The sequence below is a fragment of the Providencia alcalifaciens genome (assembly GCF_915403165.1).
GTDB lineage: Bacteria > Pseudomonadota > Gammaproteobacteria > Enterobacterales > Enterobacteriaceae > Providencia > Providencia alcalifaciens_C.
On sequence record NZ_OU659204.1, the window covers coordinates 1384114 to 1441784 of the forward strand.

The following is a 57671-nucleotide window of genomic DNA, read 5'->3' on the forward strand; positions in this document are numbered from 1 at the left end:
ATATCTTCGCTTAATAAAAGTAAATTAAACAACGGTTAGATGCATAAATCCACCAGAGAAACGGCCGCTTTCAGGAACAAAGCATAAGATTTTTTCGCCTTTATTTAAACGCCCTGAATGTAATAACTCATGGATCATGATATAGATTGAGGCAGAGCCAGTATTTCCTCTTTCTGAGAGATTGGTAAACCAACGCTCTTGAGGGATCGTAAAATTGAGGTCAGTCAAGCATTCAGATACCGGTTGACGAAAATATTCGGATGAAATGTGAGGAAGGAACCAGTCAATATTATTTGCTGAAATTCCATATTTTTCGATGACTTTTTGCAGTGGTTTTTTTAATGATAAAGCGATGATATTTTCATTAAGTAACCGGACATCTTGTTTAATAGAAAAAATTGAACGTTTAATCCATTCTTCTTGTGTTAATTGTTTCCAACCAATTAATTCTCCATTACTGTCTTTTTCTGCACCAGCATACATACAGGTGGGCATTTCATTGGCGTAAGATGAAATATCAATCCAATCAATACGTAATGATAAGCCTTGTGGATTGGGTTTATTTTCCAGCAAAAATGCACCTGCACCATCGGAAAGCATCCAACGTAGAAAATCTTTTTCAAATGCAATTTCTGGGCGCTGAACTAATTGTTCGACCAATGCCTCATTTTCTGCTTGGAAATTACGAGCATGTAAAACGGGGGAGATAACTTCTGATGCAGCTGAAACTGCGTTTTGAGATTCACCGGAACTAACAGATAAATATGCATATTTTAAGGCGGTTAACCCGGCTAGGCAAATACCTGATGTTGAAACAACTTCACAAGGAGGGTTGCCTAACTCACCATGAACCATGACTCCGTGGTTAGGCATAAGTTGGTCTGGTAGCGTAGTCGCTGCCGCTAAACATTCAATATCACCGAGAGAAAAATCCTCATCAACTAAGCCACAAATCGATTTAGCGGTAATTTGGGCATTATTGAAATTAGCAATTCCAGATAAAGGGTTAAGAACATAGTGACGTTTTTTGATTCCATTATTCTTAAGAACAATTCTAAGTGAACGGGAGGCTTTTTCTCCAACATAACCTAAAATATTCTCTATGTTTTCATTGCTAATAGCATCGCCAGGAAGAAATATGGAGGTTTTTGTAATATAAGCATTAAGTTTACTCATGAGTTCCCTATTTAAATAAAATACGTTAAATATTTACGTGAACAAAAGAATATACCCAAAGATAGTAAACGGATTTGTCATAAACTTTGTGAGTTTCTAATAAGTAATATTTTTACTCTTATTTAATTATGAGGGTTAATTTTGGAAACTAATTATATTGTATTTCATCGTTCTTATTTAAATTACGCAACAAGGTATCAATACTCTGGTGATAATAATCGGAGTCGCTTTTTTGAGTATCAATATTATTTCGGTTAGAAACAGCAAGCGCAGAACCATGGGTAAAATCGATCAGGATATACACCCACAATGTTGCTTGTTCTGTGGCGTGATTAAGCTCTTTAGCCAGATTGATCAGCGTTTGTGTGACCCGCTGAGCTTCTTCAGGAAAAGCATTTGGGTGATTAAATATTGATAACGTTAATTCAGGGTAACTCACAATACATTCTCGGTATTCAGTTAATAGGTGCTTTATTTGCTCGATTGGTGTTCCCGATAAACAAGGTATTACCTTAGCGTAAACATGGTTGGCAATCGCTTTGACTAAACATTCTTTGTCTTCAAAATAGTAATAAATTGTCATGGGATTGATGCCCATTTCTTTAGCAAGTGCTCGCATACTGAGTGCTGAAAATCCATGAGAATCAATAAATATTATTGCAGCGCTGACAATTGCCTCGGCAGATATTTTGGGCTGTTTCTTATTTGGGCGTCCAACCGGTCTCGCTGTCAATGTTTTCGCTATCAATGCTTTATCTACCATTATTCGCCTTCATTCGATGACTGTTTTATTTCATAGTGGGATTGGATAAATCCAGAATCAAAGGTTTTAGTTTGTGTATGGTATAAGTGAATATCGTTAGGAATTTTACCAAACAATGGGCGACCAGAACCTAATAAAATGGGGACTCTAGTTATGGTCAGGTCACTGATCAAACCTTCAGAAATAAAAGATTGAACCACTTTTCCGCCATCAATATAGGCGTGATGATATCCTTCTTTTTTTAGCATCGGCATGACTTTTTTGGGGGATAGGTCAACGAAGCGTACTTTTCCTATTAATTCTTCAGGGATAGTTTCTTGAGCGAGTGTTTTTGATAGCACAATGACCGGGCGATTATAAAACCAAGGTTGAATATGTTTTATTGTCTCGTAGGTACCTCTACCCATAATAATCACATCAATATTGGCAATAAATGCTTCATAACCGTGATCTTCACCAGTTGAATCTAGCTGAAGTAACCAGCTGATATCACCGTTTTCACGGGCTATAAAGCCATCAAGGCTGGTTGCAATAAAAACATGTCCAGTGGTCATGGTTGTACTCTCTGTAAGTTATTATACGTCGTATAATAAATTGATATATAGAATTTGCAATAGTGAAGTGCTTAATTTCTTATTAGGATAAAATGCTCAAAATTGAGTATGTAAGATGTTAGAGGTGTATTGACAAAGCGCATCTACAGATTAGAATGATTCTCAATTGGTCTCTATGACTCGTAAGCGTTTACGTCAATCAACGCATATAACTTTGTTGTACCAACAGTTATATGCTGTTGTGTATCCGCTGATTAATGGAGACTGTATGTCATATCAAGACCGTAATTATGTATTAGGTATACCTAAACTTCCTATGAGAGCCCTATTTTTTCTGGTGCCTTTCTTTTTATCTTTAGTGATGAGCGGTATTGTTTCACTAATAAGTACTCTGCGTGCGCTGGGTTTTACTTCCGAGATTTATGAGCCTTGGATTAGTTCATGGGCCATTTCATGGATGATTGCATTCCCAACAGTATTATTTGTTTTGCCTATCGCAAGACGTATATCACTGCTATTTGTTAAGCAAGCTTAAACAATATGCCACCTATTATTAGGTGGCATGAATAGAGATTTTTTTGAGAAGAAAACATTTTTATGTCATTAAAAATTATTGGATTATTTTTTTTAACTGCGATAGCAGAAATTTTGGGTTGCTACTTTCCCTATTTATGGATGAAAAAACAGGGGAGTATTTGGCTGCTAGTACCCACAGTGCTCAGCTTAATGCTATTTGTTTGGTTATTAACGTTACACCCAGAAGCCAGTGGACGTATTTATGCAACCTATGGAGGCATTTATATTGTGACGGCATTGATCTGGCTAAAAGTGGTTGATGGTGTTTCTCTTGCCGCCACAGATTGGATTGGCGCGCTGGTGGTTTTACTTGGCGCAGGTATTATTATTAGCGGTTGGAAATAATACGTTAGTAAGCATATCACCTTCTTACTAATGCACTATTTACTAGGGGTTGATTTAGGCAAAAAATCAGCTTTATCATATATTCCCCATGGGCTATCAAGCCCGAGAGAAAATGCAACTTGTGTATCATCGGTGATGATTCTGACAATTTTATCAGTAAATTTTTTTTTATTTCTTTCTAAGTGCCTTATTTCAGAGAAAGTGATGGGCTCGACATAATCGTGACCGTTAAATGAGCGGCGATTACCGTGCTTAAATGCTTTTTGGCCAATATCAGAGAATAAAAAAGGGTTATTGTCCTCGTCGTTCCAGGTCATAAGGATCGAAAAGGCATTTTTCCTAAAAAAGTCCAATCCAATCTTACTGGTATTTCTAAATAAATGATTTTGAATTAACTCAAATAACCCTGTGATTATCTCTACTGACCTTAATTTATTATCTTTATTGAGTTCGGTCATCTTTATTTTAAATTCAGATAGTGATGTGCAGTTAAAAATCTCATGGTCGATAATATATTTATATAGTGCTTTAGGAACTGTTTTTTCAGATGTATTTTTAATAATAAGTCGATGAATGAGCTTGTTTTTATCTTCAATAGATGATTCTTTTAAGTTGATATACTGAAATATATCCGCTTGATAACTATATTTATGAAGGTAATCTTTCCATAAATATAAACAAGAATTTAAATAGCTATCACTGAAATTTGGCTCATACTTAGGTTCGTGTTCAGATAATACGTCAATAAAAGTATTAAGCTGTTGATGTAAAGATTGATACATATAATGCTTAGATGCATTGCCATAGTTCAAAATTTCTTTGTTTAAACCTAATGCCTGGTTGAAATTAGCAATTGTAGTAATAGATTTTTCTGGTTTAGTTGAGCGAATAAAACGACAGCTTTTTAATTGTGGTGTAGAAAAACCATATACGGCAATGCCTATCCTCTTATTTTCGTGGCTATTATTCAGTAGCGTATTCTTAATCTCATTTCTTAATGTATTGATAGATTCTGGGTTTGTTATCTTGGGCTGATTCATATGATGGTTTAATAGGCCGATAGGCGTTGACTCTATAGCTTTAACCTTTTCAACGAAGCCTTTAGCTACTCGCCAATTGGTAGGTATTTTATTGATATTACCCATTTTTTTAAATGGACCCTTGCAGTGGTAAGTAGGGGGAATATGAGTTAATGGCATAGTTAATCTCAGTAATGGAATATTATTAGTGAGTGAAAAATATTAACGGATAGCGTCATTATATTCCTGCAAAAAGTGATTTTTAATAAAAATTGTTTAATTTATATAAAATTGACATTAGATTTAATAAAGGTTTTCTATATTCGAGAACATCAATGACACCAGTTATTGATTTGATTAGGATGCGAAAAATATAAGTATTTACCACAATGAAGATAATCTTATTTTCATTTTTTACTTAATCAAAATAATTAACCTATTTGATCTAAATCAATTTAACAATAATTACTCATTAAGTGGTAATTTTAATGGCGAATTAACTACCTAAATGACATTAATTAACCTTTATTTTCACTTTCATTGATTTTAGGCAATATCTAATTACAAGTGACTGATATTCTCTCCCGCGAATATACAAAAATAAAAAGAGGTTAATAATGAACGTCAGTCGCAGAAAGTTTTTTAAAATCTGCGCCGGCGGGATGGCAGGTACAACTGTAGCTGCGTTAGGTTTTATGCCAGGAATGGCAATGGCTAATGTACGTGAAAATAAATTACTGCGTTCCAATGAGACGCGTAATACTTGTACCTATTGTTCCGTGGGTTGTGGATTGCTGATTTATAGTATGGGTGATGGGGCAATGAATGCTCGCTCTGCCATCTTCCACGTTGAGGGTGATGCTGATCATCCAGTGAATCGCGGTGCTCTATGTCCGAAAGGGGCGGGGTTACTGGATTACATTCGTAGTGACAGTCGTTTACGTTATCCTGAATATCGCGCGCCAGGCTCGAATAAATGGGAACGTATTAGCTGGGATGATGCATTTACACGTATCGCCCGTTTAATGAAAGATGACCGTGACGCCAATTTTATTGAAAAAAATGAACAAGGCACCACAGTCAATCGCTGGCTATCAACAGGGATGCTTTGCGCTTCCGCAGCCAGCAATGAAACGGGGATGTTAACCCAAAAATTCGCACGATCGCTCGGTATGCTAGCGGTCGACAACCAAGCGCGTGTCTGACACGGACCAACGGTAGCAAGTCTTGCTCCAACATTTGGTCGCGGTGCGATGACCAACCACTGGGTTGATATTAAAAACGCTAATGTGATTATGGTGATGGGCGGTAATGCCGCTGAAGCTCACCCTGTCGGGTTCCGTTGGGCGATTGAAGCGAAAAACAATAATGATGCAACCTTGATTGTGGTAGATCCGCGTTTCACGCGTACCGCATCGGTGGCCGATCATTACGTGCCAATTCGTTCAGGAACGGATATTACCTTCCTTTCTGGTGTTCTACTTTATCTAATTGAAAATAATAAGATAAATTCGGAATACGTTCAAAACTATACCAACGCATCTTTGATTGTCAGAGATGATTTTGACTTTAACGATGGCTTATTCAGTGGCTATGACGCTGAAAAAGGTCGTTATGACAAAACCAGTTGGAACTATAAGTTTGATGAAAATGGTCATGCATTACGTGATGACACGCTGCAAGATCCACGCTGTGTTTGGAATCTGCTAAGAAAACACGTTTCCCGCTATACCCCTGAAATGGTTGAACGGATCTGTGGTACATCACAAGCAGACTTTTTAAAAGTGTGTGAGATTCTGGCAACCACGAGCGCCGCAGATAAAGCGGGGACATTCCTGTACGCATTAGGTTGGACTCAGCATACGGTGGGCGCACAAAACATTCGTACCATGGCGATGATCCAGTTGCTTTTAGGCAACATGGGGATTTGTGGTGGTGGGGTGAATGCGCTACGTGGGCACTCAAACATTCAAGGTTTAACGGATTTAGGTCTGCTGTCAACGAGCCTGCCGGGCTATTTAACGCTGCCATCAGAAAAACAGTTAGATGTTGATAGCTATTTGGCCGCGAATACGCCAAAAGCCACATTACCAAACCAGGTTAACTACTGGAGCAACTATCCGAAATTCTTCGTCAGCTTGATGAAGTCATTCTACGGCGATGCGGCTCAGCCAGAGAACCAATGGGGCTTTGATTGGTTACCGAAATGGGATCAAGCTTATGATGTTATGAAGTATTTTGACATGATGAGCAAAGATAAAGTCACCGGCTACATCTGCCAAGGCTTTAACCCAGTAGCCTCGTTCCCAGATAAAAACAAAGTGGTTAGCTGCTTAAGTAAACTCAAATACTTAATCACCATTGACCCATTGACTACCGAAACGGCGAGTTTCTGGCAAAACCACGGTGAAATGAATGATGTGGATCCTGCATCCATTCAAACGGAAGTTTTCCGCCTACCTTCAACTTGCTTTGCAGAAGAAGATGGCTCCATTGCTAACTCCGGTCGCTGGCTTCAGTGGCACTGGAAAGCGGCGGATGCCCCGGGTGAAGCCCGTAACGATGGTCAGATCTTAACCGGTATCTTGCACAAAATCCGTGAGATGTATGAACAAGAAGGTGGTAAAGGTCACGAACCATTGCTGCAAATGCGTTGGGATTACAAACGTCAATTCCATCCAGAATCGGAAGAAGTGGCGAAAGAGAACAACGGGGTTGCACTGGTCGACTTATATGATGCTGATGGCAACTTACAAGCGAAAAAAGGCGAGCTTCTGAATTCATTCGCTCTGTTACGGGCTGATGGTTCAACGGCATCTTCTTGCTGGATCTATACCGGTAGCTGGACTGAAAAAGGCAACCAGATGGCGAATCGCGATAACAGCGACCCATCCGGCATTGGTAATACATTGGGTTGGGCATGGGCATGGCCATTAAACCGCCGCGTTATCTATAACCGCGCCTCTTGTGATACCAAAGGTAAGCCATGGAATAAAGATCTGGTTCTGATTGAGTGGAACGGTAAGAAGTGGGTCGGAAACGACGTACCTGACTTTAACGCGTCGGCACCAGAAGTCGGTACTGGGCCATTTATTATGCAGCCAGAAGGTTTAGGTCGTCTGTTTGCGATTGATAAGATGGCTGAAGGTCCATTCCCTGAGCACTACGAGCCATTTGAAACGCCATTGGGAACTAACCCACTGCATCCTAATGTGGTCTCTAACCCTGCTGCGCGAATTTTTGAAGATGATAGGAAACGTCTGGGCGATCATAAAGAATTTCCATATGTTGGAACCACTTATCGCTTAACGGAGCATTTCCACACTTGGACGAAGCATGCGCGCTTAAATGCCATTGCTCAGCCAGAGCAGTTTGTGGAAATCAGTGAAACCTTAGCCAAAGCCAAAGGCATCGTCTTGGGTGATAAGGTTAAAGTCAGCAGTAAACGAGGCTTTATTAAAGCGATTGCTGTGGTAACACCACGTCTGCAAACTCTCATAGTTGACGGTAAACCGATTGAAACGGTTGGTCTGCCAATTCACTGGGGCTTTGAAGGTGCAACGCAAAAAGGCTTTATTACCAACACGTTAACGCCATCTGTGGGAGACGCTAACTCTCAGACTCCTGAGTATAAAGCGTTTTTAGTTAACATTGAGAAGGCGTAAGGGAGGGAACTATGTCCATGCAATCTCAAGACATTATTAAACGTTCCGCGACCAATAGCATTACGCCTCCACCACAGGCGCGTGACGATAAATTTGAAGTCTGCAAACTCATTGACGTGTCATCCTGCATCGGCTGTAAAGCCTGTCAGGTGGCATGTTCGGAATGGAACGATATCCGTGATGAAGTGGGGCACTGCGTTGGGGTTTACGATAACCCAACCGATTTAAGTGCCAAATCTTGGACGGTGATGCGTTTTAGCGAAGTCAGTGAACAAGGTAAATTGGAATGGCTGATCCGTAAAGATGGCTGTATGCACTGCGCCGATCCTGGCTGCTTGAAGTCATGTCCATCTGCGGGTGCGATTATTCAATATGCTAACGGTATTGTGGATTTCCAATCGGAACACTGTATTGGTTGTGGTTACTGTATCGCGGGTTGCCCGTTCAACATTCCTCGATTAAATCCAAAAGATAATCGAGTGTACAAATGTACGTTATGTGTTGACCGTGTAGCAGTGGGACAAGAACCAGCTTGCGTGAAAACCTGTCCAACAGGTGCAATTCGTTTTGGTACTAAAAACGAAATGCTGGAATATGGCGCGGAGCGTGTTGAAAAACTGCAAAAACGTGGTTATGCCCAAGCGGGCATTTATGATCCTGAAGGCGTTGGGGGAACCCATGTGGTGTACGTGTTACATCATGCGGATAAACCTGAGCTTTACCACGGATTACCAAAAGATCCACAGATTGATACCCCAATTAATCTATGGCAAAGCATCCTGAAACCATTATCGGTAGCGGGCTTTATCGCCACATTTGCAGGGCTGATTTTCCACTATGTGGGTATTGGTCCAAACAAAGAAGTGGATGATGAAGAGGAGAAAGATGACCATGAGTAAAAAGAGCAAAATGATCGTTCGGACTAAATTTATAGACCGAGCGTGCCACTGGACAGTGGTTATCAGCTTCTTCTTAGTCGCATTGTCGGGTATTGCACTGTTTTTCCCAACCTTGAAGTGGCTGACTGAAACCTTCGGTACGCCACAAATGGGACGAATTTTGCATCCTTTCTTCGGTGTGCTTATTTTCGTCGTGCTGATGTTTATGTTTGTGCGCTTTGTAAAACACAATATTCCAGATAGAAAAGATGTTCCTTGGCTACTGAATATTGTTCAAGTTCTCAAAGGTAACGAACATAAAGTGGCTGATGTGGGCAAATACAACGCCGGTCAAAAAATGATGTTCTGGAGTATCATGAGTATGATTTTTGTACTTTTGATCACCGGGATTATCATGTGGCGTCCTTATTTTGCCCATTTATTCCCAATCTGGATGGTGCGTTGGAGTATTTTGATCCACGCATTGTCGGCGATTATTCTGATCCACGCGATTTTAATCCACATGTATATGGCATTTTGGGTTAAGGGCTCTATTGACGGAATGATTGAAGGTAAAGTTAGCCGTCGCTGGGCGAAGAAACATCACCCACGTTGGTATCGCGATGTTGAAGCGAAAGAAGCCAAAGAGGAAGCTGAAAAAAGCCAGTAATTTCGCTGTCAATTAAGTAATATAAGCCACTGTTGTTGACGTTACCGAGAAGGTTACACAATGACAGTGGCTTTTTTTATGTTTAAAGAATGTCTTATTTGAAGTTGATTATTTTGAGTGATTTCGGAGGGTGAATGGTTGAACTGGTAAGAATTTCTGCAAATGATAAACACGATAATGAATTAATTAATGCGCTATACGATATTTCTTTTCCTGACCATGAAAAACGTTCTTATGCAGGGCGAGCGGCACTGCTCCCTCTAGAACAATATTATTTATATAAAATTACAGACAATAACCAGTTTGTTGGGTTTATCGGTGGGTGGGTTATTGATGCCTTTTTCTATATTGAACATTTTGCGATTGACCAACATATTCGTGGGGCAGGTTACGGCCAAAAATCGTTGACCGCACTGTGCCAGTTGTACCCACAGATAGTGTTAGAGATAGACCCATTAGTCGATGAAGTTGCAAGAAAACGCCTTCATTTCTATGAAAAAAATGGCTTTGTCAGAAATGACTATATCCATCATCACCCATGCTATAACGCCAAATATTCACCTCATAAGCTGGAAATTTTAAGCTTAAATGCGCCTTTCACGCCGAGTCAATATGACGTATTTAACCATTTTTTGGTGAGTACAGTGATGAACAGTCAGTATCTATAACCATCTGTCGCTATTTAGCTAATCGCATATGTAATAGAGGAAATGGATTTCCTTCCCCATCAAGTTCGGAACGCGCATATTGAACAAATCCCATGTGTTGATAGAAACCAACCGCTTGCGGATTTTGCTCATTCACATCGACTTCATTAACACCTAAGTGTTCAATGGCGTAATTCAGTAGTTGTTTACCGATGCCAGTCCCTCTTGCAAGCGGTGAAATAAACAACATTTCTAGACGATTCTCCCCCGTACCTAAAAAGCCTGCTATTTTGCCGTTAGGATCTAAAGTCACAAAAACAGACAAATTAGGTAAGTATTGTTCCCTAATAGGTGTTTTTAGCATTTCAATGTTCTTTTCTGGCAGAAAATCATGAGTTGCTCTTACAGAAGCTTCCCAAAGATGAATGATCTCATCGTAATGTTCGACAGTGGCGGGCCGAATATTCATTGCATTTTATCCTTATGATGAAAATTCATCTTAAATTGTGGGTAGCGAATGTCAATATTTGATGACTATTTTAGTTAAGGGGCATTTTTGGGATATTAATCGCAGAAAAAAAAGATAACTGCTTCATTATTAGAGGATATGTTCCCGAAATTCATATAAGCACTATACTTTATTTTATTGCAGTGTTTATTGCTTGATTATGTTAATCAATTTAAAAACCATGGTAGGAGTATGCTGATGAAATATAAAATGCTAACAGTGTGTTTATCGGCGGCGTTATTCGCACCAATAGCCCCCTCACTTGCAAGTACAGATAATTCACAAAATATGGAATTAGACCAAGTTTTAGTTCTAAGCCGTCATAATTTACGTACTCCTATTGTTAATACAGGGATCCTGACTGAAATAACCGATAAAAAATGGCCCGCATGGGATGCTGAAAGTGGCTATTTGACGACAAAAGGCGGGGCGCTTGAAGTGTATATGGGACACTATTTTAGAGAGTGGCTCGATAGCAACAAATTATTTGTGAATGAATTATGTCCAACCAGCAGCGATGATATCTATATTTACACGAATAGCTTACAGAGAACTATTGCAACAGCGCAGTTCTTTACTGCGGGGGCATTCCCAGGCTGTAAAGTGAATATCCATCATAAACCAGAAATTGGTACGATGGACCCTGTGTTTAATCCTATCATTACGAATAGCTCTCCTGAATTTAAAAAACAAGCACTAGAAGCAATGGAGTCCCACCTTAAAGGGTTAAACCTGAAGCCGGGTTACGATGAGCTGGATAATGTTCTCAATATAAAAGATTCGAAGAAGTGCGCGACGGATAAGCTGTGTAACTTAGCCACGCCAAAGAATAGCTTTATCATTGAAGCAGATAAAGAGCCGGGTGTGAGTGGGCCGTTAAAGATGGCCAACTCTGCCGTCGATGCGATTGATCTACAATATTATGAAGGCTTCCCTGAGAAAGATGTGGCATGGGGTATGGTCAATAGCGATGAAAAATGGCAAAAGCTAAATACTTTAAAAAATGGTTATCAAGAAACGTTATTTACACCGAAAATCATTGCAAAAAATGTAGCGCATCCAATTTTGAGTTATATGGATAAAGGTTTTGTTTCTGTCAATAAAGGCGAAACTGCTAAATTCATTTTCTTAGTGGGTCATGATTCAAATATTGCTTCGGTGTTGTCTGCGATGGACTTCAAACCGTATCAATTACCTCAACAATATGAGCACACACCGATTGGCGGTAAGTTGGTATTTCAACGCTGGACAGATAAAAAAGAGATAAAGGACTATGTGAAGATTGAGTATGTGTATCAAACCGCCGATCAGTTGCGAGATAACGCTTACCTCTCTCTAGCAACTCCACCAAAATACGTTACCCTAGAATTGAAAAATTGCCCGATTGATAAAAATGGGTATTGTTCATGGGAAGATTTTGAAAATGTGATGAAAGCGGCATTGAAACAGTGATATCCAACTGCTAGTAATGCCTGAATGGGCATAAAAAACCCTGCTCCGAGGAGCAGGGTGTGAAATAGTCACGAAAATGTTTATGAGCCTCTAATTTACCTTAAATATCGAATGAATGGGCTTATAAATTGTATGGAATTGCCCTTTAGTGTAACAAACTTTAACCCTAACCATTCGACGAGTTAAAATAGAGTTTTCTTCGGCTATTAACCCTTCTTGTGGATTAGCGAACCACTAATACGCTAGTTTTCGCATAACGTACAACAGAAGCTGCATTGGAGCCTAATAAGTAGGTAGACATACTTGGACGACGTGAACCCAGTAAAATCACATCCGCTTTAATATCTTCAGCTGTTGCCAAAATTTCATCTTTAACTGAACCTACAACCGCTTTTACTTGCACTTTATCTGAAGGGATAGAGAACAGTTTAACTTTCTCTTGTAACTCTTTCAGAATGATATCAGCCTGTTTTTGATCATCTGGGAAGTCACCTGGCAAAATAGTACCGCCATAGCGTAAATAATTGGAAATTGGTGCAGTTACAGCTAAAAAATGAACGGTAGAATTGTTTAGTTTCTGCATTGCATTAACATGCGGAACTAACATTTTGGTGAGGTCGTCTTCGGTAACATCAATAGGAACTAAAATTGTATTGTACATAATATCTCCTTTTTTCTTTTATATTATAAGTTTAGAACATTTTAACCATTTTTCATATTGATTGTTAATAAATTAATATTAACTGAATTGGATTAAAAATGATGTGAGCGGGAGTACGCAATTGACGGGAATAAAAAATAGATAATAAAAATAGTGACAGTAGAAAACCGGCAATACATGATGGGAGTATTACCGCTTTTCAAAGAGAATATTATTTTTTAGTTGTTTTAGTTGTTTTAGTTGTTTTAGTTGTTTTAGGTTTTGTGGTTTCTTTTTCTGGGCAGGCTGGTTTTAAACCGCCTTTACACGCTTTATCAATATATTCAGCACCAAGCTTTTCATTAAACTCAGTTCCTTCGCCATTTTGTAGCATTTTTCCTAATTGATATTCAGCGGGTGGGAATTTTTTATCTGCTGCTTTTTGGAACCACTCAAAAGCCACGAGATAATTTTGTTTTACGCCGGCACCTTGGTAATAGAATTGACCCATATAGTTTATGGCTTCAGGATTTCCCTTATTCGCAGATTTTTCAATCCAACCATAGGCTGTTTCAAAATCAGATTGAACGCCATTACCATTAAGATACATATCACCTAGAAATAGTTGAGCATCTGCATTGCCTTTATTGGCCGCCATCGTAAGCCATTTCTTTGCTTTTGGATAATCTTGTTTAATTTCGTTACCGACATAGTAACCAATGCCTAGCATAACCTGAGCTTTAACATCCCCTTTTTGTGCTTGCTGTTCAATTTGCTTAATGACTTCAGGAGGAACAGGGGCTGCGAAAGTTAAATTTGTTGAAAATATAAATAAAGAAATGAAGGTCAATAATCGTAACATAAGGCTTTCCGTATCTTAAGTTGGCTATGAATATCCTTATTTCAAGATAAACTCGAAACGGTGTTAACAGTTATTAACTACAGGATATAACCATCAACGCTTTAAATACTCTACTTCTATAATCTATAAATATCAACGCTCCATCGAAAATACAGAGTAAACGAGTTTTTTACTCCTCAAGGGTGAATATTCAAAATGTTTTTCTTCATTATAAGCTGCAATGATTCTCTTTGACGAGATAAATGGATGGAAATTAAATGTTACTCTTAATAGAGAACTAGTTATTTATATCGAAAATTAACAAGAGAAATACAAAATACGGAATTATTGCAAAGAATAGTAGTGGTTATCATGGCGTATTGTGATGTTTAGCACGAAATAAAAGGATGATTGTTGAAATTGTTAATAATTACTCATGGGTTATTAAAAGACTAACGCTTTTAAAAACAAAGAGTTATAGTTTTGGCGTTCAAAAACAACGGATAGAGATTATTTCCGTCGATAGATAGAGATATTTACGTCGGATTGCTCTTTTTAGAGAAAAATATTCTCTTTGTTAGGGGTTTTATAGGTTAATAAAGAGATAATTTTTCTCTCACATATCCTCTATGATGGAATCATTATAATAGCCTGCAAATAATTAAGGTTATTGGAATAAATAACCACTTAAGTCGCATCTAAAACAAAAAAAATTCTCTTTTAAGAGTTCAACATTATTAAGTGAGTAATTATGGCTACTATCCCTACAATAGATAATATCGATGATGGAAAAGCTTCTACGGCTGCTTCTCGTGCAGGTATGACACAAGAACAATGGCGTGCTGCCACTAAGTTTGATAGCACAGATGTTGGTTGGGTGATTATGAGTATCGGGATGGCGATTGGGGCGGGGATTGTTTTTCTCCCCGTGCAAGTTGGTTTGATGGGCTTATGGGTATTTTTGCTCTCATCCGTTGTCGGTTATCCTGCAATGTATTTATTTCAGCGTCTGTTTATTAATACGCTGGCGGAATCACCAGAATGTAAAGATTATCCAAGTGTGATCAGCGGATATCTAGGTAAAAACTGGGGAATGCTGCTTGGCGCACTTTATTTTATTATGCTGGTGATTTGGATGTTTGTTTATTCAACGGCAATCACGAATGACAGCGCATCTTATTTGCAAACTTTCGGCGTAACGGATGGGTTATTATCTGAAAGTCCTTGGTATGGTTTGGTTCTGATTTGTATTTTAGTCGCCATTTCTTCTCGCGGTGAAAAACTGCTATTTAAGCTTTCAAGCTTTATGGTTCTGACTAAATTATTTGTGGTTGCTGCATTGGGCATTTCGATGGTTGGGATGTGGCACTTATATAATGTGGGTTCATTGCCGCCAGTTGGACGCTTGTTTAAAGAGGCAATCATCACGTTACCTTTTACATTAACGTCGATTCTGTTTATTCAAACATTAAGTCCAATGGTGATTTCATTCCGTAGCCAAAACGTAAACCGCGAAGTAGCTCGTTATAAAGCGCTGCGTGCAATGAATATCGCATTTATTGTTTTATTCTGTACTGTCTTTTTCTACGCAGTATCATTCACATTAGCCATGGGTCACGATGAAGCTGTGAAAGCCTATGAGCAAAATATTTCTGCATTAGCTATCGCAGCGAAATTCTTTCCTGGCGGTTGGGTGACTGTTGTCAGCGTAATGTTAAATATCTTTGCCGTCATGACCGCGTTCTTTGGGGTTTACTTAGGTTTTCGTGAAGCAACTCAAGGCATTGCGATGAACATATTACAACGCATGATGCCTGTTGAGCGCATTAATGAAAATTGGGTGAAGAACGGCATTATGATTTTTGCTGTGCTATTAGCTTGGGGAGCGATTATCCTGAACGCACCTGTGCTGAGCTTCACATCAATCTGTAGCCCAATTTTCGGAATGGTGGGTTGTTTAATTCCAGCATATTTAGTCTATAAAGTCCCAATGCTGCATAAATATAAAGGCATATCTTTATATCTGATTATTTTTACAGGAATTTTATTGTGCATCTCTCCATTCTTAGCATTCGCTTGATGTTGAGAATATAAATAGTGTGCGCTCTATCTTAATGATCGGGCGCACATTTTTTATTTACTGATGTGAATGGTGGTAAATAGAGAACCGTGATTACTGTTCAAATAATGGGGTTGGTTTGCCATTTTCATCAATAGCTACGAAATTAAACTGTCCGTGGATCACTTCTTCTCGTCCCTCAGCGTACATATCTTCTAAAAAGATAGAGACATTAACGGTAAGGCTAGTACGACCAACTCGGATCACTTCCCCGACTAATTCAACGATGGTGCCTGATGGGATAGGGTGGGTAAAATTGATTTTTTCTGTGGAGACGGTCACCAATCTTTTGCGGCAAAAACGGGTCGCGGTAATGAAGGAAACCTCGTCCATCCATGCTAATGCAGTACCACCGAACAAGGTGCTATGGTGGTTAGTGGTGGTTGGGAATACTACTTTAGAAACATGGGTGACAGATTGTTCAATTTTTTGTTTGATTACATCATCAACATCGGAACGCATATTTAAGCCTTACTTTCTTTGAATTCTCACTATTTAAAAACTTGAACCGGCAAAAATAATTACTTACCGGAACATTAATGTACATATCATTAATGTTGCCGATAAGTGTAATCCTGATCACAAATAAATACAGTGATTAATCAAACGTGAATCGTTCCGGCTAAAAAGAGTGTTGCTTTTCCCGTCATTTTGACGCGATTCTGTTCAATTAAGCAGTGTATTTTTCCACCACGTACAGAAATCTGGTAGCCTAATACTGGATTTTTTTGTAAGCGTTTAGCCCAAAGAGGAGCAATCACACAGTGAGAGGTACCAGTAACGGGATCTTCATTAACACCTTTGGCAGGCGCAAAATAGCGAGATACAAAGTCACATTGCTCGTCATGTGCTTGTTTATCCGTACTTTTCGCTGTAATGGTTAATCCCTGCAAAGGTAATTGTGCAAGGCGTAACATATCTGGATGGCAATTCTGTACTTGTTCTGGTGAATCAACAAAGCAGATATAACGATCTTTGGCTAAATACAGCTCAGAAATAGGGGTACCGAGGATCTCGCTTAATTGTGGATATTGGATTAAATCAGCAGGCTCACAGTCTAAAACAGGGAAGTCTAATGTGAAGCCATCCTGATTTTTATGGACTGTCAGTTCACCAGATAAGGACTGAAATACAATAGGGTTTGCTGGGTGCTGCTTAAACTGGTTCAGAATATATGCAGCGGCAAGGGTCGCATGACCGCACAATTTGACTTCCATCACTGGTGTAAACCAGCGGATATGTTCACCTACCAGAAAGGCCGTTTCAGATAAGTTAATTTCGGCGGCGATAGCGATAAGCTTGTCATCAGGAAGCCACTCATCAAGTAAAACGATAGCAGCCGGATTGCCATGAAATAGGGTATCAGTGAACGCATCGACATAATAAACTGGAACAGACAGTGTGCTCATCGTAAAAAATCCTTGAAAGGAAATAACTGATTATGATTAGAAAAGTGAGGAAAGAGTAGCATGAGATTTGCAGTGTTGAGGAGAGGTTGGCGCAATAATTTTTGAGATTATTACGCCAACAGACGACTCGCTAATAACGAATAATATTATTTCGCTTTTGCTTCGTTTTTATCTGCGTTTTGCAGCATTTTTCTCACTGGAATAATCAGGGCTGCCAGGACAACAGCACAAATAACCAGTGCGATAGAAACGTGGGAGAACAGGTCTGGCATTGAATCCAGTTGGTCTTTACGGATATTACCACCCATGATACCTGCTGCTAAGTTACCCAGCGCACTTGCACAGAACCATAATCCCATCACCTGACCGCGCATTTTTTGTGGTGCAAGTAATGTCATGGTTGCCAAGCCAATTGGGCTTAAGCACAGTTCACCTAAAGTCAGTAATAAAATACTGCCGACTAACCAGAATGGTGAAACGCCAGTTTGTGTTGCCAGAACGTGGTTAGCTGCAACCATCATGACCGCAAAACCACCCGCAGCGAATAGGATACCAATAACAAACTTTGTCATGCTGCTTGGGTTCAGATTACGCTTAGCCAAAGAAGGCCAGAACCAGCTGAAAATAGGGGCTAACAGAATGATGAATAAGGCGTTGATTGACTGGAACCAAATGGTTGGGATTTCGAAGTTACCCCATTGGCGATCGGTATAGTCACGCGCAAAAATGTTAAATGATGTTGGCTTTTGTTCAAATGCAGACCAGAAGAACGCCGCAGCAATTAACAGAATCAAACAAGCCAGTAAGCGAGAGCGTTCACTGCTGTTCAAACCTGCGCAGAAGAACATGAAAATAAAGTAGATGCCCACACACGTCGAGATAATGTAAGCAGAACTTTTTGCGATCACTGAAGGGTTGAATGGAATGGTACCATTATTGATTAATACCACCAGTACAGCCAGTACAGCCATGGCAACAGTAACCCATTTACCGACGTTTTTACGTTGAACGGTAGGGTGGTTCCATGTGGAATCTAAACCAACTTCTTTGTCATAACGACGCATTTGTGGAATAGCGTAGAAACGGAAGATAAGCAGGGCAACCAACATACCCAAACCGCCTAAACCGAAGCCTAAATGCCAGCCGTATTTTTCATGTAATGGGCCGATAATTAATGGGGCAATAAATGAACCCATATTGATACCCATATAGAACAGAGAGAAACCGCCATCACGACGCGTATCTTCTTTCTTATACAGAGTTCCAACCATTACGGTGATACAGGTTTTAAATAACCCCGTACCTAATACGATCAATAGCAGTCCCACGAAGAAGAAGGTATTGGTAAATAACGCAGACAGGGCAATCGACAAGTGACCCAATGCAATGATCAAAGAACCATACCAAACGGCACGACGCTGACCTAACCAGTTATCCGCAAGCCAGCCACCGGGTAATGATGTGATATAAACACCACCCGCGAAGATACCTACGATAGCAGACGCTTGCTCAATCGGCAGCCCCATGCCACCTTGCAACAAAGTTGCACTCATAAAGAGGATTAAAAGAGGACGAACACCATAGAAAGAAAAACGTTCCCACATCTCGGTGAGGAAAAGCGAACTCAACGGGTAAGGATGCCCGAAAAAAGTTTTAGTTTTAGTCGCAGAATGACTCATCTGTGAACTCCAATACGTTGTGACTTAAGAGGTTGTGCCGAATTGTGAATGTGGAGCAGAAGCTCCATCACTGTTTTTTATTGATATGTTAATGCTGTGTTGCAAACATATTTTCGGCATACATTATTATAAAATTGCTAATAAGCAGAATGAATTTATTGTAAGAAAGCCAGTTTTAAGATGAAAATTCGATGTAACTCTCATTCTTACGATAAGGGGGAACAGAATAACGGATTTTTATTGACAATAAAAGAATGTTTTTTGAATCGATTAAGTTAATTTAAAACAATCAGTTACAAAATATTTTTTGTGCTTATAAACTTTTCGTGGAAAAGATAATAAAAAGTTATGTTTTGGCATGAAAGGGATACATTAACATTACTCTTTAGAGGGAGATGCTCTGAGACCATCAGATTGCTTCCTAATGATAAGCCAAGAGTAAATGAGGTTGATCAACACTAATACGGCTGTGAAGAAGAACACAGCTCTAAACCCGTATGTTGCTGCAACAAAGGAACCCATTAAAGGACCTGTGACATTACCTACATCTCGTAATGCTTGGTTGTAGCTAAATATACGCCCAGTGATTTGGTGAGAAATATTATAAATAATTAAGGTTTGTACGGCGGGTAACAGCGCGGCGTTAAGGGCACCTAGTAAGAAGCGCAGAGCGCCTAATTCCCAATAGCTGCTGACGAGCCCCATCGGAAATAGAACAAAAATTGAGGCGGCAAGCACGGCTAATAAAACACGGTCTGGCCCAATACGATCGCTCAGTTTACCGAGCATAGGGGCGCTAATCAGTGCGGCAACACCGGGGATAGATGCAATAATTCCACTGATAAAAGCAAGGTTATCAATCGAGTCTGAAAGTTCCCGAACATACAAGGTGATCACCGGGTTAATCGAACCAATCGATGCTTGGATGATCATCGTGGTGAAAAATAGGCTAATAACTAAGTTTTTATTACGTAAAGAGGCAAAAACTTGTTTTCCGGTTAGGGCATCTTTGCGTGAAACAGGGGTAAAACGCTCACGGACGTAGAAAAGTGTGACAAAAAAGCAGATAAACAACACACTAGCGGTAATAAAGAATACCGGACGCAACCCATATTGGTCAGCAAGTAATCCACCGATAAGTGGGCCAATCAATGCGCCGCTAACCGCACCAGTCGCCAAAACACCCATCGCCCAACCGCTTTTATTAATGGGTACTTGGGTGGCAATTAGCGCATTGGCATTTGGGACAAATCCGCCAAGTAAGCCTAAAAGCGCCCGCAAAGCCAAAAGTTGCCAGATATTCTGCACAAAGCCAATCAGCACCATAACAATCGCCATACCAAGGGCAGAACGCAGCAACATTAATTTACGACCGTGGCGGTCAGAAAGGCGTCCCCAAAAAGGTGCAGCAATAGCGGAAAATAGAAAGGTAATACTGAAAACGGCACCTGTCCATAAATTCAAAGAGCCATGGTCAGTAATACCAAGTTCTTCGATATACAGAGGAAGAAAAGGCATGATCAGGCTGAAGGCCGCGCCCGTTAGAAAGCAGCCGAACCAGACGATGTAGAGGTTTTTTTTCCAGTAAGTACTTTTCTTCATGTATTCCCTTCATACTTCGTGCCGCAGCGTTGTTGGCTTCACTCCCGTCATATTTCGTGCTGCAGCGTTGTTGGCTTCATTCGCGGACCCCAGTCACGTACTTGTGTACGCTCCTGGGGATCCACTTACTCGCCGCCTAGCTGTAACACGAACTATTTTGGGAGAACCACCTAGCTACAATATGAGTTGTTTCGAAAATGTACAGCTATAGGGTAATTTACTGCACACCAACGATTTCGGGAATTACATAGCCTAGCGGTGGTGGATTTTATCCAAGTCGCCGTATAGGGAAGTCTCTCCCTTTGGACGCGTTTTGAAACGGCGGTGCATCCACATATATTGCTCTGGCGCACGTAAAATTTCTTGTTCAATGACCCTGTTCATCATCGCGGCGGTATCTGTGTTGTCATCAACAGGGAAATCATCTATCGCAGGTTGAATATGCAACTCGTAGCCTTTGCCATCGGGTAAGCGATGGGCAGCGAAGGGTACCACTAATGCATTACCATGCTTGATGAGCATCGCTGAACCATTTGTGGTTGCTGCATGCTGTACGGCAAATAAGGGCACAAATGAGCTGTTGCGTGGGCCGTAATCATGATCAGGGGCGTACCAGAGAATTTCGCCTTCTGTGAGTACGCGGATCATGCTTTTGACATCTCGGCGGCCAATCATATATTTGTTTGATTTTAAACGTCCGCGAGTTTGTAGCCAGTCCATTAATTTGTTGTCGTTTGGACGATAAACACCAATGCCTGGGTTATGCATACCAAAGGCTCGTCCTGCGATTTCGAGTGTCAGAAAGTGTACACCAAGTACAATAACGCCTCGGCCTGTTGCTTGGGCGGCTCGCATATTGTCCAATCCAATGATTTTAAACCAGCGGCGAATGCGCCAGTCTGGCCAGAACCATGCCATCGCGGTCTCAAAAACACCCATACCAACGGATTCAAAGTTTTTATCCACCAATTCTTGGCGTTCTTTTGAACTCATTTCGGGGAAGCAAAGTTGTAAATTGCGATCAGCAATCAGAACGCGTTGCTTTAAAAAGCGTTTGGATAAACGGCCTAAACGAGTGCCTATCCAATAAATAACGGGATAAGGAAGCAGGACGAGTAGGTATAGCACGCTAATGCCAAACCAAACTAACCAGTAGCGGGGATGTAATAAACTTTTTTCAAATTTTGGCGCTGGGATCATTGTTTTTTCAGTTTCTACTTAAGTGGATTTCAATTAAAAATAGCGTGTTAATCTGAATGATATCAAATTAACCCGCGAAAAGTTGGGCTGTTTGCATGGTACTCATTAATTCAGCAAGGTTTCTCACTGCCATTTTTTCCATTACTCGGGAGCGATGCACTTCAACGGTTCGCACGGATACACAAGCGACTTCCGCGATTTCGCGGTTAATTAGCCCTTGAAGTACATAGGTGCAAACGTCTTTTTCTTTCGGCGTTAAGGTTTCATAACGTTGTTTAATCAACGTGCGTTCAGTGGCTTTTATGGTTTGTAAGCGAGCTTGTTCAAGGGTTTCGGCAAGCTGCTGGCTATCAATGGGTTTTTGTAAAAAATCGATAGCGCCTAATTTCACCTGTTCAACCGCCATCGGGATATCCCCATGACCAGAAAGGAAAATAACCGCAAGGGTGCTTTGTTGTTCTTTCAGGTATTGATGTACTTGACGACCATCAAATTTTGGCATGCGCATATCGAGCAATACAATGCCTTCCTCATGCAGAGGGGCTTGCTGGATGAACTGTTCACTGTCGTTCCAGACGGTGACGTTATAGCCGAGCGTTTCGAGTAAAAATTGACAGGAATCGGTGACATCGGTGTCATCGTCGACAAGGTGAATGACTGGCATTAATTCATACCTCGTGGCTTGTTTCTTGTTTGTATTTGTATAAGTGTCTTGCTTATATAAATAGTATTCATAACATTGTCACATATAGTTATTGGGAATGTTATCTTTTGTGTGGCAAAACATGCGTTATATTCTGATTATCTCGAGTAATTAAAAATTAGCGTCACACGTAGCCCGTTCTTACCTTCATCATTATGTTGATTTTCAATGCGAATATCCCCACCTTGGCTTTGAATTAATCGCTGGCAAATCACCAATCCGAGTCCCAGCCCTTCCTGTTTAGTGGTGGCGAATGGCATGATCCCTTGATGGAGCTGCTCGTCAGGCATTCCGCCAGCATCATCTTGTAATACGAGTAAAAAACGTCCATCCGCAAAGTGGAAGCCAAAGGTTAATGTGGTGGCACCTGCTTGTAGGCTATTACTGATCAAATTTGAGAGTAACTGGTCGAGTAAGGTATCAGGCAGCAAAAGCTGGATATCGGGAATCTCAGGTAACTGCAACCTAACGGTTGGGAAATGTTGCTCAACTTGCAACAGTTGCCAAATATGATTAATGGTCTGTTTGACGGATTGCTGGCGTAGAGCTAGACGGGATTCTTGCCCCGGTTTTCCTGCCCACAGGCGCAGGTTTTGAATAATGTCAGCACCCCGTTGAGCTTGTTCATCAATTTTACTGATGGCACCAAGAAGAGGGTGATTTTCCGACTCTTTTTTCAATCGCAAAATAGAGCCTTGGGCGTAATTTCGAATCGCGGATAATGGTTGATTCAATTCATGGGCGAACCCAGATGCCATTTCACCTAATATATTGAGTCGCTGAGCTTTTTGTAGGTTAGCTTCTTGCTGGCGTAGGCGATTATGTGCGACTTCAAGTTGTTGGCTACGACGGCGAACCAAGAAGGCTATCCAGACGTGGTTAATACCTAATAATAAGAAAATTAAGGCGATAATACCGATGGTAATTTGATGTTGAATTGTCCAGCTGACAATATCTTGCCAAATTTCCCGTTGCTGTGGATGTTGATTGACGTCGCGCAGTAAGTTTTCAACTTGTGTAATGGATGCCGGAGCTCCCCAGCGCATATTGGGAGTATCGCCAGAGAGTAAGACTTTGGTGACTTTATCCACTAAATTGTCAGGAACTTCGCTTAACGCGGCGAATGACCAATTAGGGTAAAGTTCGGTGCTCGTTAGGCAGGGTAACGAACTTTCTTTTTGAACAAGTGGACGGAATTGTTGTTTATCAATCAGTCCCTCACTGTCCATATTTTCTAATAAGCAGACAGGGACAATTGCCGCAGAGAGAGATTTATCCCGTAAAGCGTATAACAGCGCATCCGCAGGGAAGCCCAAAAATTGCATCCGAAAGTCTTTTTCCGTGTCATACCCTAAATCTCTTAACACTTTATAGCCTAATAAATATCCCCCAAATGCATCGGGAGATATTGCGCCAACTTTTTTGCCGATGAGCTGATCAGCACTGTGAATATCGCTATCTCCGCGAACCAAAATAAGGCTACCTATCACGTTGCGTGTCGTGCTGTTTGGCTCTACATCTGAGCGTAAAGAGAGCAGCCAGCGTAGGTGATAGCGATTATCGAGTTGGATAAATTGTGCTGGGTTAGTGAGTAAAAAGTCGATTTTGCGATTTGAAATCGCCTCTTTCATCTCTTCAAGATTCAGGGGTTGCAGGGTAAAGCGTTCTCCCGGGATGGACTCATTGAGAGTGTCCACCAAAGGTTGCCAGTGCAACTGAGTGAAACTCGGTCCTCGTAGGGCAAGAACACCGATAGTCCATTGCGCCGCACCCGCTGGAATGCACCATAACAGCAGGCTAACTAAAAGTATGTGATACAACGGCATAGACGTTTTTTTTAACATTTGGGGTTTATTCGTTGCGTTAGATCAATATCCCTTCGGGTATGTGGAAAACCACAATAGGGGCGCAAGGCTTTTCTTCTTACTATGAACTCAGAATTATTAGAGTAGCACAAAGATAACACACCGATTTTAAAGAGAAATAAGAATTTAGTGGTTATCAGACATCGGTAACACGGTGTTACCAATACGTAAGATAAACCAATAATAGATTGATTATTAACTTTTATTTTCGCATTAGCAATGTCAATACTGGAGCCGATTATGGATCTGAGTAAACGAAAATTCCTACAACAGATTGGGGCTGTCACGGCAGGTGCATCGCTGATCCCAATCGCCGAGGCGGGTTTGAGTTTTTCCCCAACTCGCCGCGAAGGCAATCCTGAAAAACGCTATGGTATGCTGATTGACCTGCGCCGCTGTGTAGGATGCCAATCATGTACAGTTAGCTGTTCAGTCGAGAACCAATCACCTCAAGGCCAATTTAGAACCACGGTTAACCAATATCAAGTCTCCCTAAAAGGGGAAGAAGGCTTCACCAACGTTTTACTACCTCGCTTGTGTAACCATTGTGATAACCCACCTTGCGTGCCAGTTTGCCCAGTGCAAGCAACGTTTCAACGTGAAGATGGCATTGTGGTAATTGATAACGAGCGTTGTGTAGGCTGCGCATATTGTGTGCAGGCTTGCCCGTACGATGCCCGCTTTATTAACCATTCAACGCAAACTGCAGATAAATGTACGTTCTGTGCCCATCGCTTAGAGGTCGGTTTATTGCCAGCGTGCGTCGAATCTTGTGTCGGTGGTGCGCGTATTATCGGTGACTTAAAAGACCCTAACAGCACCATTCGCAAGATGCTCACTGAGCATGAAGCCCAAATTAAAGTCTTGAAACCGGAAAGTGGCACATTGCCGCAGGTGTTTTATTTAGGGCTGGATGATGCGTTTGTGGAACCGTTGCAAGGTAAAGGGCAACCAGCATTGTGGCAGGAGGTGTTCTGATGAGCGAGCAAGTGACCTATATTTCCGAAATCATGGCGCAGCCGCAAGAGTTTTTCTGGCTTCCTTGGGCGGTGCAATACTTTTTCTTTATTGGGATTGCGGCCTGTGCCGTGCTATATGCCTGTTATCTTCATTGGCAGAATCGCAGTGGAAACGGTCGATTAGAAATGATTGCCGTGTTTATTGCTATCACGATGGGGATAACAGCTCCGCTAGCATTAACCGCTGATCTGCACCAAACCGCGCGTGTATGGCACTTCTATGCACATCCAACAATGTGGTCTTGGATGTGGTGGGGGTCTGTGTTGCTACCGCTGTTTACCACGTTTGTTGGGTTGTACTTTGTTGCTCTGCTGGTCAAATTGATTTGGAAGAAAGAGTATAAAGCGACCCGCTGGGTAGCGTTACTGAGTGCGTTATCATCAATTGGTTTACTGCTATATACCGGCCGTGAAGCCTCTGTGTTAGTGGCTCGTCCAATTTGGTTTAGCTGGTGGATGCCAGTGCTGATGTTCTTAAGTGCGATGCAAGTGCTGCCGGCTTTGATTAGCTTAGGTGCGCGTCGTGAACCTCAATATCAAAACCGTTTAGCGCGTTTCCAAGTGATTACGTTACTCTTGTTTGCGGTCTGTTTTGCGCTGTGGATCTCTGGTGATACCACGTCAGGCATTGCTGTTCGCCAACAGTTAGATGTCGCAAGCCCAGGCTGGTGGATGTTAATGGGCGTATGTGCGCTGTGGGCAATCACATTCGTGATGGCGCTGAGTAACGTGAAAGCCGTTCGCTCCGTTCCTTACATTACAGTTTTAGCGTTAGTGTCAATGGCGTTAGCGTGGGTATTACGTTGGATTTTCCTGATGGAGATTCAAGCGGTACCAAAATACAACATCATCACCAATCCATACCATTTCCCATTAGGCAATGACGGATTACTGGCGATTGTCGGTACCTTTGGATTGTGGATTGCATTAACAATTATTGTTCGCGAAGGTGTTCGCTGGTTTGCGGGGAGAGTGCAACATGGCTAAATTCTCAAGACGTCAATGGCTTAAAGGTGGTTTAGTTGTCGGTGGTCTTGCTCTTTTTGGTGCAAGCTATCGTGAAGTTGCCAAACGTGCAGTAGATGGCTTAGTGGATGGCACCTCTGGCAAAGTGACGCTGGATCGCATCAATGGTAACTCGCTGATCCCTGAAGGAACTGCGATTGGTGGTTGGAAAGAGAACCCTGCGCAAGTGGTTTCAATGACTCAATGCTTCGGTTGCTGGACGCAGTGTGGTATTCGTGCCCGTGTGGACAGTGCGAAGAATGAAGTACTGCGTATTGCGGGGAACCCATACCACCCTCTATCCCATGAAAAACATTTTCCTTACGGAATGCCGTTATCCACTGCATTCGCCAAAATGGGCGGTGAAAGCGGATTAGAACATCGTTCAACCGCATGTGCTCGTGGTGCAACGCTGATGGAAGGGTTAACCAGCCCATTACGTATTCTCGAACCGATGAAGCGCGTGGGTAAACGTGGTGAAGGGAAGTGGGAGCGTATTAGCTTTGAACAGTTAATCAAAGAAGTGGTTGAAGGTGGGGATTTGTTTGGTGAAGGTCATGTGGATGGTCTGCGTGCTATCCGTGATTTAGAAACGCCGCTGGATCCTGCTCAACCTAAATTAGGGCCTAAAGCGAACCAGTTACTGGTAACTAACGCCGGGGATGATGGTCGTGATGGCTTTATTCGTCGCTTTGCTCAAAATGCTTTTGGTAGTAAAAACTTTGGCGCACACGGGGCTTACTGCGGTTTAGCGTATCGTGCAGGTTCTGGTGCGTTGATGGATGACTTGGATAAAAATGCCCACGTCAAACCAGACTGGGATAATACGCGTTTCGCGCTGTTTATCGGAACATCTCCAGCACAATCGGGTAACCCATTTAAACGTCAAGGTCGCCAGTTAGCGAGTGCTCGTTTACGTGATTCGTTTAACTATGTGGTTGTTTCTCCGGCACTGCCTTTGACCACTACACTGGCCAATGATCATGGTCACTGGGTTCCTGTTCAGCCGGGCACCGATGCAGCATTAGTGATGGGAATGATCCGTTGGATTATCGAGAACGACCGTTATAACGCCGCTTATCTGAGTGTGCCAAGTGAAAAATCCATGGAAGCGGCTGGCGAGAAAAGCTGGACCAACTCGACGCATCTCGTGATCACCGATGATGCCCATCCTCTGGCGGGTAATCTGCTACAGCAATCTCACCTAACCGGTGTCGTGGCTGAAGAGGGTGAGGATGAGAAAAAAGCCTATTTGGTTCAGGACGCAAATGGTGAACTGAAACTGGCGGATGAAGTCACAAATGCAGAGCTGTTTGTGACTCGCCAAGTCACGCTTCATGATGGTAGCGAAGTGACGGTGAAATCCAGCTTCCAATGCCTAAAAGAAGCGGCGGATCGCATGACGCTGGAAGAATACAGCCAGCGTTGCCAAGTCCCCGTAAAAACCATTGAATCATTGGGTAAAGCGTTAACCTCTTATGACAGAAAAGCGGCAGTGATTTCTCACGGCGGCATGATGAGCGGCAATGGTTTCTATACGGCATGGGCTGTGATTATGCTCAATGCGTTAATTGGTAACTTAAACCTAAAAGGCGGCGTCTCGGTGGGTGGCGGTAAATTTAACGGGGAGAATGATGGCCCTCGTTACAATATCGCAGGTTACAAAGGCAAAGTGAAACCGAAAGGTGTGGTGTTATCGCGCAGTAATGAAGTCTATGAAAAATCGGATGAATTTAAGGCAAGAGTGGCGGCAGGTGAAAAGCCGTATCCAGCAAAAGCGCCTTGGTATCCGTTTGCGAAAGGACAATTAACTGAGCAACTCGCATCTGCACTACTGGGTTATCCGTATTCATTGAAAGCGTGGATCACCAATATGACGAACCCAGTTTATGGTATTGCGGGGATTCGTCAGGTAATGGAAGAGAAGCTGAAGGATCCGAAACATCTACCGCTGATTATTGGTATTGATGCTTTCATGAATGAAACGACCGCGTTAGCAGATTACATTGTGCCAGATACCCATAACTTCGAGAGCTGGGGCTTTAGTGCGCCATGGTCAGGTGTGCAGGTGAAAGCGAGTACTGCGCGTTGGCCGATTGTTGAATCCCGCACTGCGAAAACAGCGAACGGCCAGCCAGTATCTATGGAGTCATTCTGTATCGCAGTCGCTAAAGAGCTGAATTTACCAGGCTTTGGTGACAATGTAATTGCAGATATGGATGGCAACATGTATCCGTTAAATACCGCAGAAGATTACTACCTGCGAGTTGCGGCAAATATGGCATGGTTAGGTGAAAAGCCGGTACCAGAGGCGGCAACCGAAGATATTACGATCAGCGGTGTCGAACGTATTATGCCGCAAATTACTCGGACGTTAAAACCTGAAGAAGTTCGCCGCGTTGCGTATATCTTTACGCGTGGTGGTCGATTCGCACCTTACGAGAAAGCATGGGATGGCGAAGCGACGGGGCCACAGTGGAAGAAAGGGTTACAAATTTGGAATCCTACGGTGGCGATTAACCGTCATGCGATCACTGGTGAGCGTTTTAGTGGTTGCCCGACCTACTATCCACCGCGTATGGCAAACGGTGAAGATGTGAATGCGGTATTCCCAGAGAAAGAATGGCCATTGAAAATGATGTCATTTAAATCTCATGTGATGAGCAGCTCCACAACTATGATCGAACGTTTACGCCATGTGAAACCAACCAACTTGGTGGCCATTCACCCTGATGATGCGGCGAAGATGGGCGTTAAACATGGGGATTGGATCAAAATTACGACACCGGGTGGTCATGCTGAGGCTCAAATTAGTGTGCTTGATGGTGTTATGCCGGGAGTTCTTGCGGTTGAACATGGTTATGGTCATACAGAAATGGGTGCCAAACAGCACTATTTAGACGGCGAAGCCATGCCGATGAATGCGGCAAATGGCTCAGGAATTAACTTGAATGATTTAGGGTTTGCAGACCCGACTCGTGAAGTGGCAAATACTTGGCTTGATTGGGTATCAGGCGCTTCCGTGAGACAAGGTTTGCCAGCTCGTATCGAGTTAATTGGCTAAGACAGAAGTTCATCCAATAGGTTGAAAGTTGTGCGTTAGTAAAGTGTAGTTAGTAATATAAGCAGTAAAGAGGTTTCTGACCTACTCCGTTCTGCATAGCGGAGTAGGAAAGCGCCTCTAAATCAGTTGACATTGCGCTCTACGATGCGGTCTACCCATCGTAACTTCGGCAAATGCCAGGGAGGGGGAGCCCTCCCTTTTTTCTTTTCTATTTAATACAGATAGCTAATACAATATTGCTATAAAAACAGTCTATAGAAATATTGAGCTATTTTTCTTAAGCGGATTTTTCTTCCAGCGAGTCACTAGCCATTCAAATTCTTGATAGGTCGTCTCTGATTTTCTTTTTTCTCGAATTGCTTTAATCAAAGGCTCGGCAATCTCATATGTTTCAATAACGGTTGAATATGAGGCTCTTTTGATCATCTGCTCGTTATAGATGCCTTCTCTGATGCTAACAGCAACGCGCTCATAAAAATTTAAAATATATTGGAATTTGAGACGTTCTGAAATTTCACAACTTGTCATTGCTACCCCCTCCATAGGGAAGACATAAGCACGAAATGATTTTCCAGAGTAATGAATTTGTTTTAAAACATGAAGAGACTCTATGTATTGCTGATCTAATCGACTTTCAAACAAAAATAGGGCGGTTTGTGTTTTTTTAGCCGTTTCTAAATTATAAATAATTGCGCCTATGGCAACAAAAACACCAAATAAAACCGTCGTATTACTAATAATTTGTAGGGTTGCCTGCATTAATGTCATGGGTTCCATCCATAAAAAAGGCGGGGTCAATCCCGCCTAGTTAAAAGTTCATTAGCTTAAAAGCCATCAAATTCATCAAATCTTGTTTTCATATAGAACCTCTTTCAAATGGGGGATTTTTATTCAGAGGAAAATTAGCGCAATGGCATTTTTCTGTCAAAGGGCAAAAGAATTTATCAGACTAACTTTTTTGATGTGGTGATTTTTCTTTAACATTATCATTAAGAGTTGGTGGTGAGCGTAATATCCACTTAAAATAAGTGGTTTTTTATTAACATAATAAAAGGGATAATAACCCACAATTAACGAGCAATTCTTTGCTGGTGATTTAAATCTTTTTATATCAAAGCATTACATAGGAAAGCGAACACCATGCCAGTGTTACACAACCAAGTTTCAAATAAGATCCTTAAAGAACGTATGTTGGCTGAAACGGAGCCACGTACCACTATCTCTTTTTACAAATATTTCAATATTCAAGACCCTGCTGCATTTCGTAATGAATGGTACCAACAATTCAAAGCGTTGAGTGTATTTGGGCGTGTGTATATTGCCAAAGAAGGGATCAACGCACAAATTAGCGTACCTGCCTCCAATGTAAATGCGTTGCGTGAACTTATCTACGCAACAGACCCAGCCTTAAATGATCTGCGTTTGAACATTGCTATTGATGATGATGGCAAGTCCTTTTGGGTACTACGCATGAAAGTACGTGACCGTGTTGTTGCTGATGGTATTGATGATGAAACCTTTAATCCGGCAAATACAGGACAGTATCTGAAAGCAGAGCAAGTCAATGCGATGATCGATGACCCAAATACTATTTTTGTCGATATGCGTAACCATTATGAATATGAAGTGGGTCACTTTGATCATGCGATTGAGGTACCATCAGACACCTTTAGAGACCAACTGCCAATGGCGGTTGAAATGCTGCAAGATCAGAAAGATAAAAATGTGGTGATGTATTGCACTGGCGGTATCCGCTGTGAAAAAGCGAGCGCTTACATGCTGCATAACGGTTTCCAAAATGTTTATCATGTGGAAGGCGGGATCATTGAATATGCGCGTAAAGCGAAAGAACAAGGCTTACCACTGCGTTTCAAAGGTAAAAACTTCGTGTTCGATAACCGTATGGGTGAGCGTATTACAGATGACACCTTAGCGCATTGCCATCAATGTGGGGATGTCTGTGACACTCACACTAACTGCAAAAATGACGGTTGTCATTTATTGTTTATTCAATGCCCAAGCTGCGCTGAAAAATATGAAGGCTGCTGCAGTCATGCGTGTACCGAAGAGATGAAGCTGCCTGAAGAAGAGCAGCGTACTCGCCGTGCTGGTCGTGAAGTGAGTAATAAAATATTTAATAAATCTCGCCATCGTTTAGCAGATGGATTATTAAATAGCGAGAATTAGTAATATTTTCAAATGAAGAAAGCCCTTAAAGGGCTTTTTTTAATAAAGATACTTAAAAACGTTATAAATAAAAAATAGTTCAATTCTATTTTTAACAAAAACTTTTGATGTAATATGCCGTTTTTGTGAATAAACGGTACTATTACTTATGCCTAATTTTCTAGAGATAATATGGTTGGGGGTTTCATTCATCCAATTATTAATTATATTTTGCTCTTTCATCGTAAAAATGGATGAATCATTATTATTAGCAAGCTTTGTTATTTTTTCTATTTGATCTGAATCAGTAATAACTTTATCCAATGTTTGAGTCATGATATTTTTTGACATAATGAAAAAATTATCTTTTAGTAGCAAAGGCTTGTCTGTTAATGGGTATGTAGCATTGATGTAGATATAGAATCGAGTGCTACTGGCTCTGTTTAGCAATGTTTTCAGAGTCGGGCAGTAACTCGAGTAATGACAATAGTATGTCAAATTAACTAGAACAATACTGGGTGAGTATTTATTTATATATTTAATACCTTCATTAATGCACCCTGTACTAATAAACTTTAATTTTCTATTAGAAGATAAATATTCGGTAATACCAAGGCGGGTATAATAACACTCATCAATAACTAATATTCTCATAGGGAACATCCTTGTCCGAAAAGAGTATTACAATAAATTGGAATTGATATTGAAGTCAATAAAGTAATAATAAAAATAATAAATTATCGCTTGTATTTGCAATTAATTCATAATGTATGGTTTCTATTTTATCTTTAATAATAAGCGTAAATTATCATTTATTAATGATATAAATTAGAATGATGAAATGATAGCGAATGGATATTTGCTATGAGACAAATATCCATTCTTTTTTTACCTGCTAATGTGTTTTGAAATCAGATTCAAGATATTCGCCAGACTCAATCTTATCAATTCCAGCCTGAAGAATATTAATCAGCTGTTTGGCTACATCGGTTGTCAGCCACATGGTTTTATCAACTATTGCGCTATCCAGGCTATTGTTCTGTTCAGGGAGGTAATGTAAACGTAGCATCATCGCATCGTAGGCATCGACAGTACTGATATCCCAGCCAACAACAGGGTGAGTTTGGATTACATCGTTTTTTCTATTCATTTAGACCTCCTAATCAAACATCGTGATAAATAGTAAATATCTATTACTGACTAAGAGCAGGTAGCTCAGAACGAGCTATATCTAGTATAAGAAGATTTTTTTAATATGATAGTAGTAAAACTATTTTTTCTATGAATTTTGATGAAAATTAAAAAAATAGTCGGTGATTCTTTAAAAAAGAAGATGTGAAAAGGATAAAATCTTTTCACATCATAATGTTATTAGCTTACTTTGATAGTCCAACCACAATCTTCACCCGCTAAAAATGGGATTAATTTATCTGTCCCACAGGAAATAGATTCGCAGGTTATATTCTCAGATTTCGTCAGTGTAATGTGACCTTCATTGACGGGTAATCCGTAAAATTTAGGCCCATTTAGTGAACAAAATGCTTCGAAATGCGCTAAAGCGCCTAATTCTTCGAATACGGTTGCATAGGCAGCTAATGCGGTTGGTGCGTTAAATACGCCTGCACAGCCGCAGGATGTCTCTTTACGAGATTGAACATGCGGTGCAGTATCGGTACCTAAGAAGAAGCGATCGCAGCCAGAAGCGACAGCTGCACGCAATGCTTCTTGATGAACGTTACGTTTTAAAATCGGTAGGCAATATAGATGCGGACGTACACCACCAACTAACATATGGTTACGGTTAAACATCAAATGCTGTGGTGTTAAGGTTGCAGCTGTAAATTCGTTCGCCTCTAACACATATTGTGCGGCTTCTTTGGTTGTGATGTGCTCAAAAACGACTTTTAACTGAGGGAATTGAGCTCGCAATGGCAGCATGACTTGTTCGATAAACAGGGCTTCACGGTCAAAGATATCGATATGGCTGGCGGTCACTTCCCCATGAATGAGTAATGGCATTCCAGCTTGTTCCATGGCAGCAAGAACAGGGTAGATTTTTTTAATGTCAGACACGCCATGGCTAGAGTTTGTTGTGGCATTTGCGGGATACAATTTACAGGCCGTAAATACACCTTCATTGAAACCACGAATTAATTCATCAGCATCAGTTGTATCAGTTAAATAACAGGTCATCAGCGGTGTAAATTGGTGCCCAGCAGGTACCGCTTGTTTAATTCGTTCACGGTACGCTCTTGCGGCTTCTACCGTGGTAACAGGGGGTACAAGGTTAGGCATGACAATGGCACGACCAAAAAATTGGCTTGTGAACGGCACGACTGTATTTAACATTTCATTATCACGAAAATGAACATGCCAATCATCAGGGCGGCGGATCGTTAGGGTAGTTACAGTTGTCATTAAACCGGCTCCAATAAGGGGGGAATAAGTGATGAGCAGATGCTCAAGCCGGGAAAGAATGATAAAACGAAAACGATTAAATAGCTATGATCAAGGACAATTAATCTAGTAATTATTTTTTTGTGGGGTCTTTTAACATATTGGAAAATAAAGGAATTAAAACAGAAAAAAACAGAGAAAGGAAAGATTAAGTTGGCTCCTCCAGCTGGACTCGAACCAGCGACATACGGATTAACAGTCCGCCGTTCTACCGACTGAACTATGGAGGAACTCCCTTAACACGCAGAGGATATTAGCGTTCTGAATCGCTAATGTCAAAGGGGAAAATGATAAAATAAGTTCGTTTGCCTGTTATCTGCACGAATCGATAAAATTTTGATCTAACGGATAAGATGTAAAAGTAATAAAGCCAAAAATAGCTGAAAAAAGAATCAGTTAAACAGTGCGATTAAGATTGTAGAGTAATTTTGATATGTAAAAATTATCTTTGATAAGGAATTAGTAGGAAAGATAAAAATGGCGTGAGTTAGAAAGCAAGAAGCCCGCTAGGATTAACCTGAGCGGGCTTCTTAAATTTGGCTCCTCCAGCTGGACTTGAACCAGCGACATACGGATTAACAGTCCGCCGTTCTACCGACTGAACTATGGAGGAATTGGTTTGTTCCTGAGAACGAGGCGCATATTACCCACCCCGTATTCAGTTGTAAAGCATAAAATTAAAAAAAATGTTCAACAGGCTGTTAAATAAACAAGTTGGTGATTATTTATGCCTTGCTAGTTAGATTTCAGGGGTTTGCTCGTTGTTTTAAGCGGAACTGCTAAAATGTGAATAGTGAGCAAGCAATAGGGATTGTTCTATTAATAAGTAGGCAGGAATAAATTAAAGTAGCTGCGAATAGGGTGGGTATGAATGAAAAGGTTGAAGGGTACTAGGAAGCAAAAAGCCCGCAAGAATTAATCTTAGCGGGCTTTTTAAATTTGGCTCCTCCAGCTGGACTTGAACCAGCGACATACGGATTAACAGTCCGCCGTTCTACCGACTGAACTATGGAGGAATTGGGTTGTTCCTGAGAACGAGGCGAATATTAACGATATCACCTCGGCCTGTCAACGATAAAAATAGAAAATAAATCTAATTGCTCACTCACTACTCATTACGAATAAAAACTACGCTATATTATTGATAATATTTTAATTTTGAGCGGCTAAAGTGACTTGTGTCGGCAAAGAAACCTCAGGATAAGCAATATGGTAAATATCGTAAAAGGAGATGCTGCCCTTTAATGCTAATAAACGAGAAACTTCTTGCTTGATAGCTGAGCTGATTTCCTGAGATTCAAGAACTTTATTTAAAGCGTCCTCAGATACAACTTCAGTGACAAACCATTCGCCGTTATAGCAAACGCGCAAATCAAGCACACCAATATCTTCGAAATGGTAAACAGGCTTAATGTCAAACAACAGAACGCTAGCAAGTATAATAAACAAGAAGGTTATACCAAGCGTCCAATAAGGGCCAAAGTAGGGGGCATACCATAAGATCACGGCAAGCGGTAAATAGGCTGCAATCATGCCAATACATAAATAAGGATGATTGGCGAGAAATTGGCTATTAAAGTAAGGTTTACCATCACGTTGCTCACGCTGATTAATGGTATCTAAATCGTCTATAAGTATTTGTTTGATAATATCCATGGTAAGTGACTCTCTGTCAGATATCTATACTAGGAGGGTATCACGGAGGGAATGAATTGTTATATATCAGTTAAAAAAAATATTTAACTGGATTGTCATTATCTCGGACTAATCCAGTCGATTTTTTAGGCCTAGAGAGGGTTTTTATTTAAAAAAATCTTTAAAATATCAATAAAATGCAGTTTTTTTGTTAACATAATTCCGCCTAAAAGTGACTGAATCGAAAAAACATCAATATTTTCGGGATTGAATGTATAAAATAGTTGCTATTATCTCAAAGTCATGAGTTAATGTGCATCGGCCTGTTTAGCAGTCCTATTTGATGTATGATTACTGAGTTAGTGTGTTCTAAAGAAAAAAGTTATCACAGATAGCCTTTGACCGTGACGCTTCATCTTGGTGTTTCCCTGATTAAATAGCTGACTCTGGCCCATATATGCCAAAAGGCAAGTTTTTTTGATGTTATATAGGAAAAGTCAAATGTCCGACAAAATGAAAGGTCAAGTTAAGTGGTTCAACGAGTCTAAAGGCTTCGGTTTCATCACTCCAGCTGATGGTAGCAAAGACGTTTTCGTCCACTTCTCTGCCATTCAGGGCAATGGTTTCAAAACTCTGGCAGAAGGCCAGCAAGTTGAATTCACCATTGAAAACGGTGCAAAAGGCCCAGCAGCTGCAAACGTAACTGCTATCTAAGCTAATTGCTTAACTGATTTTCTAAAGCCCGTCCTTTTTAAGGACGGGCTTTTTCATTTCTGAAAAATAAAAAATATAGTGTAAAAATAATTAACATTTAAATCTTTACTTAATAATTAGCCGCATCTATACTCAGCTCACATTAACCTATTGGAGATAAATTACTTGGACAGTCAGAGTTGTAATAAAAACTTAATTTAATTGGCAAGTAATTAATAATCTCTTCTATTAGCTGCTTGCCACTACGGCGGGCGGTGTCTGATGTTCCTATCATTCATACTCCCTGATTTATATAAGAATTTTTCATTTTCGAATGGAATAATCACTGTTGCAGTGAGTGTGTATCATGCAAGTTTATATTTATTCTCTATTCCCTCCGGGCAATAGCTATTAATTACTGAATATTTATTTATTCAGCAATTTGGCATGGGCTTTTTATTTAGCTCATTAATTGTTATCCATTATTTGATGGAGGGATCATTATGTTTTTCACACCGGATATATTAAATCTTTTATCTGCAATGTGCCTTGGTGCATTAATTGGCGCAGAGCGTCAATGGCGTCAAAGAATGGCAGGGTTGCGTACGAATGCATTGGTTGCAACGGGAGCAGCTGTATTTATTTTGAGTTCAGTGACGACTTCTCCTGATAGCCCTGGTCGAATTGCGGCACAAATTGTGTCAGGTATTGGCTTCTTAGGTGCTGGAGTGATCATGCGTGAAGGCATGAATATTCGAGGGCTGAATACTGCCGCAACACTATGGTGTTCAGCAGGGATTGGTGTGTTATGTGGGTTAGGGCAATATTCACTAGCAACAATAGCCACTTTATTGATTTTATGTGCAAATATTTTATTGCGAGAAGCCGCAGCAAAAATTAATCGCCAGCCGCAACAGCAGGAATTGGATGTTGAACAGCGTTATAAAATACGTGTGATGTGTCATCAAGGTGATGAAATCCTTGTTAGAACGTTGATTTTACAAGCCATTAATGGGCTGCATATTCGCTTACAGTCATTGAGTAGCGCAGATACATTGAAACCAGAACAGCTGGAGGTGTGCGCAGAGTTTCTTGCCACGCCTGTCGAGCAAAAAGAGATAGAAGCATTGGTTTGCCGGATTAGTCTTGAGCAAAGTGTCAGTGCTATCAATTGGAAAGTGGCATCTGAGCTACCAGCTTGATTGCTAAAAATTAACTGATTAAAGGAGCCGAAATGGACGAGCACCCCCCGTCTTGGAGATATAAACAGGAGCTATCTGGCTAAAATACAATATTTTCAGTCAGATAGCGTTTAAAAAGTACAACTGTACTCTATAGAGATAACGTTATGACTGAAATAAGGCATCAGCGCAAAGGCGCAAAAGCCCCTGCACGCCAAAAATTCATTGTTGGCGAACAAGCGAGTAAAAGCATTGAGCAGGTTCTCAATGAATATCAAACTAACCTTCTGGGTTTATCTGAAAATGAAGCTCTCGACCGCCTAGTGGTAGATGGTGAAAATGAAGTTGCTCACGAAAAAGCCCCTCCTGCTTGGAAGCAGTTACTCACTTCTTTTAAAAATCCATTTATTTTTGTTTTGATGATCCTAGCGATTGTGAGTTTCTTTACTGACTACGTGATCCCTGAACGTCAAGGTGAAGAGACTGATTTAACAGGCGTTATTATCATTGTCACGATGGTTGTATTAAGTGGATTGCTGCGTTTTTGGCAAGAATATCGAACCAATAAAGCGGCAGAAGCTTTGAAATCCTTGGTAAGAACTACAGCAACGGTATACCGGCGCGACAATAGAACAGGGCGTTCTATTCGCAAGGAAGTGCCAATCAAATGCTTAGTACCAGGGGATATCGTTTTATTATCAGCTGGAGATATGGTTCCTGCGGATTTAAAACTGGTTGAATCTCGAGATCTATTTATCAGTCAAGCCATTTTAACGGGGGAATCTATCCCGGTTGAAAAATATGACACTCTCGCAAATGTGTCCGCAAAAAGTTTAGAACCCGCATCACCGACAGAAAATGAATTACTTGAAATTTCAAATATCTGTTTGATGGGCACCAATGTGACAAGCGGTACCGCGAGAGGGATTGTGGTGGCAACGGGGAGCAAAACGTACCTAGGTTCGCTGGCCAAATCTATTGTAGGAACCCGCGCTCAAACTGCTTTTGATCGCGGCGTGAATAGTGTGAGTTGGTTGCTGATCCGCTTTATGCTGGTAATGGTGCCGATTGTCTTATTAATCAATGGATTCACTAAAGGTGATTGGTTTGAAGCAACACTATTTTCACTGGCTGTTGCGGTAGGATTAACGCCTGAAATGTTACCGATGATAGTGAGCTCAAACCTTGCAAAAGGGGCGATAGCCATGTCTAAGCACAAGGTTATCGTTAAACGGCTCAATGCTATTCAAAACTTTGGTGCGATGGATGTACTCTGTACGGATAAAACGGGAACATTAACGCAAGAACGCATCATTTTAGAGCATTATCTCGACAGTAATGGACAAAAAGATAGCCGAATTTTGCAATTGGCATGGTTGAACAGTTTCCATCAAAGTGGTGCCAAAAATATGATGGATCAGGCAATTATTCGACGGGGCCGTGGTAATGATAAGGTCGAGCAGTTGAAGGCTTATCAAAAAATTGATGAACTACCATTTGATTTTATTCGCCGAAAATTATCTGTCACCGTAAAAACCCCTGAAGGTGATGCTTTATTGATCTGTAAAGGGGCTGCGGAAGAGATGCTAGCTGTTTGTCATAGTTATCAGCATGATGGACATACCACCTTATTAGATGCTCAAGCTAAAGCTAGGATTTCGGAGCTGGTCAGTGACTATAATAAACAGGGTTTCCGGGTATTACTGCTGGCAACGCGTTCACTAAATGATGCTGAGGCTTTGTTACCGTTATCGGCTCAAGCAGAACAACAGCTTGAGTTACAAGGTATTCTTACATTTTTAGACCCTGCAAAAGAGAGCGCTATTTCGGCTATTGCTGCACTAAGAGAAAATGGCGTGATGGTCAAAGTCCTCACTGGTGATAATGCGGTGATCACTGAAAAAATTTGCCATGATGTAGGTTTGAATATCGATGAGATCATGACAGGTCTTGAAGTCGAGGCAATGAGCGATGATGAGCTGAAAACGAAAGTTGAACAAGTTTCCGTTTTCTGCAAATTAACCCCTCTGCAAAAATCTCGGATCCTAAAACTATTGCAAGCAAATGGACATACTGTCGGTTTTCTGGGAGATGGAATCAATGATGCCCCCGCTTTACGGGATGCCGATGTAGGAATATCTGTGGATACGGGGACTGATATCGCGAAAGAGTCTGCGGATATCATTCTGTTAGAAAAGGATTTGATGGTATTAGAACAAGGCGTTATCAAAGGAAGAGAAACGTTTGGGAATATTATTAAGTATTTAAATATGACCGCTAGTTCTAACTTTGGAAATGTATTTTCCGTTCTGATTGCCAGTGCATTTATTCCGTTCTTACCGATGCTAGCTATTCATTTACTGGTTCAAAATTTGCTGTACGATATGTCTCAATTAGCATTACCTTGGGACAAAATGGACAAAGAGTTTTTAAAACGTCCACGTAAATGGGATGCGAAAAATATTGGACGATTTATGATTTGGATTGGGCCAACATCTTCCATTTTTGATATCACAACATTTGCTTTGATGTGGTATGTATTCCAAGCCAATAGTGTGGCCCATGAAGCACTCTTTCAATCCGGTTGGTTTGTTGAGGGATTATTGTCGCAAACCTTGGTCGTTCATATGTTACGGACACAAAAAATTCCCTTTATTCAAAGTACGGCTGCATTACCAGTGTTACTGACAACGGGAATTATTATGGCTCTTGGGCTTTATATACCGTTCTCATCATTTGGTTCGATGATTGGCTTGCAGCCTTTACCAATGGAATATTTTCCTTGGTTAGTGCTGACACTCGTCAGTTACTGTTTTGTCGCACAAGGGATGAAGCATATTTATATTAAACGCTTTGGAACTTGGTTATAACATGGTTGGGTTACGTGACTTGAGCGGGACCCATCGCTAGAAATTAATTAAAAAAAAAGAGCCATATAGGCTCTTTTTTTTAACAGAGTAGGAAAGATTACTGCAGACCTAAAGCTGTTTTCATTTGTTTCATCGCATCAATGCCTTGCTGGCAAGCTTGATCTTGTTGGTCTTTAGGTAAAGCAGCAACTTGCTTTTTGCCTTCTTCTAACTGACCTTTCATCGCATCTAATTGAGCTTTGGCTTGTGGGTTCTCAGAAGCTTTAGCAATTAAGCTATCAACTTCAGCGAAGTAAGCGTTACAAGTTTCAGTTGCACCAGCAACTTGACCTTTTTTCTCTTCTTCTGAGCACGCAGTGATTGTTAATGCCAATAAACCCAGTCCACAAGCTAAAATCATCTTTTTCATAATCAACCTTATTAAAATTATTTATATATAAAGCAAATTAAGTATATAAGAGGATCTTCTTTTATCAATGTAACAAATCCTAAAAAGGAAATTAATAATTAATTCAAATGGTTAATCTTTAACATAAATATTTATGCTTTATAAATGACTTTTGTAGCGATAATTATCTATCGTGCTTTTTGCTAGCTTATTGTGACGTATGAAAAATAAGAATGGATTATTATTACTGGGTATAAATACGTAATTGATACTGAGATCTTCTATTCATGAAATAAGAATAACCGCATAAAGTATCTAGTGAGTAGCAAACTGTTTTGTAAAAAATACGTTAAGTAGAAGTAACTAGAAATTGTGTGTGATATGAGGAAATTAAACTCCTTATAACTTTTCTAATGATGTTAATAACTTTTTTTCATATACAGTAAAAATAATTAAAATTCAGAAACAGTGTAAAAAATAATTTACATGTCACGTATAAAACTGGATTATCGAATATTTGTAGAATTAATGGCTGTACATTTAAAATGCGATTATAGAAGTGAAAAGTGAGCTATATCACAAATTTATCAATAAAATGCTTTTCACTATATAATATTGATTTTTAAATTAAATTTCCTTTGAACCTTTAGGGGGTTATCAGGTAAAGTCTCTGCCTTCAAGGGGGACCTCCTTTCGAATCTTGGTTTTTTAAGTGATAAAACTTTGCTATTTAGGTTAACAACGATTAGGTTCGTTAGGTTGACGCTAGGTCAAATTTGCGTGCAAAATTACTCTCATAAGAAATTCGCCAAAGTGTTTTAGACAGGTTAGAATGCTTCGGACAAAGGGAAATAAATTTTCTTACATTACATTCCCAGAAGGATCCACCTTACAAAGGGAAAGTAAGAAAATGAGATGAGGCAATTACGCTTATCTCGATATGCAACATAGCAGACAATCATTAATGCTATGGGCATGGTATGTATGTAACCGGATTTATCTTGTTACTTTTTATTTTTATAATTACACACAGGGCTTTACCATTATGTCTGCTTCTATTGTAAAGAAACGGCCGTTGAGTCGTTATATTAAAGATTTTAAACACAGCCAAACTCATTGTGCACACTGTAATAAAACTCTTGATCGTATCTCCCTCGTATTCAACGATGGTATCTTAAATAAAGAAGCTATCGCTGACATGACCGATTTGGTTGATGAAGCGGCTTGGGGCGAACTTCAAGGGCAATTTACAGCACTTTGTCGTTTTTGTAGCGAAATTTTCTGTAATAGCAATACAGACTATTTCGATATTATGTCTTTTAAACAGTATTTGTTCTTACAGACAGAAATGAGTCATAGCACCGTCCGCGAGTACGTTGTTCGTCTGCGCCGCTTAGATGAACTGCTGTCATCCTCTAACTTTTCAATGAAAGGCTTTACCGCAAGTAAAGTTCAAGAACAGTTGAGCGATAAAATGACTGATTCAGCATTTAGCAACTACAATATTGCACTACGTAAATATGAGCAGTATTTAAGCTGGCAGTCAGAAAAAAACTAATAATATTTTAAGTTAATAAAAATAGTTGGTTATACGATTATTTTTAATACTAAAATAGGCAAATAGGTGTCCAATAGGGCACCTTTTTTATTTTTGAATAATAATAAACATACATGATATAAATTGAACAGATTTAGAATTAAATTTCATCAACTGTTATAGCCAATACTTAATATATGATTATAAAAATTAACAAAAGCTATTTAATTAAATTTATAGATAAATAAGGATGACAAAAAACAAAAAAATAGTGAATATTCTGAGTTAATGATAAAAGAATAGAATATTATGAATGTAGCTCAAGAGTTTATAGTGAGGAGAGAGCCTGAGTTAATCTGCCTATATTATATTGGACTGAAAAACTCAGGCTTTTGCATATTATCCGATAGTCATTAAGCTCGCATTACCACCTGCTGCGGCAGTATTCACACTTAAAGAACGTTCATGTACTAAGCGTTCAATGAGCAAGTTAGTTTCACCACGCTCAAAGCCTTGGACAGAAATAATCGGCCCTTTGCGTTTGGCAATCGCTTCACAAACGTGTTTCAGTTGATCGCAATCTCCGTGATAAATCACACCTTCAATTGGCTCCACGGTGTTTTGCCAATCTTTGGTGAATGATATAGTTTTGCGGACTTTTTCTGGCAGTGACTTAAATAGCTTCTGGTGCAGTTCGCTATTTTCCCACAGTGTTTGACAACCACTTGCGAGCACGGCAGATAACTGAGTCAAACAATCGCGTTCATTATCGCTAAGGCATAAAATAGTACCGCGTGGACGCAAGGTGTAGGTGTTTTTTTCACCTGTTGGTCCTGGTAATAAACGTGTTGTACCGGCTTGCGTTAAACGTGCAAATTGTTCAACCGTAGATTGTTCAATTATGGATTGCTCAACATCAGTTTTCTGTTTTTGTGCCCATGCAGAGAAAGCTTCAAATGGTGCTAGCAACTCTGTGCGAGCACTTGCGTCCATTGGTAAATGGCCATCTTGCTGCTCCAGTGTTTGGCAAACTGCATTCTCGGGACGTTCACTTAATAAACGGTAGAGATAAAGCGGTCCACCCGCTTTTGGCCCTGTACCTGAAAGCCCTTCACCACCAAATGGTTGAACCCCGACGACAGCACCGACCATATTGCGGTTAACATATAAGTTGCCCACTTTCGCCTTAGCAACCACTTGGTTGATGGTTTCATCAATGCGGGTATGAACACCTAATGTTAATCCATAACCTGCGGCGTTTATTTGGTCAACTAATTGTTCTAACTCATCACGTTTGAAGCGAACAACATGCAGAACCGGTCCGAAAATTTCTTTTTTCAACTCACCAATATTATCTAACTCAATCAGAGTTGGTTTAACGTAGGTTCCTTCTGCCTGTTCTTGCTGATCTTGGCTATCCGTAAAGACGGCTTGGAAAACGGTTTTGCCTTTACTGCGCATTTGTTGAATGTGTTGGTCAATATTCTCTTTGGCTTCACTATCAATGACAGGACCAATATCGGTAGATATGTGCTCAGGATTACCCATCCGGCACTCTTCCATCGCACCTTTTAACATGCGAATTGTTCGGTCAGCGACATCTTCTTGAACACACAGAATGCGCAATGCGGAGCAGCGTTGACCGGCACTGTCAAATGCAGAGGCGACGACATCGGTGACGACTTGTTCTGTGAGAGCGGAAGAATCAACAATCATCGCATTCAATCCGCCAGTTTCTGCAATAAGCGGAGTTGGGCGGCCTTGAGCATCTAAGCGACCCGCAATATTGCGCTGCAATAAGCCTGCGACTTCAGTTGAACCAGTGAACATCACGCCACGAACGCGCTGATCACCGACCAATTTTGCGCCAATCGTTTCGCCTTTTCCCGGTAAAAATTGCAGGACATCACGAGGAATACCGGCTTGGTGCATAATGGATACCGCAATAGCACCAATTAATGGCGTTTGTTCCGCGGGTTTAGCCAATACGGTGTTACCTGCGGCTAATGCCGCTGCAATTTGTCCAGAGAAAATAGCTAATGGGAAATTCCATGGGCTGATACAAACAACAGGGCCAAGAGGGCGGTGAGTGTTATTATCAAAGTCGTCACGGACTTGAGTAGCATAATAATTTAAGAAATCAACCGCTTCACGCACTTCAGAAATCGCATTGGCGTAAGTTTTCCCGGCTTCACGCACCAGCACATCCAATAATGGCTGCAATTGTTGTTCCATAATGTCGGCAGCACGTAATAGGATAGCTGCGCGCTCAGATGGTGGCGTTGCAAACCAAATTGCGCCAGCATCCGTCGCGATATTCAGCGCATGTTCAGCTTCTTGTTCACTGGCTTCACGAACTTTGCCAACGATGTCGCGATGGCAGGCTGGGTTGATAATTGAGACGGCTTCAGGAAGATCTTGTTGTGCAATAAACTCGCCACCCAGTAAAGGCTCCGCGATTTTCTCTTGTGCTGCGGCATTGAGTAATGCGCTCGAGAGTGATGCTAAGCGGTGTTCGTTAGATAAATCTAAGCCCATTGAGTTAACACGGCGAGTTCCATACAGGTCACGCGGTAATGGAATTTTAGGATGCGGTAAACCAATTTGCCCTTCGGCTTTAGACAGTTCACGAACATCTTTAACCGGATCAGAAACCAATTCATCTAATGGGATCGTGGCATCCGCAATTCGGTTAACAAACGAAGTATTTGCTCCGTTCTCTAAGAGGCGGCGGACTAAGTAAGCTAATAATGTTTCGTGGGTACCGACAGGGGCATAAATACGACATGGTCGGTTGAGTTTACCGTCAGCTACTTTACCAACCACTTGTTCATATAATGGTTCGCCCATGCCATGTAAACATTGGAATTCATACTGGCCGGGGTAGTAGTTTTTACCTGCAATTTGGTAGATGGCCGATAATGTGTGTGCGTTATGTGTTGCAAATTGTGGGTAAATTAAATTAGGAACAGACAGTAATTTGCGTGCGCAAGCGATATAAGAAACGTCGGTATACACTTTGCGGGTATAAACTGGATAACCTTCTAAGCCATCAATTTGCGCACGTTTAATTTCGCTATCCCAATAAGCGCCTTTAACAAGACGGATCATCAGGCGGCGTTGGCTGCGTTCGGCTAAATTGATAATTGAGTCGATAACAAATGGGCAGCGTTTTTGGTAAGCCTGAATGACAAACCCAATACCGTTCCAGCCTGCTAATTTCGGCTCAAAACACAGTTTTTCGAGTAAATCTAACGAAATTTCTAAGCGGTCTGCTTCTTCAGCATCAATGTTGATACCAACATCGTATTGGTGAGCTTGCAAGACTAAAGAAAGTAAGCGCGGATACAGTTCTTCCATCACGCGAGCGTATTGTGCACGGCTATAACGCGGATGCAGTGCTGATAATTTGATGGAAATACCCGGTCCTTCATAGATCCCGCGTCCATTCGATGCTTTACCAATTGCGTGGATCGCTTGTTGGTAAGAGACCATATAATCTTGGGCATCTTTTTCGGTTAATGCAGCTTCACCCAGCATATCGTAGGAGTAGCGGAAACCTTTGTCTTCTAATTTACGTGCATTGGCAAGGGCTTGGGCGATGGTTTCGCCGGTGACAAATTGTTCACCCATTAAGCGCATTGCCATGTCCACGCCTTTTCGTACTAACGGTTCACCACTTTTACTGATAATGCGATTTAACGAGGAGGACAGTTTTGCTTCGTTGTGGGTAGAGACTAATTTACCCGTAAATAAAAGCCCCCATGTTGCTGCGTTCACAAACATTGAGCTGCTTTGACCAACATGGGATTGCCAGTTACCCGCACTGATTTTGTCTCGGATCAGGGCATCGCGAGTGGCTTTATCGGGGATACGTAATAACGCTTCGGCAAGGCACATTAATGCCACACCTTCTTGAGAAGATAGGGAAAACTCTTGTAATAACCCTTGGACTAAGCCTGAACGACCAACCCCATTTTTTTGATTACGTAATTTTTCTGCAATGGAGTAAGCCAATTTATGAGCTGCATCAGCTTGCTCAGGGGGCAGCTCAGCTTGCTGTAAAAGCATTGGTACGGCTTGAGTTTCAGGAACTCGGTATGCCGATGTAATTGCAGAGCGTTTCACGGATTGGGGCAAAATATGCTCAGCGAACTCAAGGAATGGCTGATAAGGGAGCTCAGGAGACGAAATTTCATCACCAGAATGCTGATCTTTTGTATCCAAAACCGTTGATAATTCAGGTATAATTTGGTTGTTATCGAGTTGCTCTAAATAATTATATATAGCTTGTTTAATAAGCCAATGGGATGTGCGATCAAGACGTTGAGCGGCGGCTTTAATGCGGTCACGAGTTTCTTCATCAAGTCTCACACCCATAGTTGTTGTGCTACTCATCTTAATTCCTTCCTTTTCACAGGTGTTAAATACCAAAAGTTACACACCATTATGATGATGTTGCAACTTTGTGCAACATTGTTAATGTGTCATGTGAAGAAAATGTGAAACAACTCTTATTTTTATGAGTGATTTATGATGCCCATTGATTGGGTTTTTATAATTTCCTTATAAATCAATGTATTGATTTCCATTCCAGGATGGTGGCAAGTTAAACGCTTAATTAAGAATTTGACTTAAAAGTTTAACATTTGTGATGTGTCTTTTATTTATTGAATAAAAAATAGTTAATTTCTTGTTAAAAGCATCTGAGTCTGTCTAGCATGATGTGGCAAAGTTATTGAGTTATTGCAACACAAACAATCACAACATAGATAAGGTGTGCATCAAAAAACGCAGAATTGTGCAATTAAGTGCAACACCTTGAGATTAAAAGTTATCAAAGAAAATTATAAAGATAACGACAAAATAGACGCACTATGGAGACGACAGGATGACTGTAAGCACTCCGATGATCATTATGTTCATCGTATATATCACGGGTATGTTATTGATCGGCTATTTAGCCTATCGCTCAACGAAAAACTTTGATGATTACATTCTAGGGGGACGAAGTTTAGGTAGTGTGGTAACCGCATTATCTGCAGGGGCTTCAGATATGAGTGGCTGGTTATTGATGGGTTTACCAGGCGCTATTTTTCTCGCTGGGATCTCTGAAAGCTGGATTGCGATTGGTTTATGTTTAGGGGCTTATTTAAACTGGTTATTTGTTGCGGGGCGCTTACGTGTACAAACTGAGAAAAATAATAATGCCTTAACGCTACCAGACTATTTTACGAGCCGTTTTGAAGATAATAGTAAGATTTTACGTATTATTTCTGCAGTTGTTATTTTAGTTTTCTTTACTATCTATTGTGCATCTGGAGTTGTCGCGGGGGGCTTGTTGTTTGAAAGCACCTTTAATATTAGTTACGACAAAGCTCTGTGGTTAGGGGCATTGGCGACCATTGCTTATACCTTCTTAGGTGGTTTCTTAGCGGTAAGTTGGACAGATACTGTTCAAGCCTCTTTGATGATTTTTGCCCTGATCTTAACGCCAATTGTCGTGATTTTATCCCTTGGCGGGTTAGATACTTCAATGGAAGTGATTAAAGCTAAAAACCCTGAATATCTTGATATGTTTAAGGGAATGAACTTTGTTGCCATCTTGTCATTGCTAGGTTGGGGGCTGGGTTACTTTGGGCAGCCTCATATTCTGGCGCGTTTTATGGCGGCAGATTCACATCGTACGATCCGTTCAGCACGCCGTATCAGTATGACATGGATGGCATTATGTTTAGGCGGAACGATTGCCGTTGGCTTCTTTGGTATCGCTTATTTTGAAAATAATCCTGCATTAGCAGGTTCTGTGATGAAAAATAATGAACGTATTTTCATGGAATTAGCCGGATTACTGTTTAACCCATGGATTGCAGGTATCTTGTTATCCGCGATTTTGGCGGCGGTAATGAGTACATTGAGCTGCCAATTACTAGTATGTGCCAGCGCATTAACCGAAGATTTATATAAGCCATTCTTCCGCAAATCAGCTAGCCAGAAAGAGTTAGTGTGGGTAGGGCGCGGAATGGTGCTGTTAGTCGCGGCGATTGCAATTTATATTGCTCAAGACCCAAATAACAAAGTCTTAGGATTGGTGAGTAATGCATGGGCAGGTTTTGGTGCCGCGTTTGGTCCAGTCGTTTTGCTCTCTGTTATGTGGAAACGTATGACACGTACTGGGGCATTAGTAGGAATGGTTGTCGGTGCGGTAACGGTATTAGTTTGGATGAAATTCAAATGGTTAGGTTTATATGAAATCATTCCAGGCTTTATCTTTGCGACCATCGCTATCATTGTTATCAGCTTGATAACTAAGGCACCAAGTGCAGCAGCACAAGCTCGTTTTGATGAAGCAGAAGCTGAATACAATACAAAATAATAGATAGATTTGGTTATCGATAACAAAAAGGCTGAAAGGGAAACCTTCCAGCCTTTTATTTTTTATTAATTGCTTATTCGTCAAATAATTAACGCTGTTTACGGCGTTTTACAACTTGGTAGCCAATAAACAGAATAACAAACCACAGTGGCGTCGCAATTAATGCTTGTCGGGTGTCATGTTGGAACGCTAATAACACAACCATAAAAGCAAAGAAGGCGAGACTGACCCACGACATAAAAATCCCCCAAGGCATCTTATAGCGAGATGCGGCATGTTTTTCTGGGCGATTCTTACGGAAACTCAAGTAGCTTAATAAAATCATACTCCAGATAAACATGAATAAAATAGCAGACACGGTTGTGACTAAAGTGAATGCATGCATGATATCGGGAATAAAGTAGATCAAAACAATACCGAAACTTAGGCAGATACAGGTGAAAATTAAGCCTGTTGCGGGTACCGCTTTTTTTGATAACTGGCTAAATTGTTTCGGCGCATCTCCCTCTTTAGATAACCCAAACAGCATACGGCTGGTGGAGAAAACGCCACTGTTTGCCGATGAAGCCGCAGAGGTAAGTACCACAAAGTTCACGATACTGGCAGCAGCAGGCAGGCTGATTAGCACGAACATTTCCACAAAAGGACTTTTATCCGCCAAAATGGTGCGCCAAGGGGTAACGGCCATAATCACAATCAGGGATAACACATAAAAAGCAATGATCCTAATCGGGATCGCATTAATGGCTTTGGGCAGGGATTTTTCAGGATCACGGGTTTCCGCTGCGGCGGTACCCACTAATTCAATTCCCACAAAGGCGAAAATAGCAATTTGGAATCCAGCAAAGAATCCACTGAGCCCCATTGGGAACATTCCGCCATCGTTCCAAATATTACTTAAGGATGCAGTGTGTCCGGTCGGTGATTGGAAATTCATCGCAATCAACGTACCACCGACGGCAATTAGCGTCACAATGGCGACAATTTTGATCATCGCGAACCAGAACTCCAGTTCACCAAACAGTCGAACAGAAACTAAGTTAAGCGTCAGTAGCGTGGCAACGCAGATAAATGAAGTCACCCATTCCGGGAAATTAGGTACCCAGAAACTGATGTACGAGGTGATCGCGATAATATCGGCTATTCCCGTGATAACCCAGCAGAACCAGTAAGTCCATCCCACAAAGAACCCAGCCCATGGACCGATTAAATCCGCAGAAAAATCACTGAAAGATTTATAGTCTAGGTTGGATAGCAGTAATTCCCCCATGGCTCGCATGACAAAAAACAGCACAAAGCCGATGATCATGTAGACAAAGATAATAGAGGGACCCGCAAGGGATATGGTCTTTCCTGACCCCATAAATAGCCCTGTACCAATGGCTCCGCCAATGGCAATTAATTGAATATGACGGTTACTGAGGCTACGTTTTAGTTGATTTCGGTCAGAAGATGGCCGAGAAGTGGTTGTCGTTGCATTTTCTTCCATATTGTTATTTATCCGATAGTCATTGTGATGTTAGCCCACACTATTTTTTTAAGTTTGAGGCTGTGTTTGCTTGAAATATTGTGACATAAATCTCAATTAGAGTAAGAGAAAATTTACAAACGGCTGAGAGACCGCTGGTTTAACCAACGGATCCCCCTTGTTTATTAACACTGTTAACGAAAAATTAACCTAAAAATAAAAATAGCAGAATAAGAGGAAATGTACCAAATACTTCAGTCTAAATAATGACAGTTGGGGTATTGGAAATATATAAGAGTGATTAAGCTTATTTTTTAACTGAAAATGCCACGTTTTTTCTTATTTTTAACAGTTATCGTTATAGGTTATTTCTAAACGATAGGACTAACTGTCACTTTCACATCATATCCCACGACAAATAAGGCCTGTTCTAGTGCTTCAATCTTTGATGCATATTGTAGGTCAAGTAACCGTTCTATTTGTTGAGCACTGATATTGAGTATCCGAGCAAGTTTGCTTCGAGGGGTTTGAGTTTCAAGAATGGCATTGTGTAGTGCGATTTTTAAGCAACTCAATACAGGCAAATGAATAACAAACGCACCAGCTACCGAATTTTGGGGAAGAGGTATAGGATTTCTTAGTGTAATCAGCTCAGAAAGTGTGGCTAGCAATGTTTCTTGAGCCTCTAGTTCTACATCCTCTGCGCAATAAGTCACGCCTTGAATATCGGGAAAGTCACAAAAGTTAATTTCGTATACACCTTCATCTTCGACAAATTCAACTGTTGCTAAATAATTAAACATAGTAAACCTCAAAAATTAATTTCTTTATAAGATAAATAGTACAAACGCCACAGAATAAACAATGAGTAGCATGTTAATAAAATGAAAAACGGATGGCGATAGTTTGTAGATTGACACTTTTTACTGATTATAAGACTGATTGGTTAAAGAATAGGTAGGTTTCATAATGAAACAATCGTGTAAACCCGTTACCTCTTTGTGAGCCAAGTCCCAGTTTTAACAATATTTTATCCACTCCTTATCTCAGTATCAATATGCCAATTTTACCCTTTTAGTCATCATATAATTTTTTAAATAAAACATATGAGAACGGATACGTATCTTAATTCGAATAAGCGGTTATACGTAATTTTGTCATTGTGGTTAAGTAATTTGTTAAAATAAAAGTATATAGTAACATGCGTATATCATCACATTTGGTTACTAACTAGTAAATAAACTGCGATATGTACGCGAGGGTAATAAGTTAAATTACCTATTTACATAAGTCATATTTTTGATGCGGGGCATGCTTGTTTACACATAAAAGTAGTGAACTTAGATAACCATCTTATTGTTTATAAATTCGCTAGCAGAATGGTGCTTAGTTCTTTTATTTTTTTCTTATATCAATAACTCAGTGCGCTAACTAATGCTGTGGCTTGAATTTTTTATGCAAAAAACAATAGTGAAATAGGTTAATCAAATGTTTGAAAAGTTAATTTAATTAAAATGAGTTTGTCATACAAAAATAACAATCTTGCTTATTAATATGGCAATACTCGATGACAATTTCATCTGAAATCTTTAATGGTATTACCTGTTTATAAAATGGACTTAATTAGATTTTTTAATGTTATTGTCATTGGTTAATAATAAGACAGTTAAATTTAATTAATATAAGATCACAGGGGAATAATAATATGTATGACAAATTTAGCTTTAATCTAACCAAGGAAAAATTGAATTAATTTGATTGAGATTTTTAATTTTGATTAAACACATTGAAAAATAATGTTTAATTTTTATTCCTAAGTTACCGATATTACTAAGTCTTTAAACAAATTGCATTTTTACGGGAGCCATAAAGATTGATTTAGATCAATATGCAGATTCTTTCGTTATGCTTGGTGTTTATCGCTTATAAATTCCCTCATATGGGTTAGTTTTTTACTTAAAATGCTAGTATTTGACTTATGGTAAATCTAAATGTTGCGAATATTTAAGATAAGTAGGATTAAGATATAGTTGTAATAAAGAATTGCTAATATATAGATGGGTAATTATCCCGATAGACCAAAAAGAAACATAAGTGTCTTGAATAGTTAATTTAGTGGTGCATAATAATTAACGGCTAATAATGAAATCGGTATATTCTGAGATTTACAAGAAATGCTAACTTTTTAGCCACTCGTTATTGTTGTAGGTAATCAGGAAATATATTTAATTTAAGTTTGAACCTGTGTGTTTATATACTCCAAACTGGGTATTTCAATGGACCTCATGGGATAGTAATGGACTACACTATCCAGCTTTAATTATTTTCATATTTAAAACTTTGGTTAACACATTCGGCTCAAATTGATATTTGTTCTTTCTGCATGCAGATGTTAATAATTATTCGAAAGGTATAAAAAAATGAGCTCTACCACTGATTTTCTGAAGCATATATACGATATTAATCTTTCATATTTGCTTTTAGCTCAAAAGCTTATCGCCCAGGAAAAAGCCACTGCCATGTTCCGTCTCGGAATTTCCGATTCGATGGCAAACACTTTAGCAGAACTTTCTTTACCTCAATTGGTTAAATTAGCGGAAACAAATCAGCTAATCTGTCAATTTAGATTTGAAAACAGCGATACGATTGAAAAGCTTACTCGAGATTCTCGAGTTGATGAATTACAGCAAATTCATACGGGTATCCTACTTTCGACCCGACTATTGCAAACGCATAATGAGTCCGATTCAGATATAGCGAGAAAAAGATGAGTAGCGTAGCTGAGAAAAGTATCGTCAAGGAAGCTAATGATATTCGTTTGGCAATGGAATTGATTTCTCTTGGGGCTCGCCTGCAGATGTTGGAAAGCGAAACTCAAATTAGTCGTGGACGTTTAGTGCGTTTATACAAAGAACTCAGAGGTTGCCCACCACCAAAAGGGATGCTCCCTTTTTCAACGGATTGGTTTATGACATGGGAACAAAATATTCACTCATCCATGTTCTATAATGCCTATCAGTTTTTACTGAAAACCGGTCAATGTGAAGGGGTTGATGCTATTCTCAAAGCTTATCGACTCTACCTAGAACAGTGCCCACCCAGTGCCGGAGACGAGCCAATTTTGGCATTAACCCGCGCGTGGACATTAGTTCGTTTTGTGGAAAGTGGCATGTTGCAACGTTCCGATTGCAATTGCTGTAGTGGTTCATTTATCACCTATGCTCACATTCCTGAAAATAGCTTTACGTGCAGCTTGTGCCAGCCGCCATCACGAGCGATAAAAAAACGTAAACTTTCCGAGCATCTCGCCGATATTACGGAATATCGACAAGATGGCATTACCAAAGCGGTAATGTAATTGGATTAATTTGGTTTACAGGCAATTTCATTGCCTGTCCTTCCTCATATTCCCTTTGACTGCCATCTGTTAACCAACGGAGTGAAAGGGAATACTGTGTTAATACTCATCGGATATATCATTGTTACAGCTGCCGTTATCGGTGGCTATGTCATGGTCGGTGGTCATCTTGGCGCGCTGTACCAACCAGCTGAGTTTGTCATTATTTTAGGGGCTGGTTTAGGCGCATTTGTTGTGGGTAACAGTGGTAAAGCCATCGTTGCATTATGCAAAGTATTACCAGGACTCTTCCGTCGCTCTTCTTACAACAAAGCCATGTCAATGGACTTAATGGCTTTGTTATTTCAGCTTTTGAATAAATCTCGTCAACAAGGTCTACTTGCGCTCGAAAAAGATATTGAAAACCCGCAAGAGAGTGAGATTTTCTCCCAGTATCCTCGCATTATCAAAGATCAAACAGCCATGATGTTTATCGTGGATTATTTACGTTTAATGGTGACAAGTAACCTGCAAGCGCATGAAATCGAAGCATTAATGGATGAAGAACTCGAAACATTCCGTCAAGAAAATGAAGTGCCTGCATCCGGTTTGAACATGGTGGGTGAATCCATGCCTGCATTCGGGATCGTGGCAGCCGTTTTGGGGGTGGTGAATGCACTTGCAGCTGCAGACCGACCCGCGGGTGAATTGGGTGCCTTGATTGCCCATGCAATGGTAGGAACTTTCCTCGGTATTTTAGTGGCTTATGGGTTTATTTTGCCACTGGCTAGTTTAATTCGTCAGCGCAGTAGCGAACAATTAAAAATGATGGAGTGCATTAAAGTCACTTTCCTCTCTTCGTTGCAAGGGTATGCCCCTCAAATTGCGGTTGAATTTGGTCGTAAAGTCTTATTTAGCGTTGACAGACCATCATTCCTTGAGCTGGAAGACAAAGTCCGCGAAGTCAAAGTCGGTAATCGTGCAACAGAAACTACTGAGGAGTAATCGCTAATGGCAGCCAATGGCCCTCAAATTATTCGTGTTAAGAAAAAAGGCGGTCATCAGCAGCACGCCCACGGTGGAGCATGGAAAATTGCTTACGCTGATTTTATGACCGCAATGATGGCATTCTTCCTAGTTATGTGGTTGATCTCCATCTCCAGCCCTCAAGAATTAACCAAGATAGCGGAGTATTTTCGTACCCCGCTCAGTACTGCCATCAACCCAGGAGCGAAAAGCGGAGATGCCACTAACCCCATTCCCGGCGGTGGAAAAGATCCTATTTTTCGTGATGGTGACGTGATGCCAGAGCCAAATAACATCATTTCCGGTGATGCAAATTATCGCTTTGAAAAATTAAAAGAAAATCTTGAGCAAGCGATTTTACAAGACCCGCGTTTGAATGAATTAAAACCCCATTTATTGATTGACATGATCAACGATGGCTTACGAATTCAAATCGTAGATAGCGCCAATCGCCCTATGTTTAAAGTAGGTTCTGCCACCGTTGAACCTTACATGCGCGATATTCTGCGTGCCATTGCGCCGCTACTTAATGATGTCCCGAACCGCATTAGTATTTCAGGGCATACAGATGATTTGCCGTATGCCAGCGAAGCCTATTACAGCAATTGGGAACTCTCATCCGATAGAGCCAACGCTTCTCGCCGTGAGCTGATCATGGGGGGAATGGATGAGCGTAAAGTTTTACGCGTAGTAGGGATGGCCTCATCCATCCATTTAGACAAACAAAACGGCTTAGCACCCGTCAACCGGCGGATCAGCATCATCGTATTGAATGAAGATGAAACAAATCAAATTTTACATGAATACGATGGCGCAACACCGATTAACGATGTGCTGAAAAAAGGCCCACAAGATGTGCCAATACCGGCAAACAGTGATGTCGTGACTGTGAAGGTGACAAATTCACCCGAAAAACAGTAATGACAAAAACCATAATCACCCGAATCTCACTACTGCCGGACTTATCCGGCAGTCAGTGTTAAGTGAAACTTAAGCGAAATTGGATAAAAAGCATGGATATTACCGAGTTTTATCAAACATTTTTCGATGAAGCCGATGAGTTGCTTAGGGATATGGAACAGCATTTGCTTGAGCTTGATCCTATTGACCCAGATAGCGAGCAGCTCAATGCCATATTCCGCAGTGCCCACTCAATTAAAGGTGGGGCGGCAACCTTTGGTTTCACTCATCTACAAAATACCACGCACACCTTAGAAAACTTGCTCGATAAGGCACGTCACGATGAGCTGACATTAACGCCAGATATTATTGACGTTTTCTTAGATGCAAAAGATGTGATGGTGTCCCAATTGGATGCCTATAAAAACGACTCATTACCGGATGATGAGACGTTCAAGCGCATTTGTGATGTGCTCAAAAGCATTGAACATGATGTTAGCGAAATCGGCCCGGAAGAGGTTGCCGCTATTGTTAACGTGAGTACCGAAGAGACTGATGGTGCGACGACGGATGAGCCTTCCTCAGAAACTGCGATACAAACCCATGCTGCATTGACAAATAACGAATTTTCTCACTATTTCATCATTACGTTGAACGCATTGAAATCAACAGAAGTGGATGTATTAGCGGATGAATTAGGCTTATTCGGTAGCTTATTTGGCTCTGAAAAAAGTGATTCCAGTTTAAAAGCGTGGCTAGGAACCAATACGGATATCGAAGATATCTGTGGTGTACTTTGTTTCGTCGTGGATGAATCTCAAATCCAGCATAGCGAAATCAGTTTTGAAGAATGCCAGAGTGCAACTCAAGGCACTAGCCAGAAAAGCAAAGTCGCTGCAACTCTCGAAGAACTAGAGGCAACGGTGGAAGAGTTGGCGGCAATGGTTGAAACACCAGCTGAACCAGTTGAAGCGTCTCCAGCGGTTGCACCAACACCTGTTGCGACACCAACGTCAGCACCATCTTCGACATCTTTAGTATCGTCATCCGCAGCCGCTAAAAAAACCGCCGCTGCGAAGCCTAAAGGGGATTCAAGCAGTATTCGTGTTGCAGTTGAAAAAGTTGACCAACTGATCAACTTAGTGGGCGAGCTGGTGATCATCCAGTCAATGCTGACGCAGCATAGCCAACAAGTTGACCAAAACGAATATGCGGATTTGCTCAGTTCTATTGTTCAATTAGAGCGTAACTCACGGGCTCTACAAGAATCAGTTATGTCCATTCGTATGATGCCGATGGATTATGTCTTCAGCCGTTTCCCACGTATGGTGCGCGATATTGCCTCTAAACTGGGTAAGAAAATCGAACTGAAAGTGGAAGGTAGCTCAACTGAATTAGATAAGAGCCTTATCGAACGCATCGTCGATCCACTCAATCACCTTGTCCGTAACAGTCTCGACCATGGTATTGAAAAACCAGAAGTTCGCTTGGCAAATGGCAAACCTGAAGCGGGAACATTAACGCTCTCTGCGGCGCATCAAAGCGGCAATATCTGCATCGAAGTACGCGATGATGGAGCCGGGCTAAACCGCGAACGAATTCTGGCTAAAGCTCGCTCTCAAGGTATGAATATTCACGATGGCATGACCAATGATGAAGTTGCGATGTTGATCATGGCACCGGGCTTCTCTACAGCAGAAGTGGTGACGGATGTTTCAGGGCGCGGTGTTGGAATGGACGTGGTTAAACGAAACATTCAAGACATGGGCGGACGTATTCAAATCGGTTTCACGGAAGGCAAAGGCACCATCATTCGTATTTTACTGCCGTTAACCTTAGCCATTCTTGATGGTATGTCAGTCAAAGTTTCTGACGATGTATTTATCGTGCCACTTAGCGCGATTATTAGCACATTACAGCCGCGTCCAGAGGATATCTATCGCCTCGCAGGTGAGGAAAAAATGCTGCTTGTTCGCGGTGAATATTTACCTCTGGTCGAGTTGCATCACGTCTTTTCTATCGAAAATGCAGAGCCAAATCTCGCCAATAGTATTGCGCTGATCATCCAAAATGCGGGGCATCGCTTTGCTTTATTGGTTGACAAGCTAGTGGGGCAGCAGCAGGTCGTGGTGAAAAATATCGAAAGTAATTATCGCAAAATTCCGGGAATTTCGGCTGCCACCATCATGGGTGATGGTTCTGTTTCTCTGATTTTAGACGTCGCAGAATTGCAGAGAA

The 57671-nt window shown here is 40.8% G+C and carries 45 protein-coding genes and 3 tRNA genes (1 of these 48 running past the window's edge); 22 read left to right on the top strand and 26 right to left on the bottom strand.

Annotated elements, in window-relative coordinates:
• Nucleotides 1-24 precede the first annotated feature (24 nt).
• The 3 genes from LDO73_RS06105 to LDO73_RS06115 form a co-directional block, all read right to left on the bottom strand.
• Nucleotides 25-1176: a beta-ketoacyl-ACP synthase III gene (locus LDO73_RS06105; RefSeq protein WP_224060641.1), complete on the bottom strand. Its 1152-nt coding sequence runs from the start codon at nucleotides 1174-1176 to the stop codon at nucleotides 25-27.
• Between the two features lie 148 nt (nucleotides 1177-1324).
• Nucleotides 1325-1939 (bottom strand): TetR/AcrR family transcriptional regulator, encoded by a 615-nt coding sequence (locus LDO73_RS06110; protein ID WP_224060642.1) that lies wholly within the window; start codon nucleotides 1937-1939, stop codon nucleotides 1325-1327.
• Nucleotides 1939-2493 (bottom strand): dihydrofolate reductase family protein, encoded by a 555-nt coding sequence (locus LDO73_RS06115; RefSeq protein WP_224060643.1) that lies wholly within the window; start codon nucleotides 2491-2493, stop codon nucleotides 1939-1941. The genes LDO73_RS06110 and LDO73_RS06115 overlap by 1 nt, the downstream gene beginning before the upstream one ends.
• 268 nt (nucleotides 2494-2761) lie before the next feature.
• Here LDO73_RS06115 and LDO73_RS06120 point away from each other — a divergent pair, with 268 nt between their 5' ends.
• Nucleotides 2762-3028: a DUF2798 domain-containing protein gene (locus LDO73_RS06120; protein ID WP_224060644.1), complete on the top strand. Its 267-nt coding sequence runs from the start codon at nucleotides 2762-2764 to the stop codon at nucleotides 3026-3028.
• A gap of 62 nt (nucleotides 3029-3090) precedes the next feature.
• Entirely contained in the window at nucleotides 3091-3414 is a 324-nt protein-coding gene (locus LDO73_RS06125; RefSeq protein ID WP_036951590.1) for a YnfA family protein, read from the top strand.
• A 35-nt stretch (nucleotides 3415-3449) separates the two neighbouring features.
• On the opposite strand, the gene LDO73_RS06130 is transcribed toward LDO73_RS06125, so the two are convergent.
• On the bottom strand, nucleotides 3450-4559 hold the full coding sequence (locus LDO73_RS06130) for a hypothetical protein (RefSeq protein ID WP_224060645.1): 1110 nt from the start codon (nucleotides 4557-4559) through the stop codon (nucleotides 3450-3452).
• A 491-nt stretch (nucleotides 4560-5050) separates the two neighbouring features.
• Between LDO73_RS06130 and fdnG the strand changes: the two genes are divergently transcribed.
• The 4 genes from fdnG to LDO73_RS06150 all read left to right on the top strand — a co-directional run bounded on the left by fdnG (nucleotide 5051) and on the right by LDO73_RS06150 (nucleotide 10314).
• Nucleotides 5051-8098, top strand: a complete 3048-nt coding sequence (fdnG, locus tag LDO73_RS06135) for a formate dehydrogenase-N subunit alpha (RefSeq protein WP_224060646.1) — start codon at nucleotides 5051-5053, stop codon at nucleotides 8096-8098.
• A gap of 11 nt (nucleotides 8099-8109) precedes the next feature.
• Complete coding sequence (gene fdxH, locus LDO73_RS06140; RefSeq protein ID WP_181478355.1) at nucleotides 8110-8997, top strand: formate dehydrogenase subunit beta; 888 nt, start codon at nucleotides 8110-8112, stop codon at nucleotides 8995-8997.
• Complete coding sequence (gene fdnI, locus LDO73_RS06145) at nucleotides 8990-9646, top strand: formate dehydrogenase-N subunit gamma (protein WP_224060647.1); 657 nt, start codon at nucleotides 8990-8992, stop codon at nucleotides 9644-9646. Before fdxH ends, fdnI begins: the two co-directional genes overlap by 8 nt.
• A gap of 134 nt (nucleotides 9647-9780) precedes the next feature.
• Nucleotides 9781-10314, top strand: coding sequence for a GNAT family N-acetyltransferase (locus LDO73_RS06150; protein ID WP_224060648.1), 534 nt, complete (start codon nucleotides 9781-9783; stop codon nucleotides 10312-10314).
• A gap of 10 nt (nucleotides 10315-10324) precedes the next feature.
• On the opposite strand, the gene LDO73_RS06155 is transcribed toward LDO73_RS06150, so the two are convergent.
• Nucleotides 10325-10762 (bottom strand): GNAT family N-acetyltransferase, encoded by a 438-nt coding sequence (locus tag LDO73_RS06155; protein WP_224060649.1) that lies wholly within the window; start codon nucleotides 10760-10762, stop codon nucleotides 10325-10327.
• A 237-nt stretch (nucleotides 10763-10999) separates the two neighbouring features.
• Here LDO73_RS06155 and agp point away from each other — a divergent pair, with 237 nt between their 5' ends.
• Nucleotides 11000-12253 carry a bifunctional glucose-1-phosphatase/inositol phosphatase gene (gene agp, locus LDO73_RS06160; protein ID WP_224060650.1) on the top strand — a complete coding sequence of 418 codons (1254 nt, stop codon included), beginning with the start codon at nucleotides 11000-11002 and terminating at the stop codon, nucleotides 12251-12253.
• Between the two features lie 223 nt (nucleotides 12254-12476).
• Here agp and LDO73_RS06165 read toward each other — a convergent pair whose 3' ends face one another.
• Together LDO73_RS06165 and LDO73_RS06170 are read right to left on the bottom strand one after the other, a co-directional pair.
• Nucleotides 12477-12914 (bottom strand): universal stress protein, encoded by a 438-nt coding sequence (locus LDO73_RS06165; RefSeq protein WP_224060651.1) that lies wholly within the window; start codon nucleotides 12912-12914, stop codon nucleotides 12477-12479.
• Between the two features lie 211 nt (nucleotides 12915-13125).
• Nucleotides 13126-13755, bottom strand: coding sequence for a tetratricopeptide repeat protein (locus LDO73_RS06170; protein WP_224060652.1), 630 nt, complete (start codon nucleotides 13753-13755; stop codon nucleotides 13126-13128).
• Nucleotides 13756-14485: 730 nt separating this feature from the next.
• Here LDO73_RS06170 and LDO73_RS06175 point away from each other — a divergent pair.
• Entirely contained in the window at nucleotides 14486-15814 is a 1329-nt protein-coding gene (locus LDO73_RS06175) for an amino acid permease (protein WP_224060653.1), read from the top strand.
• A gap of 93 nt (nucleotides 15815-15907) precedes the next feature.
• On the opposite strand, the gene LDO73_RS06180 is transcribed toward LDO73_RS06175, so the two are convergent.
• The 7 genes from LDO73_RS06180 to ttrS form a co-directional block, all read right to left on the bottom strand.
• On the bottom strand, nucleotides 15908-16315 hold the full coding sequence (locus LDO73_RS06180; RefSeq protein WP_036951567.1) for an acyl-CoA thioesterase: 408 nt from the start codon (nucleotides 16313-16315) through the stop codon (nucleotides 15908-15910).
• A 140-nt stretch (nucleotides 16316-16455) separates the two neighbouring features.
• Nucleotides 16456-17262 carry a PhzF family phenazine biosynthesis protein gene (locus LDO73_RS06185; RefSeq protein WP_224060654.1) on the bottom strand — a complete coding sequence of 269 codons (807 nt, stop codon included), beginning with the start codon at nucleotides 17260-17262 and terminating at the stop codon, nucleotides 16456-16458.
• A 146-nt stretch (nucleotides 17263-17408) separates the two neighbouring features.
• Nucleotides 17409-18941 (bottom strand): peptide MFS transporter, encoded by a 1533-nt coding sequence (locus LDO73_RS06190; protein WP_224060655.1) that lies wholly within the window; start codon nucleotides 18939-18941, stop codon nucleotides 17409-17411.
• A 378-nt stretch (nucleotides 18942-19319) separates the two neighbouring features.
• Nucleotides 19320-20543, bottom strand: a complete 1224-nt coding sequence (gene mdtG, locus LDO73_RS06195) for a multidrug efflux MFS transporter MdtG (RefSeq protein WP_224060656.1) — start codon at nucleotides 20541-20543, stop codon at nucleotides 19320-19322.
• Nucleotides 20544-20795: 252 nt separating this feature from the next.
• Nucleotides 20796-21743 carry a Kdo(2)-lipid IV(A) acyltransferase gene (locus tag LDO73_RS06200; protein WP_224060657.1) on the bottom strand — a complete coding sequence of 316 codons (948 nt, stop codon included), beginning with the start codon at nucleotides 21741-21743 and terminating at the stop codon, nucleotides 20796-20798.
• A 67-nt stretch (nucleotides 21744-21810) separates the two neighbouring features.
• Complete coding sequence (gene ttrR, locus LDO73_RS06205) at nucleotides 21811-22407, bottom strand: tetrathionate respiration response regulator TtrR (protein WP_036951558.1); 597 nt, start codon at nucleotides 22405-22407, stop codon at nucleotides 21811-21813.
• Nucleotides 22408-22544: 137 nt separating this feature from the next.
• Nucleotides 22545-24290: a tetrathionate respiration histidine kinase TtrS gene (ttrS, locus tag LDO73_RS06210; protein ID WP_224060658.1), complete on the bottom strand. Its 1746-nt coding sequence runs from the start codon at nucleotides 24288-24290 to the stop codon at nucleotides 22545-22547.
• Between the two features lie 261 nt (nucleotides 24291-24551).
• Between ttrS and ttrB the strand changes: the two genes are divergently transcribed.
• Genes ttrB through ttrA form a run of 3 tightly spaced genes read left to right on the top strand, consistent with a single transcriptional unit; the run spans nucleotide 24552 to nucleotide 29399 of the window.
• Nucleotides 24552-25289, top strand: coding sequence for a tetrathionate reductase subunit TtrB (ttrB, locus tag LDO73_RS06215; RefSeq protein WP_224060659.1), 738 nt, complete (start codon nucleotides 24552-24554; stop codon nucleotides 25287-25289).
• Entirely contained in the window at nucleotides 25289-26317 is a 1029-nt protein-coding gene (gene ttrC, locus LDO73_RS06220; RefSeq protein ID WP_195848255.1) for a tetrathionate reductase subunit TtrC, read from the top strand. The genes ttrB and ttrC overlap by 1 nt, the downstream gene beginning before the upstream one ends.
• Nucleotides 26310-29399 (top strand): tetrathionate reductase subunit TtrA, encoded by a 3090-nt coding sequence (ttrA, locus tag LDO73_RS06225; RefSeq protein WP_224060660.1) that lies wholly within the window; start codon nucleotides 26310-26312, stop codon nucleotides 29397-29399. Before ttrC ends, ttrA begins: the two co-directional genes overlap by 8 nt.
• Nucleotides 29400-29651: 252 nt before the next feature.
• On the opposite strand, the gene LDO73_RS06230 is transcribed toward ttrA, so the two are convergent.
• Entirely contained in the window at nucleotides 29652-30167 is a 516-nt protein-coding gene (locus tag LDO73_RS06230; protein WP_224060661.1) for a DUF4760 domain-containing protein, read from the bottom strand.
• A gap of 372 nt (nucleotides 30168-30539) precedes the next feature.
• Here LDO73_RS06230 and LDO73_RS06235 point away from each other — a divergent pair, with 372 nt between their 5' ends.
• Nucleotides 30540-31586 carry a rhodanese-related sulfurtransferase gene (locus LDO73_RS06235; protein WP_224060662.1) on the top strand — a complete coding sequence of 349 codons (1047 nt, stop codon included), beginning with the start codon at nucleotides 30540-30542 and terminating at the stop codon, nucleotides 31584-31586.
• A 39-nt stretch (nucleotides 31587-31625) separates the two neighbouring features.
• Here the strand turns inward: LDO73_RS06235 and LDO73_RS06240 are convergent, their stop codons facing one another.
• The 7 genes from LDO73_RS06240 to LDO73_RS06270 all read right to left on the bottom strand — a co-directional run bounded on the left by LDO73_RS06240 (nucleotide 31626) and on the right by LDO73_RS06270 (nucleotide 35678).
• The gene (locus LDO73_RS06240; RefSeq protein ID WP_224060663.1) at nucleotides 31626-32219 is read right to left on the bottom strand and encodes a LuxR C-terminal-related transcriptional regulator; all 594 of its coding nucleotides are present in this window, start codon (nucleotides 32217-32219) and stop codon (nucleotides 31626-31628) included.
• Between the two features lie 241 nt (nucleotides 32220-32460).
• Nucleotides 32461-32715, bottom strand: coding sequence for a biofilm formation regulator BssS (gene bssS / locus LDO73_RS06245; RefSeq protein WP_211885188.1), 255 nt, complete (start codon nucleotides 32713-32715; stop codon nucleotides 32461-32463).
• A gap of 221 nt (nucleotides 32716-32936) precedes the next feature.
• The gene (gene pyrC, locus LDO73_RS06250) at nucleotides 32937-33983 is read right to left on the bottom strand and encodes a dihydroorotase (protein ID WP_224060664.1); all 1047 of its coding nucleotides are present in this window, start codon (nucleotides 33981-33983) and stop codon (nucleotides 32937-32939) included.
• A 193-nt stretch (nucleotides 33984-34176) separates the two neighbouring features.
• Nucleotides 34177-34252, bottom strand: a tRNA-Asn gene (locus tag LDO73_RS06255).
• Nucleotides 34253-34559: 307 nt separating this feature from the next.
• Nucleotides 34560-34635: transfer RNA gene (locus LDO73_RS06260), tRNA-Asn, on the bottom strand.
• A gap of 327 nt (nucleotides 34636-34962) precedes the next feature.
• Nucleotides 34963-35038 (bottom strand) — tRNA-Asn (locus tag LDO73_RS06265).
• 136 nt (nucleotides 35039-35174) lie between these two features.
• Nucleotides 35175-35678, bottom strand: coding sequence for a YlaC family protein (locus tag LDO73_RS06270; RefSeq protein WP_224060665.1), 504 nt, complete (start codon nucleotides 35676-35678; stop codon nucleotides 35175-35177).
• Between the two features lie 480 nt (nucleotides 35679-36158).
• On the opposite strand from LDO73_RS06270, the gene cspE reads away from it, so the two are divergent.
• The 3 genes from cspE to mgtA all read left to right on the top strand — a co-directional run bounded on the left by cspE (nucleotide 36159) and on the right by mgtA (nucleotide 40401).
• On the top strand, nucleotides 36159-36371 hold the full coding sequence (gene cspE / locus LDO73_RS06275) for a transcription antiterminator/RNA stability regulator CspE (RefSeq protein ID WP_004909801.1): 213 nt from the start codon (nucleotides 36159-36161) through the stop codon (nucleotides 36369-36371).
• Nucleotides 36372-36853: 482 nt separating this feature from the next.
• Entirely contained in the window at nucleotides 36854-37552 is a 699-nt protein-coding gene (locus LDO73_RS06280) for an MgtC family protein (protein WP_224060666.1), read from the top strand.
• A 146-nt stretch (nucleotides 37553-37698) separates the two neighbouring features.
• Entirely contained in the window at nucleotides 37699-40401 is a 2703-nt protein-coding gene (gene mgtA, locus LDO73_RS06285; protein ID WP_224060667.1) for a magnesium-translocating P-type ATPase, read from the top strand.
• A 97-nt stretch (nucleotides 40402-40498) separates the two neighbouring features.
• On the opposite strand, the gene LDO73_RS06290 is transcribed toward mgtA, so the two are convergent.
• A complete protein-coding gene (locus tag LDO73_RS06290; RefSeq protein ID WP_006657479.1) occupies nucleotides 40499-40810 on the bottom strand; it encodes a DUF5339 domain-containing protein in 312 nt (103 codons plus the stop codon).
• A gap of 1024 nt (nucleotides 40811-41834) precedes the next feature.
• Here LDO73_RS06290 and fliZ point away from each other — a divergent pair.
• Nucleotides 41835-42347 carry a flagella biosynthesis regulatory protein FliZ gene (gene fliZ / locus LDO73_RS06295; protein WP_224060668.1) on the top strand — a complete coding sequence of 171 codons (513 nt, stop codon included), beginning with the start codon at nucleotides 41835-41837 and terminating at the stop codon, nucleotides 42345-42347.
• Between the two features lie 378 nt (nucleotides 42348-42725).
• Here fliZ and putA read toward each other — a convergent pair whose 3' ends face one another.
• A complete protein-coding gene (putA, locus tag LDO73_RS06300) occupies nucleotides 42726-46724 on the bottom strand; it encodes a trifunctional transcriptional regulator/proline dehydrogenase/L-glutamate gamma-semialdehyde dehydrogenase (protein ID WP_224060669.1) in 3999 nt (1332 codons plus the stop codon).
• 493 nt (nucleotides 46725-47217) lie between these two features.
• Between putA and putP the strand changes: the two genes are divergently transcribed.
• Nucleotides 47218-48702 carry a sodium/proline symporter PutP gene (gene putP / locus LDO73_RS06305; protein WP_224060670.1) on the top strand — a complete coding sequence of 495 codons (1485 nt, stop codon included), beginning with the start codon at nucleotides 47218-47220 and terminating at the stop codon, nucleotides 48700-48702.
• A gap of 88 nt (nucleotides 48703-48790) precedes the next feature.
• Here the strand turns inward: putP and cycA are convergent, their stop codons facing one another.
• Nucleotides 48791-50191 carry a D-serine/D-alanine/glycine transporter gene (gene cycA, locus LDO73_RS06310; protein WP_224060671.1) on the bottom strand — a complete coding sequence of 467 codons (1401 nt, stop codon included), beginning with the start codon at nucleotides 50189-50191 and terminating at the stop codon, nucleotides 48791-48793.
• A 350-nt stretch (nucleotides 50192-50541) separates the two neighbouring features.
• A complete protein-coding gene (locus LDO73_RS06315) occupies nucleotides 50542-50973 on the bottom strand; it encodes a hypothetical protein (RefSeq protein WP_224060672.1) in 432 nt (143 codons plus the stop codon).
• A 1617-nt stretch (nucleotides 50974-52590) separates the two neighbouring features.
• Between LDO73_RS06315 and flhD the strand changes: the two genes are divergently transcribed.
• From flhD to cheA, 5 genes are all read left to right on the top strand, one after another.
• On the top strand, nucleotides 52591-52941 hold the full coding sequence (gene flhD, locus LDO73_RS06320) for a flagellar transcriptional regulator FlhD (protein WP_036951507.1): 351 nt from the start codon (nucleotides 52591-52593) through the stop codon (nucleotides 52939-52941).
• On the top strand, nucleotides 52938-53528 hold the full coding sequence (flhC, locus tag LDO73_RS06325) for a flagellar transcriptional regulator FlhC (protein ID WP_224060673.1): 591 nt from the start codon (nucleotides 52938-52940) through the stop codon (nucleotides 53526-53528). Before flhD ends, flhC begins: the two co-directional genes overlap by 4 nt.
• A gap of 96 nt (nucleotides 53529-53624) precedes the next feature.
• Nucleotides 53625-54512: a flagellar motor stator protein MotA gene (gene motA, locus LDO73_RS06330; protein WP_224060674.1), complete on the top strand. Its 888-nt coding sequence runs from the start codon at nucleotides 53625-53627 to the stop codon at nucleotides 54510-54512.
• Between the two features lie 6 nt (nucleotides 54513-54518).
• Nucleotides 54519-55454 carry a flagellar motor protein MotB gene (motB, locus tag LDO73_RS06335; RefSeq protein ID WP_224060675.1) on the top strand — a complete coding sequence of 312 codons (936 nt, stop codon included), beginning with the start codon at nucleotides 54519-54521 and terminating at the stop codon, nucleotides 55452-55454.
• A gap of 92 nt (nucleotides 55455-55546) precedes the next feature.
• On the top strand, nucleotides 55547-57671 hold the 5' portion of the coding sequence (gene cheA / locus LDO73_RS06340; RefSeq protein WP_224060676.1) for a chemotaxis protein CheA. 59 nt of this gene lie beyond the right edge of the window; 2125 of the gene's 2184 nt are visible here — the first part of the coding sequence; its start codon is at nucleotides 55547-55549; its stop codon lies beyond the right edge, outside the window.

Bases quoted from the DNA above. Each gene is read 5' to 3' on its own strand.
- LDO73_RS06105 (WP_224060641.1), bottom strand. From the start codon at position 1,176: ATGAGTAAACTTAATGCTTATATTACAAAAACCTCCATATTTCTTCCT.
- LDO73_RS06110 (WP_224060642.1), bottom strand. From the start codon at position 1,939: ATGGTAGATAAAGCATTGATAGCGAAAACATTGACAGCGAGACCGGTT.
- LDO73_RS06115 (WP_224060643.1), bottom strand. From the start codon at position 2,493: ATGACCACTGGACATGTTTTTATTGCAACCAGCCTTGATGGCTTTATA.
- LDO73_RS06120 (WP_224060644.1), top strand. From the start codon at position 2,762: ATGTCATATCAAGACCGTAATTATGTATTAGGTATACCTAAACTTCCT.
- LDO73_RS06125 (WP_036951590.1), top strand. From the start codon at position 3,091: ATGTCATTAAAAATTATTGGATTATTTTTTTTAACTGCGATAGCAGAA.
- LDO73_RS06130 (WP_224060645.1), bottom strand. From the start codon at position 4,559: ATGGGTAATATCAATAAAATACCTACCAATTGGCGAGTAGCTAAAGGC.
- fdxH (WP_181478355.1), top strand. From the start codon at position 8,110: ATGTCCATGCAATCTCAAGACATTATTAAACGTTCCGCGACCAATAGC.
- fdnI (WP_224060647.1), top strand. From the start codon at position 8,990: ATGAGTAAAAAGAGCAAAATGATCGTTCGGACTAAATTTATAGACCGA.
- LDO73_RS06150 (WP_224060648.1), top strand. From the start codon at position 9,781: ATGGTTGAACTGGTAAGAATTTCTGCAAATGATAAACACGATAATGAA.
- LDO73_RS06155 (WP_224060649.1), bottom strand. From the start codon at position 10,762: ATGAATATTCGGCCCGCCACTGTCGAACATTACGATGAGATCATTCAT.
- agp (WP_224060650.1), top strand. From the start codon at position 11,000: ATGAAATATAAAATGCTAACAGTGTGTTTATCGGCGGCGTTATTCGCA.
- LDO73_RS06165 (WP_224060651.1), bottom strand. From the start codon at position 12,914: ATGTACAATACAATTTTAGTTCCTATTGATGTTACCGAAGACGACCTC.
- LDO73_RS06170 (WP_224060652.1), bottom strand. From the start codon at position 13,755: ATGTTACGATTATTGACCTTCATTTCTTTATTTATATTTTCAACAAAT.
- LDO73_RS06175 (WP_224060653.1), top strand. From the start codon at position 14,486: ATGGCTACTATCCCTACAATAGATAATATCGATGATGGAAAAGCTTCT.
- LDO73_RS06180 (WP_036951567.1), bottom strand. From the start codon at position 16,315: ATGCGTTCCGATGTTGATGATGTAATCAAACAAAAAATTGAACAATCT.
- LDO73_RS06185 (WP_224060654.1), bottom strand. From the start codon at position 17,262: ATGAGCACACTGTCTGTTCCAGTTTATTATGTCGATGCGTTCACTGAT.
- LDO73_RS06190 (WP_224060655.1), bottom strand. From the start codon at position 18,941: ATGAGTCATTCTGCGACTAAAACTAAAACTTTTTTCGGGCATCCTTAC.
- mdtG (WP_224060656.1), bottom strand. From the start codon at position 20,543: ATGAAGAAAAGTACTTACTGGAAAAAAAACCTCTACATCGTCTGGTTC.
- LDO73_RS06200 (WP_224060657.1), bottom strand. From the start codon at position 21,743: ATGATCCCAGCGCCAAAATTTGAAAAAAGTTTATTACATCCCCGCTAC.
- ttrR (WP_036951558.1), bottom strand. From the start codon at position 22,407: ATGCCAGTCATTCACCTTGTCGACGATGACACCGATGTCACCGATTCC.
- ttrS (WP_224060658.1), bottom strand. From the start codon at position 24,290: ATGTTAAAAAAAACGTCTATGCCGTTGTATCACATACTTTTAGTTAGC.
- ttrB (WP_224060659.1), top strand. From the start codon at position 24,552: ATGGATCTGAGTAAACGAAAATTCCTACAACAGATTGGGGCTGTCACG.
- ttrC (WP_195848255.1), top strand. From the start codon at position 25,289: ATGAGCGAGCAAGTGACCTATATTTCCGAAATCATGGCGCAGCCGCAA.
- ttrA (WP_224060660.1), top strand. From the start codon at position 26,310: ATGGCTAAATTCTCAAGACGTCAATGGCTTAAAGGTGGTTTAGTTGTC.
- LDO73_RS06230 (WP_224060661.1), bottom strand. From the start codon at position 30,167: ATGACATTAATGCAGGCAACCCTACAAATTATTAGTAATACGACGGTT.
- LDO73_RS06235 (WP_224060662.1), top strand. From the start codon at position 30,540: ATGCCAGTGTTACACAACCAAGTTTCAAATAAGATCCTTAAAGAACGT.
- LDO73_RS06240 (WP_224060663.1), bottom strand. From the start codon at position 32,219: ATGAGAATATTAGTTATTGATGAGTGTTATTATACCCGCCTTGGTATT.
- bssS (WP_211885188.1), bottom strand. From the start codon at position 32,715: ATGAATAGAAAAAACGATGTAATCCAAACTCACCCTGTTGTTGGCTGG.
- pyrC (WP_224060664.1), bottom strand. From the start codon at position 33,983: ATGACAACTGTAACTACCCTAACGATCCGCCGCCCTGATGATTGGCAT.
- LDO73_RS06270 (WP_224060665.1), bottom strand. From the start codon at position 35,678: ATGGATATTATCAAACAAATACTTATAGACGATTTAGATACCATTAAT.
- cspE (WP_004909801.1), top strand. From the start codon at position 36,159: ATGTCCGACAAAATGAAAGGTCAAGTTAAGTGGTTCAACGAGTCTAAA.
- LDO73_RS06280 (WP_224060666.1), top strand. From the start codon at position 36,854: ATGTTTTTCACACCGGATATATTAAATCTTTTATCTGCAATGTGCCTT.
- mgtA (WP_224060667.1), top strand. From the start codon at position 37,699: ATGACTGAAATAAGGCATCAGCGCAAAGGCGCAAAAGCCCCTGCACGC.
- LDO73_RS06290 (WP_006657479.1), bottom strand. From the start codon at position 40,810: ATGAAAAAGATGATTTTAGCTTGTGGACTGGGTTTATTGGCATTAACA.
- fliZ (WP_224060668.1), top strand. From the start codon at position 41,835: ATGTCTGCTTCTATTGTAAAGAAACGGCCGTTGAGTCGTTATATTAAA.
- putA (WP_224060669.1), bottom strand. From the start codon at position 46,724: ATGAGTAGCACAACAACTATGGGTGTGAGACTTGATGAAGAAACTCGT.
- putP (WP_224060670.1), top strand. From the start codon at position 47,218: ATGACTGTAAGCACTCCGATGATCATTATGTTCATCGTATATATCACG.
- cycA (WP_224060671.1), bottom strand. From the start codon at position 50,191: ATGGAAGAAAATGCAACGACAACCACTTCTCGGCCATCTTCTGACCGA.
- LDO73_RS06315 (WP_224060672.1), bottom strand. From the start codon at position 50,973: ATGTTTAATTATTTAGCAACAGTTGAATTTGTCGAAGATGAAGGTGTA.
- flhD (WP_036951507.1), top strand. From the start codon at position 52,591: ATGAGCTCTACCACTGATTTTCTGAAGCATATATACGATATTAATCTT.
- flhC (WP_224060673.1), top strand. From the start codon at position 52,938: ATGAGTAGCGTAGCTGAGAAAAGTATCGTCAAGGAAGCTAATGATATT.
- motB (WP_224060675.1), top strand. From the start codon at position 54,519: ATGGCAGCCAATGGCCCTCAAATTATTCGTGTTAAGAAAAAAGGCGGT.